Annotated in this window: 26 protein-coding genes and 2 pseudogenes; 15 read left to right on the forward strand and 13 right to left on the reverse strand. The window is 48.5% G+C overall.

All coding sequences use genetic code 11. The features are described from left to right. The 3 genes from J4G02_02405 to J4G02_02415 all read left to right on the forward strand — a co-directional run. A partial coding sequence (locus tag J4G02_02405) for an aldo/keto reductase (protein ID MCE2393448.1) occupies positions 1-361 on the forward strand: 361 nt, incomplete at its 5' end. Positions 362-419: 58 nt separating this feature from the next. Next, complete coding sequence (locus tag J4G02_02410) at positions 420-1,076, forward strand: hypothetical protein (protein ID MCE2393449.1); 657 nt, start codon at positions 420-422, stop codon at positions 1,074-1,076. Between the two features lie 49 nt (positions 1,077-1,125). Beyond that, positions 1,126-2,580, forward strand: a complete 1,455-nt coding sequence (locus J4G02_02415; GenBank protein MCE2393450.1) for a HEAT repeat domain-containing protein — start codon at positions 1,126-1,128, stop codon at positions 2,578-2,580. 3 nt (positions 2,581-2,583) lie between these two features. On the opposite strand, the gene J4G02_02420 is transcribed toward J4G02_02415, so the two are convergent. After that, positions 2,584-4,344, reverse strand: a complete 1,761-nt coding sequence (locus tag J4G02_02420; protein ID MCE2393451.1) for an ABC transporter ATP-binding protein — start codon at positions 4,342-4,344, stop codon at positions 2,584-2,586. 381 nt (positions 4,345-4,725) lie between these two features. Between J4G02_02420 and J4G02_02425 the strand changes: the two genes are divergently transcribed. Further along, positions 4,726-5,679, forward strand: a complete 954-nt coding sequence (locus tag J4G02_02425; GenBank protein MCE2393452.1) for a GDP-mannose 4,6-dehydratase — start codon at positions 4,726-4,728, stop codon at positions 5,677-5,679. A 65-nt stretch (positions 5,680-5,744) separates the two neighbouring features. Here J4G02_02425 and J4G02_02430 read toward each other — a convergent pair whose 3' ends face one another. Continuing rightward, complete coding sequence (locus J4G02_02430; protein ID MCE2393453.1) at positions 5,745-6,803, reverse strand: Ldh family oxidoreductase; 1,059 nt, start codon at positions 6,801-6,803, stop codon at positions 5,745-5,747. A gap of 194 nt (positions 6,804-6,997) precedes the next feature. Between J4G02_02430 and J4G02_02435 the strand changes: the two genes are divergently transcribed. The 3 genes from J4G02_02435 to J4G02_02445 all read left to right on the forward strand — a co-directional run bounded on the left by J4G02_02435 (position 6,998) and on the right by J4G02_02445 (position 10,092). Next, entirely contained in the window at positions 6,998-8,056 is a 1,059-nt protein-coding gene (locus J4G02_02435; GenBank protein MCE2393454.1) for a Gfo/Idh/MocA family oxidoreductase, read from the forward strand. Between the two features lie 151 nt (positions 8,057-8,207). After that, positions 8,208-9,230, forward strand: a complete 1,023-nt coding sequence (locus J4G02_02440; protein MCE2393455.1) for a hydroxyacid dehydrogenase — start codon at positions 8,208-8,210, stop codon at positions 9,228-9,230. A 22-nt stretch (positions 9,231-9,252) separates the two neighbouring features. Continuing rightward, positions 9,253-10,092 (forward strand): haloacid dehalogenase-like hydrolase, encoded by an 840-nt coding sequence (locus J4G02_02445; protein ID MCE2393456.1) that lies wholly within the window; start codon positions 9,253-9,255, stop codon positions 10,090-10,092. A gap of 93 nt (positions 10,093-10,185) precedes the next feature. Here J4G02_02445 and rpoC read toward each other — a convergent pair whose 3' ends face one another. The 3 genes and pseudogenes from rpoC to J4G02_02460 form a co-directional block, all read right to left on the reverse strand. Beyond that, the gene (gene rpoC, locus J4G02_02450) at positions 10,186-14,511 is read right to left on the reverse strand and encodes a DNA-directed RNA polymerase subunit beta' (GenBank protein MCE2393457.1); all 4,326 of its coding nucleotides are present in this window, start codon (positions 14,509-14,511) and stop codon (positions 10,186-10,188) included. 278 nt (positions 14,512-14,789) lie between these two features. Then, positions 14,790-19,100 (reverse strand): DNA-directed RNA polymerase subunit beta, encoded by a 4,311-nt coding sequence (rpoB, locus tag J4G02_02455; GenBank protein MCE2393458.1) that lies wholly within the window; start codon positions 19,098-19,100, stop codon positions 14,790-14,792. A 443-nt stretch (positions 19,101-19,543) separates the two neighbouring features. Continuing rightward, positions 19,544-19,903 (reverse strand): annotated as a pseudogene (locus tag J4G02_02460) (helix-turn-helix domain-containing protein). Between the two features lie 210 nt (positions 19,904-20,113). Here J4G02_02460 and queG point away from each other — a divergent pair. Next, positions 20,114-21,250: a tRNA epoxyqueuosine(34) reductase QueG gene (queG, locus tag J4G02_02465; protein ID MCE2393459.1), complete on the forward strand. Its 1,137-nt coding sequence runs from the start codon at positions 20,114-20,116 to the stop codon at positions 21,248-21,250. 132 nt (positions 21,251-21,382) lie between these two features. Next, positions 21,383-24,946, forward strand: a complete 3,564-nt coding sequence (smc, locus tag J4G02_02470; GenBank protein MCE2393460.1) for a chromosome segregation protein SMC — start codon at positions 21,383-21,385, stop codon at positions 24,944-24,946. Between the two features lie 207 nt (positions 24,947-25,153). Here smc and fusA read toward each other — a convergent pair whose 3' ends face one another. Beyond that, positions 25,154-27,223, reverse strand: coding sequence for an elongation factor G (gene fusA, locus J4G02_02475; protein MCE2393461.1), 2,070 nt, complete (start codon positions 27,221-27,223; stop codon positions 25,154-25,156). A 746-nt stretch (positions 27,224-27,969) separates the two neighbouring features. Here fusA and J4G02_02480 point away from each other — a divergent pair. Beyond that, positions 27,970-28,872, forward strand: coding sequence for a sulfite exporter TauE/SafE family protein (locus J4G02_02480; GenBank protein ID MCE2393462.1), 903 nt, complete (start codon positions 27,970-27,972; stop codon positions 28,870-28,872). Between the two features lie 104 nt (positions 28,873-28,976). Here the strand turns inward: J4G02_02480 and J4G02_02485 are convergent, their stop codons facing one another. From J4G02_02485 to nrdR, 3 genes and pseudogenes are all read right to left on the reverse strand, one after another. Further along, positions 28,977-29,540, reverse strand: a complete 564-nt coding sequence (locus tag J4G02_02485; protein MCE2393463.1) for an HD domain-containing protein — start codon at positions 29,538-29,540, stop codon at positions 28,977-28,979. Between the two features lie 9 nt (positions 29,541-29,549). After that, positions 29,550-32,679: pseudogene (locus J4G02_02490) on the reverse strand (vitamin B12-dependent ribonucleotide reductase). Positions 32,680-32,810: 131 nt separating this feature from the next. Continuing rightward, a complete protein-coding gene (gene nrdR / locus J4G02_02495) occupies positions 32,811-33,266 on the reverse strand; it encodes a transcriptional regulator NrdR (protein ID MCE2393464.1) in 456 nt (151 codons plus the stop codon). 389 nt (positions 33,267-33,655) lie between these two features. On the opposite strand from nrdR, the gene J4G02_02500 reads away from it, so the two are divergent. Beyond that, positions 33,656-35,014, forward strand: a complete 1,359-nt coding sequence (locus tag J4G02_02500; GenBank protein MCE2393465.1) for an MATE family efflux transporter — start codon at positions 33,656-33,658, stop codon at positions 35,012-35,014. A gap of 56 nt (positions 35,015-35,070) precedes the next feature. Here the strand turns inward: J4G02_02500 and J4G02_02505 are convergent, their stop codons facing one another. Further along, entirely contained in the window at positions 35,071-35,550 is a 480-nt protein-coding gene (locus J4G02_02505) for a phosphoribosylformylglycinamidine synthase subunit PurS (protein MCE2393466.1), read from the reverse strand. Between the two features lie 47 nt (positions 35,551-35,597). On the opposite strand from J4G02_02505, the gene J4G02_02510 reads away from it, so the two are divergent. Next, positions 35,598-35,861 (forward strand): hypothetical protein, encoded by a 264-nt coding sequence (locus J4G02_02510; protein MCE2393467.1) that lies wholly within the window; start codon positions 35,598-35,600, stop codon positions 35,859-35,861. An 18-nt stretch (positions 35,862-35,879) separates the two neighbouring features. Here J4G02_02510 and J4G02_02515 read toward each other — a convergent pair whose 3' ends face one another. Next, positions 35,880-36,404 carry a molybdenum cofactor biosynthesis protein MoaB gene (locus J4G02_02515; protein MCE2393468.1) on the reverse strand — a complete coding sequence of 175 codons (525 nt, stop codon included), beginning with the start codon at positions 36,402-36,404 and terminating at the stop codon, positions 35,880-35,882. 216 nt (positions 36,405-36,620) lie between these two features. Between J4G02_02515 and J4G02_02520 the strand changes: the two genes are divergently transcribed. Then, a complete protein-coding gene (locus J4G02_02520; GenBank protein MCE2393469.1) occupies positions 36,621-37,523 on the forward strand; it encodes a hypothetical protein in 903 nt (300 codons plus the stop codon). Between the two features lie 51 nt (positions 37,524-37,574). Here J4G02_02520 and J4G02_02525 read toward each other — a convergent pair whose 3' ends face one another. Together J4G02_02525 and J4G02_02530 are read right to left on the reverse strand one after the other, a co-directional pair. Then, positions 37,575-38,375, reverse strand: coding sequence for a BtpA/SgcQ family protein (locus tag J4G02_02525; GenBank protein MCE2393470.1), 801 nt, complete (start codon positions 38,373-38,375; stop codon positions 37,575-37,577). Positions 38,376-38,409: 34 nt separating this feature from the next. Beyond that, positions 38,410-39,216, reverse strand: a complete 807-nt coding sequence (locus J4G02_02530) for an SDR family oxidoreductase (GenBank protein ID MCE2393471.1) — start codon at positions 39,214-39,216, stop codon at positions 38,410-38,412. A 327-nt stretch (positions 39,217-39,543) separates the two neighbouring features. Here J4G02_02530 and J4G02_02535 point away from each other — a divergent pair, with 327 nt between their 5' ends. Together J4G02_02535 and J4G02_02540 are read left to right on the forward strand one after the other, a co-directional pair. Further along, the gene (locus J4G02_02535) at positions 39,544-40,266 is read left to right on the forward strand and encodes an NAD(P)-dependent oxidoreductase (protein ID MCE2393472.1); all 723 of its coding nucleotides are present in this window, start codon (positions 39,544-39,546) and stop codon (positions 40,264-40,266) included. 140 nt (positions 40,267-40,406) lie between these two features. After that, positions 40,407-41,379 (forward strand): aldo/keto reductase (locus J4G02_02540; protein ID MCE2393473.1); only part of this gene is annotated, 973 nt, incomplete at its 3' end.

Below are 41,379 nucleotides of genomic sequence, written 5' to 3' on the forward strand. Positions count from 1 at the left end.
AGAGATGTTTCCCGTGTTGCGGAAATCAGGGCTGGGACTTCTCGCCTTTAGCCCTTTGGACACCGGACATCTTGTGCCAGGACGTAATATCGATCCGGACACACCCTTGGCGACGCTGATAGATGTGTTGGACCAAGTGGCTCAAGATCTGCGCGTGAGTCGTGGAACGGTTTGTGTCGCTTGGGTGTTGACCCACCCAGAGGTGACGAGCGTACTAGCTGGTGCTGAAACTCCTGAACATGTCGAGGACAATTTCGCTGGCACAGAGATGGTATTGTCCGACGAAGCGATTGAGACTTTGAACGCTGCCAGTGCAGCCTACAGGGAACAGCATCTCTGCGGTGAAGGAAACTTTCTTTGACAGAACAATTGTTTGTTAGAAACAACTCTCCATCTACCCAAAAGTAACGGAGGAAAAAATGAGACTTATTCTAATCGGCTGTGAATACAGCGGCACAACCACATTAGCCTACGCAATCAACGAATGGACCAAAGAGACGATGGGTAAGGAATTTACCCTCATCCATGATCACTTCAAGCTGCCAGATACTAAGCCCCACGGACCAGAGCTGACTGAGGAGGAAATCGCTCAGTTCGATGCACTTAGTCCGCGACTGACAGAAGTTATAATGCGGCATAACCTTTACTATCACACACCCGCCCAGTCTTCGTCGGGAGAGGACTTTCTCGGAATCGGCATCCATATCGAAGACACAATATACGGACAGTTGTACTACGGCTACGGTGGGCCGGGTGAGATGGGTGACCGGCAGACGATTTCACAAAACCTCGAGCAGCGTATCCTCAAGTTTGCGCCCGAAACCGTGCTTATCCTAGTGAAGGCATCTTCCGAAGTTATTGCCAAGCGGATGAAAGAAAATCCCCATAAATACCCCGTTGTGCCTGAACAGGACATCCCAGATGTGTTGCAAAAATTCGAGGATGCGCACCAAAATTCGTCGATTAAAAACAAGATAACGCTAGACACTTCCACGACAACGGTTGATGAGACAGTCGCTGAATTTGTGGAAAAAATTCAACCATACCTAAGCGAATCTGAACTCATGAAGCTTTAGTAGCTTCCACAAGGGAAGTAGGCGAACCCATATTGAAAGGAAAAAGGAAATGGTGGACAAAGCTTATCTTCTTAGCGACGAAGAGATTCGGGATTTTATTGTCAGCGGGCATATCCAAATTCAAGCTGATTTTCCGACCGATTTTCACGGACACATCTACCAGCAGATCGAAGAAGTACTTGCGAAGGAAGGCAATCCGGGAAATAACTTACTGCCTCGGATTCCTGATATTCAGCGAGTTTTCGAGCATCCGAAGGTGTGTGGGGCGTTGACGAGTCTGTTAGGTCCAGATTACCTGATCCATCCCCATCGCTACTGCCATCTTAACTCGCCGGGGAGCGACGGACAAACTTGGCATAAGGACGATTATATATTTGACCAGAAGGTTCGTCACCACCGCTTTCGATGGGTGATGGCTTTCTACTATCCGCAAGATGTCACCGAAGACATGGGACCGACAGGGGTCTTACCCGGAAAGCAGTATTACAACACGGTTTCGGACACGAACCCGACGCAAAGCACTGAGTGGGCAAAAGCCCTTTGTGGAAAGGCGGGCACGGTGACAATTGTGAATTTCGATTCGTGGCATCGAGCGACAGCGAATCGTAGCGACAAAAGACGTTACATGCTGAAGTTTCAGTTCACACGGATGCAGGAACCATCTCAATCTCTATCGGGTGACGGACATACGCCCTGGCAACCTGCAGATAACGACAAACATGAGGCATTATCAAGGAATGTTTGGAAATGGCTCGCTCAAAGCAATGGTGGGGATTCAACGCACGTCGCACCCGACGAAAATGGCTCTGTGTCACAACTGATAGCGGGACTACGAGATACCGATGAGAGTGTTCGTCTGACTTCGGCTTATGCGCTAGGGGGCATGGGTGAATCCGTCGTGCCAGCACTAATGGAAGCGCTACAAGAAGAAGCCGAGGCTTTGGCGGAAACAAACGTTGCAAAAACTGCGGCGAATCCACAAGGTGGTAATCCAGCCGATCTCTACTCTGCTCAAGCGTTGACGGAGGTGGGACAGTCCAGTATACCGGCATTGATTTCAGCGTTAGATGATGTGTCTTGGCCCACCCGTGCGGCAGCCGCGGATACGCTGGGCAATCTAGGTTCGCATGCGGAAGAGGCTGTGTCACCATTGATTCAGGGGCTGCGTGATGAGAGTTCGTGGGTCCGCCGTAATGCAGCGGAGGCGTTAGGAATAATTGCGACACCTGCCGAAGATATTGTTCCAGCGTTGATGCAGGTCTCAAGCGACTCGGAGATGCTGGTTCGACTCAACGCGATGATGGCACTCGCAAAAATTGGTCAATCGGCAGATGGTATCGTGCCAACATTGGCGGGAAGGTTAAGCGATGAGGACCGGTATGTTCGTTACTATGCGGCTGCGGTATTGCGGCAGATCGGAACGCCCGAGGCACAAGATGCTTTATGGGACGACCTGTTGACCGCCCGCTGGTGTCCTATAACAACAGCGGAGAACCCCTATTGAGAATTACGCGTCTACTTCCCCGCGCCACAACCGTTGCATCTCCTCACAGGATGCTAGGAGGGTGTCCAGTGTACCTACCCCTTCAACTCGCCCGTTCTTCAGGACAATAATCTTATCCGCACGACGGAGCGCTGGACGACGATGGGAAACAACAAGACAGGTAGCACGTTGTGTTTCAAAGACGCGATCCCAAAGTACCCGTTCTGTCTCTACGTCGAGCGCAGAAGATAGGTCATCGAAGACATAAAGCTCGGCAGGACGGATAAACATCCGTGTCGCAGCAGCGCGTTGTATCTGTCCTCCCGATAGCTTGACTCCCCGTGGACCCACGATTGTATCCAATCCGTTTTCGAGTGTCGGGAGATCGTCCTCCATTACACCCAATCGAATCGCTCTGTTAAGTGCCTCCGGGTCATCTGGCAATCCCATGAGTATATTGTCTTTGAGTGGTTCACTAAAAAGTTGTGGAACTTGTGGGGTATAGGCGCAACGGGGCGGCACAAAGCACGATTTGGGATCGTCCACCACTTTGTCATTCCAGTAAATCTCTCCGGACTCCCTTGGCAATACCCCTAAGAGAGTTCGCAACAGCGTCGATTTGCCAGCGCCAATTCGTCCTGTGATGACGATAAATGAACCGGCGGGGATCTGTAGATCAATCCCGTGAATCCCATTCTCAGATCCCTCGTAACGGTAGGTTAGTCCTTTGACCGTTAGTTCGTGAAGTTGATCGGCGTTCGTCTTGACAGGGACAGGAACAGTAGGCAGATTGCCCCGGAGGTAAACCGGACTATGTTGGGCGAGTATGCTTGGTGGTGTTCCATCACTAATTCGTTCCATTCGGCCGAACGAAATTTGTGCGCGTGCATGGTGTGTCATTGTTGTTCCTAAGAGCGAACCGCTCCTAGCAACTTCACCCACGTAGGCCATGAAGAGGACAATATCGCCGACTGTAAATTCGCCTGATTTCAGCTTCTCTGCAGCGAGTATGAGAATCACGCCTGTTGCAATGTTCCCGAGATTCTGATTAATCGAGCGCAGGAGTTGTTCAAGCAGGTTATCTATCAGAGTCGATTTTCGTCGCGCATCGTTAAGCCGGCGAAAGTGCGAGATGACATTTGACTCCATCGTTGCAACCTTAATTGCCAACACCGCTTGGAACATCTCGTTGATGAAGTTTGTTGACCGCGCTGTGGCAACCCGTTGTGCTGATCGATATTTATGGATATATTTCCTTGCTGCATCAATAATAATTACCACGAAGATAGACGGAATGACCGTAACGAGTGTAATTATCACGTTTATCCGCACCATCACGATGATGGCGAGTACTGCAAAGATGAGGTTGCCCCACAGATGAATGTATCGCTCTAAGTATCTAACGACCGTTCCAACATCATCGCGGAAACTGTTAGTTATTTCGCCGGACGCACTTGAAATACGACGCGGCGTTCGCACGTTAAGCAAGGCTGTCATTAAGTTTTTGCGAAGCAGCGATTCTACTGCGTACCACCAGCGGGGCCAAACGACTGCAGATCCAAACAGAGCGATAACGTCGCTAATCTCAACAGCGATAAACAGTGCTACAAGCGTCCATGCGGTGAATCCCGCTTGTGCATCGCCCGTAAGGGCATCGAAGAACTCTTTAAAGACCCACCCGGTCATAAGTGGGACAAGGTCATCTGCACCCCGAAACAGTATTGTGAGCAGAAAGAGTCCCGGACTATAACGCAGAAGTTTTATGGCAGCTTGCCCTGTTCCCATACGGTCTCCTTGTATACTGTGCTCCATAAGTCCGGGATATGTCTACCCAATCAAGATTTTCGTTCATTATGTTGCTGCCTCCCCGGATCCCCACACTGGCATGGATAAATCTTAAAGTAGCACATTCAGCGAAAAAAAGCAAAATCTTTCCTACTTAACATCCGATTGAAACAACCAGAAAATAGCTATAAAACATACAATCCTAAACCGGCTTTGTAATTTATCTCCCTTGTCCAAGCCAACAATTGTATGATAGGATAACGTCATCCAAGAACTAGACTTCTAAGAACTAGACTTCTAAATAAAAAAAGGAAAAAGGTTGTTTTGTCTGCATTTCAACCACCGCCTCAAAGAAAGGACTGAGAGAAAGGGAAGCTCATCTTGAAAATTCTCGTCACCGGTGCTGCGGGTTTCATCGGTTCACATCTTTGTGAAAAGCTGCTGAACCGTGGTGATACGGTGATAGCCTTAGACAACTTCAACGATTATTACGACACTGCGCGTAAACAGGAAAACGTCCATCAATTACGCAATCACTCCCGCTGTATTTTGTGCGAGGGTGACATCCGCGATGAGGAAAACATCAACCGTATCTTCACAGAACACAGACCCGAGGCGGTTGTTCATTTAGCTGCCTACGGCGCCGTGCGTTACTCTATCGGACGCGCCAAACTCTACACCGATGTCAACATCGGCGGGTCTATCAACCTGCTAGAAGCTGCCCGTGAGATTGGTGTCGAAAACTTTGTCTTTGCGTCTACCTCATCGGTGTACGGAAACACAAAGCAGCTGCCTTTTGTTGAGACTGATCCCTGTAATCATCCCCTCGCGCCCTACCCTGCGAGCAAAAAAGCCGTCGAGTTGATGGGATATACTTATCACCATTTGCACGGACTGAATTTCACGGCGTTGCGTCTTTTCAATGTCTACGGTCCCCGTGGACGCCCTGATATGATGCCGTTCATCGTTACAGAGGGTATTGTTAATCAACGGGAAATTGTCCTGTTCGATGGGGGGCAAATGAAGCGTGATTGGACTTATATTGATGACATCCTTGGAGGTGTAACCGCTGCGATCGATAGGCCACTAGGCTATGAACTCATCAACCTCGGACGCGGTGAACCAATCCTCATGACGGATTTCGTAGAGATTATCGAAGGGTTGGTCAGTCACAAAGCGATATTATCCACGCCGCCTGCCCCACTCAGCGAGCCGAAAATTACTTTCGCGGATATCGACAAAGCGCGTCGGTTGTTGGGCTATAATCCGCAAACTTCTCTCGCAGCTGGGTTGTGCAAGTTTTGGGAATGGTATCAGGAAGCGGTTATGGATTGATGCTTATAGGATTTCCCGGAGGCTAAAGCGTAAACGAAATCTAACAGATCTGCGCTTGAAACTGTCTATGCCAACGGATCAGGGATTGGAAGCTGATATTTCCGCATAACCTCTTGAATCTGTTCCCATGTGCTTTCTTCGATGAAAATCCCCTCCCGCCTCCGTTTTTCTTGTTCATCTCTGCCGCGCTCACCTGGAATGCGGATCGCCTCGACACCGGGTAAACGTCTGGAAGACTTGATGTAGTCAATGAAGCTATTGACCTCTGCATTGAAATCTGGCAGGTCCACAAAACTGGCAATGTTAATAACTGTGATGAACACACCGTTGCCCACCCTTGATCCTTCTCGGCTGGTACACCCCGCCCCACTCAACGCTCCAGAGAGGATATCAACAACCATACTGAGTCCGAATCCTTTTTGCGCGGCGATCCCTCCAAAAGGAAGCAGCGCACCGGGCGGAGAGGCATAAAAATCCTCGACATTGGTTGTCGGCTGTCCTGCAGCATCAATAAGCCAACCCTCCGGGGCAGGCTCTTTCCGATGCCGTCTCACTCGCACCTTGCCCGCTGCGACAACGCTGGTAGACATGTCTAACACAATGGGCTCACGTCCTTCAACAGGAATGGCACAAGCTAGCGGATTGGTTGAAAGCCGTCCCTCTATTCCTCCATAAGGCGCGACATTTTGACCGCCGCCATGGTCGTTCACCGTCAAGATCCCGATCATATTCTTCGCTGCCGCAATCAGTACATATCCGCCCAACCTACCGGTCTCATTAGAACGGGAGATGGTAATCGTACTGACATCGGTCGCTTTTGCCTTTTCAATTGCTAATTTCATCCCATGTGTCGCAATTACAGGTCCAAATCCCCAATTTCCATCGAGTGCTGCCATCGAAGGGGATTCGCGTTTAACTTCGATTGTCGCCCCCGGCTGAATCAGGGATTCCTCGATTTCGTGAACGTATTTTGGCAAGTGGATGATGCCGTGTGAATCATGTCCGACTAGATTGGCGTCAACCATGGAGCGTGTCACGACTTCAGACTCTGCGTCAGAGATGCCCATCGCGCGGAAAACGCTCAGGCATGTTTGTGCCAAGACCTCCGCTGTGAAAACTGGCATTATCGATCTCCTATGATTATTATAAATTATAGACCAACGAATTTTAGATAATTCCATGTATCTATTTGGTCAGGTAGATGTTCATTATAAGGGTGCCGGGAAAGTTTGTCAACATCGTTGGCGGAAGGGTCCCACTTTGGGATTGACCGTGTCTGGCAAATCTGATAAGATATGCTCTGGAAAGGAATCATAATATGCCGGAGCAGAAGGTTAGGATTGGATTCGTCGGCGTCGGTAACATGGGGCAATGCGCCCACCTGAAGAACTATGCGAATCTGGATATTTGTCAGGTAGTTGCGGTTGCTGAGATACGCGAGCCCCTGCGTCGAAAAGTCGCTACCCGCTACGGTATCCCAAATACCTATCCTACACACGACGGGATGCTGCAAAACGAAGCGTTGGATGGTATTGTGGCTGCCCAACCTTTCGGTCGATATGGGATACTTGTGCCTGAACTTCTCAAGGCAGGGGTCCCTGTCTTTACCGAAAAACCGCTTGCAGCTTCTATCGAAGCTGGCGAAAAGATTGTGGCCGCTATGAGAACAAGCGGGACGTGGCACATGGTCGGCTATCACAAGCGCAGCGACTTAGCAACAATGTACGCAAAGACGGAAATTGAGCGTCTCAAAACATCGGGCGAACTTGGAAAAATGACGTATGTTCGTATCCTAATGCCCTCCGGGGATTGGGTGGCGGGTGGTTTTAACGATCTAATCCGTGATGATTCTCCTGCCCCTTCTCTGGAGTGGGATCCGCCCGCTGCTGGCATGAATGACGAAATCCGCAACCAGTATAACGGTTTCGTTAACTATTATATTCATCAGATCAATCTGATGCGCTACCTGCTTGGAGAATCCTATGCAGTCACGTATGCCGATCCTTCTGGTGTACTACTGGCAGGGCAGAGCGAAAACGGCATCGCCTGCACCATTGAAATGTCCCCCTACAACACGACAATTGATTGGCAGGAATCCGCGCTCGTGTGTTTTGAGCGGGGTTATGTGAAAATTAAACTGCCAGCACCATTAGCGAGTAATCGTCCCGGTCGCGTTGAGATACTGCGGGATCCCGGCGACGGCATTACTCCGGAGACCGTCGTACCACAACTCCCTTCGGTACACGCCATGCGGCAACAGGCGGTCAATTTCGTAACCGCTATCAAAGGAGAGACAGATCCGCCTTGCACTTCGGAAGAGGCGTTGGAAGATTTGAAAGTTGCTAGGACTTATATTAAATTACTTACAGGCGTTTAATTCCCAACGTGTGGTGCATACCGGATCTAGACCGAAAGATCTGTTTCTTCTTGTCACGACAAAATTACTAACCTTCCTCGCAAAATAGTATAGTTAATCAGAGCGACGAAGAAACTGATGAAAAATTGGTATCAGAAAGGAGCATTAATTAATGAGCAGCTTAATTGTTGTCCATCCCCGTTTTGACGGCGTTTGGCCCTTTGCAGCAGATCACTTCCACACATTGTGGCAGGCACAAGGAGATGTCGAATTCATACGCCTCGAACCCAGCGAGGAGCGAAACCTCGGCGAGATTGTCTCAAACCCCGCTGAAATCAAACGGCTTGCATCTCTCAGCGTACCCGTGACGTTGGAGTGTCTGCAGCGTCTTACGGGGCTAGAGGAGGCGACCTTCCAAGGTAGCTACGGTAGTAGCGTATCAGAGGGACCGATTCAGGAACATATCCAGCAGGCAGGAATCACGCTTTATAATCATCCGACCGAGGGATTTTGGGGCCAAACTGTGTCGGAATACGCTCTTGCGTTGACGCTGTGCGGATTGCGTCGTATCCCACAACTACATCGTGCGATTCTTAGCAGCTTAGTGCCTTGGGATTACGAAGCACCCAACGGCATGGGTACTCCCGGGGGGCGTGGACACCAATTTGGCGATGACCCGAACTTTACCAGCGGCACAATTGCAGGAAAACGGGTGCGTATCGTCGGTGCTGGAAACATTAGCAGTCGCTATGCCAGTTTTGTTCACATGCTGGGTGCGGATGTAGCGGTTTGGGATCCGTATGCCAGTGAACCCTGTTTTCATCGCGCAGGTTCTCGGAAGGAATGGCACCTTTCTGAACTAGTTAAAGACGCTGAAATCTTCGCGCCGATGGTGCCTCTGTTAGAATCAACGCGGGGCATCGTTACTGCAGAACATATCAACGCGCTACCGAAAGGCTGTTTAGTAGTTCTGGCAACGCGTGCAGGGATTTGCGATATGGAGGCAGTACGGAAGCGGGTTCTTGCTGACGAATTAAGCCTTGCTGCCGATGTTTGGGATGTCGAACCGCTTCCGTTAGACGATCCGCTTCTGGGGCGACATAACGTCGTCCACACACCCCATAACGCCGGACGGACCATTGACGCCAACCAAGCATGGGCGGAGAAATTAGTGGTGCAATTTAAGCCACAGTAGCCCAATTCACGAACAACACTGTATGCCAAAATACCCAATCGATAAACTTATCACCGATTTTGATGAAACGATATCGGAACGAGATACTATCAGCACCCTTGTGCATACAGCGGCTGACAACCGTGCGCATGAGAAAGAGGAGTTTCTCGCAGCTTGGCAGGAGATGGTACAATGGTTTTTGACACGGTATCACCGAGTATGCGATGCGTGGCAGGACCATCGGCATTCACTTGTTGATTATCTAAAATCCTTTGAGGAACTGGAAACAGTCTCTATACAACGAGTGATAGCGAAAGGGTTTCTGCAAGGACTTACAAGCCAGGGATTAAGAGCGGTTGGACGGAACGTCGTCAAGAAACCGGGGGCTAATCGGGTGTTGTCCGTTATGCGAGCGGATGGCGTTGCGGTTGAGATTTTATCAGCCAATTGGTCGGAGGCTTTGATCCAAGGAGCAACGGAGGGGCTATGCGATCGAATAATCACCAACAGTTTGCAGTATGATGCGGCAGGACGCTCGACCGGGCATATTCACCTGCATATCGTTTCGGCACAGGATAAATTGAGAAAGTTCAGGGCCCGAAAAAAAAATCCCCCGCGCCCCGATGAAACCGGGGACGGGGGAATCGCTCGGACACTGTATATTGGGGATTCAATCTCAGACTTTCTGGCTATCCTTGACGCGGATTTAGGCGTTCTGATTGGGCAGGACCCCACGGCGATGCAAACGATTGAACGGTTTCGCCTCCCAATCCAACGTCTCCAAGAGGGAACGCAGTTTGATTCCTCACAGCGTTATCGAGGAACCATCCTGCTCGTCGACTCATGGAAGGTATTGGAGGCCTTTCTCTCAACCACCGAGTAGGTATTTACGTGCGTTGCAAGAGGAAGACGAAACATTTAGCGTTTCATCTTCCATGCAAAAACGAACTACGCAAAGCCGTAACGCCGTTCAAGTTTAATCTGCTGCTGGTTCATCAACCTGAGGCGATAGAGGATCAGTAAACTCAGGTTGCTCTGAATCCCCATCGGATTCGAGTTGTGCTTCCCCTGTGGGGAAGGCGCGAATCTTCCGGAACTTAGACACTCCTGTTCCTGCAGGGATAAGATGTCCCATAATGACATTTTCCTTCAGACCAACAAGTCGATCTCGTTTGCCGATAACCGAAGCCCTCGTTAGCACATTGGTCGTCTGCTGGAACGAAGCGGCGGAGATGAAGCTTTCCGTGGACAGGGACGCCTTCGTGATTCCTTGTAAAATCGATTCAGCCGTTGCAGGCTGTCCGCCGCTTTCAATAACGCGGCGATTCGCTCGATTGAAGGTCGTACGTTCTACTTCCTCTTCTTCGAGAAATTCTGTATCGCCCGGATTCTCGATTTTTACCTTACTTAGCATCTGTCGCACGATGACTTCGATGTGCTTGTCGTTGATACGCTCGCCTTGTGTTCTGTACACATCTTGAACTTCATTGACCAAATAATTCTGGACCGCCTCTTCCCCTTTCACTTCAAGGATATCGTGCGGGTTGATTGGTCCATCTGTCAATCGTTCTCCGGCAGCAACTCTATCATTATCCTGCACAATTAGGTGTTTGCCCTGTGGAATGCGATGGCTTTCTTGAAAGTCTCCGTCTACCACACGCAGAATGCGTACACCGCGGCTAGCACTTTCCAACTCGACCTGTCCTTCAATCTTGGAGATGACAGCGGTGTCCTTTGGTCGTCGCGCCTCAAAGAGCTCTGTGACCCGTGGCAACCCTGTCACAATGTCTCGACTCTGCCCTTTTTCGCGCGGCAGCCGTGCCAAGACAGCTCCTTGTTCCACCTGCTCTTTAGCTGGTTCCAAGACAGTTTCATTTTCTTCCAGTTCTTTAACGGGAACCGAAAGGTATGCCCCTGTCGGCATCTGATAGCTAACTAGGACTTCTCCGGCATCATCATGAATCTCAATCTGTGGCTGATCCTCGCCTCTGTGTTCGATAATGACCCACTCCGCTGAACCAGAGGTTCTTTCCTCACGCGCTGTTTTGCCTTTATCAATGTTCTTGAACACAACGTGTCCGGCATATTCTGTCAGAATCGGCACTTGATACGGATCCCACTCAAGCAGCAACGTTGCTTGTTCACCATTCTGGGAATTACCTTTAGTCACTTTTTGCCCATCATTGACGTATAATCGCGCGCCAACATCAGCGGTATGCCGCTCCACCGTATATCCATTGTCATCAATAATCCGGATTTGAGCATTGCGTGAAAGGACAACCCTTTCCGTTTCTGTATCGGGCTGTTGATCTTCTGATGCCAAATTGGCTTCAACAGGGCGTTCAATAAATCTGACATTGTAATATTGAACTGTCCCATCATGCCGAGCTTCGACCCTCGATTGGGACCCACCACCACTGACGGTGCCACCTGTGTGGAACGTCCGCATTGTCAACTGCGTCCCCGGCTCCCCAATCGATTGCGCTGCGATGATGCCAATCGCCTCACCAACATCTACTATATGATTGCTTGTTAAATCAGTGCCGTAACACTTTGCACAAACACCGTACCGGGCTTCGCATGTCAACACAGACCGAACACGGACTTCAGGAATACCAACTGCCTCGATTTGCTTTGCTGCTTGTTGGGTAATCAACTCATCCTTTGGCACCAGCACTTCACCTGTGCTCAAGTCAATGATGTCATCTGCGGCTGTCCGTCCGAAGATCCGTTCTGCAAACGGACTTTCCTCTTCTTCGCCTGTCGTCTTGGTAATACCTCCGAGTGTTCCGCAGTCATCGGTTGTTATCATGACATCTTGTGCAACATCAACTAACTTCCGCGTCAGGTAACCACTACTCGCAGTCTTAATAGCAGTGTCAGCAAGTCCCTTCCGCGCACCGTGCGTCGAGATGAAGTATTCAAGCACTGATAATCCTTCGTGGAAGCAAGATTCAATCGGCTGCTCAATAATCTCTCCAGAGGGCTTTGCCATCAATCCACGCAAACCCGCCAGTTGGCGAATTGAATCGCGCTTGCTTCGAGAAATCGCACCTGAATCCACCATGATATGAACGGGATTGAATCCTTCAACCTCATCATCACGTCCCTGTTCCAGTCCATCAAACAAGGCAGTTTCGATTTCTTCAATCAACCGATGCCAGACATCAATCACCTTGTTGTATCGTTCACCCTCACTCATGCCCATGTCGCCTCTCTGGTAATCGGCTTCAATCTGCTCTACCTGCTTTCGCGCTTCTCTTATCAGCTCCTCCTTCTCGTGTGGGATGATCATGTCCTGCATGGCAATAGAAATCCCACCTAGCGTTGCATAATGAAAGCCAAGCCGCTTCAAGTCATCTATAAACGCGACAGTTTGGCGATTACCCAATTCCTCAAAGGCACGAGAGACTAAGTCTGAAAGATCGCGGGAACCCATTTCTTGGTTGACAAATGGCAGCGTTTGTTGTGTCTTGGGATCGGTGAAGAGTAGTGTATCAGGGATAGCCTGATTAAAGATCACCCGTCCTACTGTTGTTACAATTGGCTGCTCTGCTCCCTCAAAGTAAAGCTTTACGGGATCATGCAATCCGAGTGCACCGCAATCGTGTGCAAGAATAATCTCTTCCGTATCCTGATAGGTTCGGGGAGTTGGTACTTTGCACACTTTCTCCCATTCCTCTTCAGGAACACCCTTCGTAAGGAAGCTAACCCCCATTGCGACATCTCGGTTCGGCACTGCAATAGCGCCGCCGTGTGCAGGCTTGAGCAGGTTTCGCGTAGCCATCATCAGTAGCTTCGCTTCAACCTGTGCCTCAACGCTTAATGGCACATGCACTGCCATCTGGTCGCCATCAAAATCGGCATTGAATGCCTCACACACCAGTGGATTGATGCGAATGGCTTTTCCCTCGACAAGTACAGGTTGGAACGCTTGAATTCCGAGTCGGTGGAGTGTTGGCGCGCGGTTCAGGAGCACTGGATGCTCATCAATTACCTCTTCCAACACCTCCCATACCTCCTCCGAAACCTGCTCCGCCATATTTTTCGCCCGTTTGATGGTATGGGCATAGCCCTTCGCTTGCAACTTATGAATGATGAACGGTTTAAACAGCTCCAATGCCATCTTCTTCGGCAAACCACACTGGTGCAACTGGAGCTCCGGTCCCACCACGATGACGGTTCGTCCCGAATAGTCTACACGTTTGCCGAGCAGGTTTTGACGAAAACGCCCCGGCTTCCCCTTGAGCATATCGGAGAGAGATTTGAGAGGACGATTGCCCGGACCACGTACCATGCGACCATGGCGACCATTGTCCAGCAGTGCATCTACCGCTTCTTGGAGCATTCGTTTCTCATTGCGGATAATTACTTCCGGTGCCCGGAGTTCCATCAGACGTTTCAGACGGTTGTTCCGATTAATCACGCGCCGATACAGATCGTTCAAATCGCTAGTAGCAAACCGTCCGCCGTCGAGAGCAACCAACGGTCTCAGGTCTGGCGGAATTACCGGAATCACCGTAAGAATCATCCAATGCGGTAGATTCCCGGACTTTTTGAAGCCCATGACCAATTTGAGTCGCTTGGACAGCTTTCGAGATTTTTGCTTACTTGCGGTCGCTTCAAGTTCTGAACGCAGGGTTTCGATTTCCTGATCTAGATCAATCTGTTCCAGCAATTCTCGAATGGCATCCGCCCCCATACCTGCACGGAAACTATTGGGAAACTTATCTTGGTATTCCGTGTACTCTTCCTCTGTCAAGAGCTGTTTTACTTCTAAGCCACATTCTGGGTCATTAATCTCTAATACAATGAACGACTCAAAATAGATGACACGCTCAATCTCACGGAATGGGAGGTCTAAAAACAACCCTATCCGGGAAGGCAGCCCTTTAAAAAACCAGATGTGTGATACGGGTGCCGCTAATTCGATATATCCCATCCGTTCGCGGCGTACCTTCTGTTGGGTAACTTCAACACCACATCGGTCGCATATTACTCCTTTATGCTTAATCCGCTTGTACTTACCGCAGCCACATTCCCAATCTTTTTGGGGCCCAAAAATTGCCTCACAGAACAGACCATCTCGTTCGGGACGAAATGTACGATAGTTAATCGTTTCAGGTTTTCGTACTTCGCCACATGCACAGTTATTTGTTGCACAGCCACTGGTACGCTGGTGGCACGCTGTATGTTTTGACCATTCCTTAATGTGTTCTGGCGAAGCAATCCGGATTGAAATTGCATCAAAATTGTTTAGACTTCCCGACTGTGTTGTGTGTTCTTGGATGTGATTTGACATGGCTGTTCTCCCTTAGTATTAACCAATCAGCAATTGAAAATTAAGTATTGATTCGGTAGTGTGGTCTTTTCGTTTTGGTGTGAGCAGCTGTAAGCCCCATTTACCAAGATTCACCAAGCAAATTTCGAATCCATGACGTTGAAAAGCTCTCGATCTGATCAGGGCAACATCGGGCTATCGGCGCAACGAAATCAGATTAAGATTCACGTTATCTCTTAGGCATGGGGCAATTTTTTTGTAGGTTGGATATACCTTACGCAAGGCCCTGATTGGTTGAATCAGATCTCATGTTCCGACTCCCAATCCTCAGGGGCTAGGTCAAAAGTATCTAGGTCGTCAGATGTCTGTTCTAGGTCTACATCCAAACAAAGACTTTGTAATTCCTTCACAAGGACGTTGAACGATTCTGGAGTGCCCGGCGCAGGAGCATTCTCTCCTTTGACAATAGCTTCGTAAATTTTGCTCCTTCCAACGACATCATCGGACTTAATTGTGAGTAATTCTTGCAAGGTATATGCAGCACCGTATGCTTCGAGAGCCCATACTTCCATTTCACCGAGGCGTTGACCACCTTGCTGCGCTTTACCACCAAGTGGTTGTTGAGTCACCAATGAATAGGGACCCGTGCTGCGAGCGTGAATTTTATCATCCACCAAGTGATTGAGTTTGAGAATGTAAGTATATCCGACGGTAACTTCTTGGGCGAAGGGTTCCCCGGAGCGCCCATCGTACAACTTGGCTTTTCCGTGTTCTGGCAAGCCAGCTTCTTTTAAGAGTTTACGGATCTCCGGATCCTCTGCACCATCGAATACCGGTGTAGCAATGTATAAGCCAAGCTCCCTAGCTGCCCTACCCAAATGTGTCTCTAGAATCTGTCCCGCATTCATACGGCCGGGAACTCCCAATGGATTCATGATGATTTGGATTGGCGTCCCGTCTTCCAGATAGGGCATATCCTCTTGTGGGAGAATCTTTGAAACAACCCCTTTGTTGCCGTGTCTGCCGGACATTTTGTCGCCGACAGAGATCTTTCGACGGGTCGCCACGTAAACTTTCACCAGTTTGAGAACACCTGGCTTCAACTCATCTCCCTTGCGAATCTTCTCAATCTGCGCATCCCTTTCTTCCTCCAGATCTCTAAGACGTCCTTGCGCCAACTGTTGAATCCGTTCGATGAGCTCCATTGCAGTCTTATTCGCAACATGGAAGTCCTCCAACGGAATCCCCGCATCAAGCAGCTTTTCCGTGACAATCCTTCCTTTCTTAGCAATGAGGTTTGTGCCATCAGAAACACTGCTAGCAAGTTTTTTCCCGAGCAGCGCGTTACGAATTTCGGCGTCCTTGCGTTGGTTAATCAATCCACGTTTCGCTTCCCATTCCTTCTCCACTTCTTTTTCTTTGGCGAGCTCCCGCAGTCTCGTTTGACGGTCGGGTTCTCGTTCTTTCCGAGAGAAGACCTTAACATCAACCACGACCCCTTCTGTGCCGGGTTTGACATATTTAGAAGCGTCCCGTACCTCGCCAACCTTCTCACCAAAGATGGCGCGCAGCAGTTTTTCTTCGGGTCCGAGGTCGCTTTCGCCCTTCGGTGTTACCTTGCCGACCAGAATACTCCCGGGACGGACAACCGAGCCGATGCGAATAATTCCCTCTTCATCCAATTGTGCCAAAGCTTCCTCAGAGACGTTTGGAATGTCCCGCGTAATTTCCTCACGTCCCATCTTTGTATCACGCGCTTCTACTTCAAACTCTTCAATATGGATGGAGGTGTAGATATCGTCAGTGATGAGCGATTCGCTGAGGAGGATGGCATCCTCATAATTATATCCTTCCCAAGACATGAATGCGATTAGGACATTGCTTCCAAGGGCAAGTTCTCCATTTTCGGTGGAGGTTCCATCGGCGATCACTTGACTCGCTTTTATCTCTTCCCCGACATCTACACATGGACGTTGGTGGAGACTGGTGCCACTGTTCGATCGCTTGAAGGTCGTCAAGCGGTATACATCGTAGCCCATTTCGCTGAACGACTGTTCTCCGCCAGCAATCCTGAAGGCGTCATCAGTGCGAATAATGATTTCAGCGGCGGACACGCTTTCCACAACGCCATCCCGTTTTGCTAGCACAACCGCTCCAGAATCACGAGCGGCTTTATGTTCCATGCCCGTTCCAATCAGTGGAGCCTCCGGGCGGATGAGCGGCACAGCTTGTCGCTGCATGTTACTCCCCATCAAGGCACGGTTCGCATCGTTGTGCTCAAGGAAGGGGATGAGTGCAGCAGAAACACCAACGATCTGCTTGGGGGAAACATCGATATAGTCAATTTCTGGCGCTGACTTCCGCGGAAAATCGTCCTTGTGTCGTGTCACCATCATGTCGCCTTCCATTGTTCCTTTCTCATCAAGGACAGCATGCGCTTGCGCGATGGTGAACGTATCTTCCTTATCCGCAGCCAAGTAATCAATCTGATCGGTTGCTTTGCCTTTCGAGACCTTGCGATAGGGTGTCTCCATAAAACCGTAGGCGTTTACCCGTGCGTAAGTACTTAAGGAAACAATTAGCCCGACAGATGGACCTTCAGGTGTCTCAATTGGACAGACACGGCCGTAGTGAGTTCGATGAACATCTCGCACCTCAAAGGTCGCACGTTCGCGATGTAGTCCACCAGGTCCCAGCGCACTCAAACGGCGTTTATGGGTTAATTCGTCTAGGGGATTGGCTTGCTGCATAAATTGGGACAGTTGGCTTGAACCGAAGAAGTCTTTAATTGCAGCGGTCAACGGTTTAGGATTAATCAGGTCGGCGGGGGTTACATTCTCCAAGTCTTGAACCGTCAATCGCTCTCGCGTTGCGCGAGTCACTCGCAACATTCCCATCCGTACCTGATTCTGCAACAGCTCACCGACAGCTCGAACTCGACGATTACCGAGGTGATCGATATCATCCATCTCCCCTTCTCCGTTCTGTACCTGTATCAGGTATTGGAGAACAGCGGCGATGTCCTCTTTGCGCAGTACTCGAACCTCCTCATTTACTTCTTCATCTCCGTTCCGATACAGGGAGAGATTACCCAATTTTTCATTGAGTTTGTACCGTCCTACCTCTGCGAGATCGTAACGCACTGGATCGAAAAATAGCTTCTCAAATCGGTTGTGTGCACTCTCAATTGTAGGCGGATCGCCCGGTTGCATCTTACGAAATATCTCAACTACAGCAAGGTCTTGGATAGTACCGCGATGGACTTTGAGAGTATTCCCTGCTTTCTCAATGGTAAAGTTATCTCTGCTGTTTTTGTTGGATATACGATAGCGTCCCTCTGTCAACACTTGCACAGTCGCGGAGGAGGATAGAGAAGCACCATTATCCTTAAACTGTTGGTGCCATGCATCCGATACTAGCTCACCATCCGTCAAATCACTTTCGAGGTCCGACGAGACCTCGTCTGACGACACTTCAAAAATTAGCGGCAGATTGTAATCTGATTGGAGATCGCGCTTGAGCGTATTCCGCAGGAAACGGATATCTTCTGCATCATCTGCATCTAAAACCTCAACTTTTTTGACTTTTGCCTCACGCAATTCATCAATTTGTTCTTGCGTCAATTCCGTATTCGCTTCAAGCAAAAGTTCTTCAGTGGCAGGATATCTGATCGGAGCAGCTGTTACCCGATCAATTAGGGACTTGTCGAGCTTAACCTGTTCTGTCTTAGCATACAGTTTGAGTATGGTTTCATCCGTTTCCCAACCCAGTGCCCGTAGCAGAACGGTTACGAGCATTTTTTTGCGTCGATCGAGGCGGACGTAAATCATGTCCTTGATGTCGTACTCAAACTCAATCCACGCACCGCGGTACGGAATAATCCTTGCAGTGTTGAGTATCTGCCCGCTAGTATGGGTATCTTCCCCAAACGTTGCGCCGGGCGATCGTTGTAACTGGCTGACAATCACCCGTTCAGAGCCATTGATAATGAAAGTGCCGTTTTCCGTCATCAAGGGGATTTCACCCATATAGACTTCATTTTCTATTATTTCCTCAGTAGGCAGATTTTCACCGGTGTCCTCATCTTTTTCTCTGAGAACCAATCGGACACGAACCTTTACGGGCAAGGCATAACTGAATCCGCGGGATTGGCATTCGTTAATGTCGTATTTAGGGACCCCGAGTGAATAGCTAACAAACCGGAGTTCGTTAGTTTCGCTGAAGTCGGGAATCGGAAAGATTTCATTCAAAACAGCTTGCAGGCCTTTATCTTCACGCAGACTAACCCGCTCTGTCTTGTGCTCGTGGGAAACTTCAACGTCACTGATATCTGCTTTAAGCAATTCATCAATTTGCTCTTTTGTCAATTCCGTATTCGTCTCAAGCAAGACATCGCCGGTGGTTGGATGTTCAACAGGAGTAGCTATTACCCGACCAATTAGAGGACTATTCGGGAGAATTTGTCGTTGAAGAAATTCTTCGTAGGAAGATTTTTGAACCTCAATGAGATCCGGGAGATCCAGAATCTCTGGAATTTTTCCGTAAGATAATCGTTCGCGTTTACCATAATATTTGACGGGTTTGTCATATTTTTTAACGGACTGGGGCATGCTTTCACCTGACCTTGAAATTAGGGGATAAGGGCATTTCTGAATTTTGTTGTCTGAAGCGGGCGTAACGCAGTATTATATAACAACTATTATTCCGTGTCAAGTGAATTTTTGGGGCGTATACTATTTTTTATTAAAAATTTTCTTTGACTTCAGAAAAAATGGCTGCTACGATAATAATGAGCTTTTCATGAGTCCGTCCCTCATTTTACGGTAGGTAGTGCTGTTTCGCCGATAGCCGCTTGCTAGGCTCTGTTGACATTTATGTGAGGTCGCGCGAATGTGAGGCACAACGCACAATTGGGTTGGAACACCCAACCCCTACGGCGTAAACTGTGTCTACATGGCATAAAGTAAGCTTCAAAGCCAACCAGAGATATCGTAGGCGTGAGATTCCCTCGTCCGTTCCCCACTTCGTACTCTTATAGGTTGAGATTCATATTCTTAGACAGGTGGCTAAAGGTCATTGAGCGATACCGACCTTCACCTTTGAAGCGTGGGAAGCCGGGTGCTTCACCTGCTCGGACACGCCGAAAGAACGATTGGTAGGCTTTATCCAGACGGCGTAGGGTATCTTGCAACACGTCAATGTGCAGCATATCAAAAGTGCTGGATGTCTGACGCAATTCGGGTAAGGTATTCGCCTGCGTAACCCAACTGACAGATTCGCCTGTTTTGTTGTAAACCTCTTTGCGCCAAGACAATCCTTGATTGTATAGGTTTCGCAAGGCCTCAAGCCATGTAAGCAGCACTTTAGTTTGCTTAAAGGTCGGATATATCCGATATTGGTAGGTTTTAATCATGGGATTTGGCTTTCTCAACGCCTGTCAGATGTTATCTAACAAACTTTTGTGTCCTGTAGCAAAGGGGTTGGGAGCACCGCCGAGCGGTGGCGTGATACCTCCTACCAAAGCTAACCGACATTATACTATGTTTTCACTCATATTACCATAAAAAGAGAGACGCAGTTTCCTCTACGCACTAAAGTACGGGTGCTCCACTGCGAAGATTTGATGAATCTGACAGAACAGATTAAGGTTCAGGCACAAAAACTTGGATTTGAATTGGTTGGCATCCTCCCCGTTGAACCGAGCCAGACGGTTGACCATTACGAACAGTGGTTGAAAGATGGTCATGCAGGAGAGATGGATTATTTAGAAAAGCATCTGTCATTGAAGCGAGATCCGCGCCAGATCCTTCCCGAAGCCCAATCAATCGTCGCGCTCGCGATTAATTACTACACGCTTGACCCACCTAAATCACTTGCGGAAGACTCATCGCGCGGACAGATTTCTCGATACGCGTGGGGAACGGATTATCACCGTCTTATCCGCTTGAAATTAGATCGGCTGGCGACATTTATCCAAAAGGCTGCCGAAGAAAAGGTTAAAACTAGGGTTTATGTAGATACCGCTCCGGTCCTTGAGCGGGAGTACGCTGAACGTGCGGGAATCGGGTGGATTGCTAAAAACACAAATGTAATCCACTGGCGGGCAGGCTCTTGGTTTTTTCTCGGAGGCATTCTAGTCAGCATCAAGTTGGATACGGACGTACCATTGCTCCGTGGAAGTTGTGGCACCTGCACCCGCTGCATTGAGGCGTGCCCCACAGATGCGATCTTAGCGCCCAATATTTTGGATTCTCGGCTGTGCATTTCCTACCTTACTATTGAGTTGAAAGGGAGCATCCCACACAAGCTCCGCCCACAGATGGATAATCTAATCTTCGGTTGCGACATCTGTCAGGAAGTCTGCCCCTGGAACAGTAAAGCGGTACCGACAAAGGAACGCGATTTTTATCCTCGCAAGGGAAACCTCGCACCCACGCTGCTATCACTTATAAACATGACACAGGAACAATTTAGTAGACGTTTTAGGCACAGTCCAATCAAGCGAGCGAAGCGACGCGGCCTTCTCCGAAATGTTGCGGTTGCGCTTGGCAACTGGAAGGATCGCGCTGCGGTGCCTGCCCTTAAACAGGCGTTGAACGATGACGAATCCCTAGTTCGTGGTCATGCTGCATGGGCATTAGGGCAGATTGGCGGTAAAGCGGCAAGAAAAGCATTACAAACGCGTCTAGACACGGAAGTTGAGACAGAAGTTATTACAGAGATTAAAGATGCACTGAACCAAAATTTTTCCAAGGATTAAAGTAATTAGTTGACATGGGTATATTCCATCAACTTGCAACGGACTTTTCTAGCGTAACACCGAAACTTTATCGGTTAACTTACGTTAATAAAAATGTAACTTGCGAATTGTCTATCGGAGGAGGAATATCCGTTGCATATTAATCAAATTAAAATCAGCGGTTTTAAGAGTTTCGCCGAAGATGTGGAGTTAATATTGGAGCCGGGGATTACAACCATTGTCGGTCCCAACGGCTGTGGCAAGAGCAATGTGTCAGACGCAATTCGTTGGGTCTTGGGCCAACAGAGTCCTCGCGCGCTGCGTTGCGCCAATATGCAAGATCTCCTTTTCAACGGCGGATCGAACTTTAAACCAGCACAACGGGCACAAGCCTCCCTCCATTTCACTAACGTTGAGGGAAAACTTGCGCTCGAATCTCCGGAGATTGCAGTTCGCCGTCAACTGACACGTAGCGGTGAAAGTGGCTATTTCATTAATGACGCTCCATGTCTGCTACGAGATATTACCGAACTCTTTATGGATACAGGAATCGGCGTCGATGCCTATTCTGTCATGGAGCAGAGCAAGATTGACCTCATCCTCAATACTCGTCCCGAAGAGCGCCGCTTCCTGTTTGATGAGGTTGCAGGCATCACCAAATACAAGCATCGTAAAAAAGCCGCACTTAGGAAGCTAGAAGCAACTGAGCAGAATCTTGTCCGGATTAATGATGTGATCCACACGGTGCAGCAGGAAACTGAATCGCTCAAGCAGCAAGCTGCGCAAGCCAAGCGTTATCAACAACTCCACAGTCAACTGAAAAATCTCGAATTAGATCTCAGCCGTCGGGAGCACGGGCGATTTGTCAAAGAATTGACTCAAACACAACTCAATTTAGATGAACTGATGCTTGCTGTGACAGAAGCCAATGAGCAGATCGATTCCACTGAACAGCAAATCGAGGATGCAACAGCACGTCGAGCCGAGTTAGATAACTTAATTCGCGAGGGACAAGGGGTTGTGAGCCGATTCTCAAGTGAGGTCGAACAAACAGAGGGGCAAATTGCAGTTTATAAGGAACGACAGCTCAATATTCAGCAGCAACGTCAACGGGCACTTCAGGCAATCGAATCATTGGAAAAACAGTCGGCAGAACTAGAGACACAGAAGGCAGAACGCGAAAAGGAACACAGGCAGGTTGATGTTTCACTTCAGTTGGAGGAAAGCAAGTTGACCGCGCGGCGGAAGGTTTTGATCGAATTCGACACTCGGGTGACGGAAGCTGAAAACGCCGTGAAGACAGCGCAAGAAAATTTGCTTGAAACCACGAATCAAGTTTTACAACTAGAAACACAACTTGCGTCGATCAATCACAAGCTAGAGTATTCAGCTGCCAATCTGGATCGAATTACAGAACGCTCAAACGTCTTAGGTGCTGAACTGGAAACGGAAAAAGAGAGTTATACAAAAGCACAACGACGCGAACAGCAGCTTAATGCTGACCTAATTCGGCTTGAGACTGACCGGCAAAAAGCTGAGGAAGAGATCCAACGTTATCAGACGGAACTCCGCAAGCTAGATTCAGAGATGCGAGGGATGCAGGATTCACTCGGTACTAGCGCTTCGCGGTTCAAGTCCTTAAAGGATCTGCAAGCCACCCATGAAGGTTACTACACAGGTGTTCGTGCGATCCTGAAAGTCCGCGAAACAGAACCAGAACGCTTTGGCAGCATTTGTGGCGTCATCGCGGAACTCATCCGAACCGAACCGGACTACGAGTTAGCAATCGAAGTGGCATTGGGGAGCGCGATCCAAAACATCGTTACAGAAACGGCTGAAGATGCTCAGTCCGGGATTGAGTACCTCAAGCAGACGAAAGCAGGCCGGGTGACATTCTTGCCCTTGGATATTCTGCGGACTCGGCCATTTAACGGTGATAGCTTGCTAGGTAAGCCTGGTGTAATTGGTCTCGCAGCTGAACTTCTAGACTATGATTCAAAATATGAGGTTGCGGTTCAGCAACTGCTGGGAAATACGGTCGTAGTCGAAAACCTCGATATAGCTATACAACTGACACGGAGCTCCCGTCATAATGCACGCCTCGTCACGTTGGAGGGAGAATTAATCAATACTTCTGGTGCGGTTACGGGTGGGCATAATACCAGTTCAACCAGTGGACTCTTGAGTCGCTCAAGGGAGCTAGAAAGCCTACAGGAACGTATTAGTCAGCTGACAAGCCGGCTTAACGAAAAAGATACCAGAAGCAAAAAGCTCGCCGGCAAGTTAGCGGAACTGCAACAGACCCGACAAACCTTCATCACGCAGGGGCAAGCACATCAGATTGAGCATGCGAGTTTGTCAAAAGTTCTGGAACAGGGACAGCGGCAAATCAGTCAGCTTGAGGAACAGTTGAACGATGTAGAGCAGGAGGAGACAAGCCTCCATCAGGAAACAGAAAAAGCGAAAGCAGATCAGGCGACACTTCAATCTGAATTAGAGGAAGCAGCCAAGGCGCGTCGCACGCTACAACGACGCATCGAGCGACTGTCAGAACAGATTCAGAGCGAAAAGAACAAACGTGAGGAAGTCATCGAGTCCTGTCAAGAACTTGAAATCGCCTTGGCAGGGAAACGGGAAAAATTGCAGAGCCTGAATTCCGAGCTCCTGAATCTTGAAAGAAGTCAGGCACAGGTTCGCGACAGTATCGGTGAGCATCAAGCGGTTATCGATTCTGACGACCAGATCCGCCAGGAACTCTCTTCACAAATTGACAAAGCGCAACGCAAATTCCTCCAGATAGAGCAGGAAAAATTCGAGGCTGAGGAAAATGTTAGGCGGCTAGAGGAGGAACATGTAGGCTTAATCGAACAGATAGCAGAAGCACAGAAGCTAGTGCGCAAAGCGAGGAGAGAATTCGATAAGCGTAATCGCCTGCGGCATCACCTAGAGGTCACGACAACCCAGCTAGAGATGCAATTGAAAGCAATCTCCGCTCGAATTCTAGATAAGTACCAAATCACAATCGACCAAGTCGAGATTGAGGATAATCCGGTTGACGATCTTGAATTGATGGGACAGATTGACACGTTGAAAACCGAGATCGACGGAATGGGAGCTGTTAATCTTGTAGCAATTGAAGAGTATGAAGAGCACAAGCAGCGCGAAGATTTCCTTGTTACTCAACGTGAAGACCTAGAGAAGTCGCTCGAATCAGTCAATCAAGCAATCCAGAAGATTAACCGGACTTCGCGTGAGACGTTCCTCAAAGCATTTGAGCAGATACGGACTAACTTTCAAGAGGTGTTCGAGGAACTTTTTGGCGGTGGGGAGACGGAGTTGCGTTTGACAGACGAATCTGATGTATTAGAAGCGGGGATTGATATCATCGCTTGTCCACCGGGTAAGCGACCGCAGAGTATCACACAACTCTCCGGCGGCGAGCGGTCGCTTGTTGCCATTGCTCTGCTCTTTGCCGTGTTCAAGATTAAACCGAGCCCGTTCTGCGTTTTGGATGAAGTTGACGCCGCACTCGACGAAGCGAACGTGCTCCGCTTCACAAACCTTATTCAGAAATACGCCCAACAGACACAGTTTATTATCATTACCCACAATAAGCGGACGATGGAAATCTCTGATGTCATGTACGGTGTGACGATGGAACAAGCAGGCTTGTCAAAGGTTGTTTCAGCAAAGTTTGGTAATGAGATCGCAGCGTGAAACGTGAAAATCTTGCACAATCACGTTTTACCCACACCGCAAACATCTGCTCCGCCTCCACCATTCCCCTAAACTTCTCCTAAAAAAAGCAAAAAAATAGGCTCACATTAAAAGAAAGTGCGATGGACGAATAAAAACCGAGTCTTTGGCAAAAACTCGGTTTCTATTGCACGGTCCCTTAATATAAGCCAAAAAGTATAGTACCGTTTACTCTTCTGTTTCCGATTTTGCTTCGGCAATCACCTTTTGGGCGAGTTCATCGGGCATCTCCTCGTAACGTGAGAACTCCATCGTGAAGCTGCCCCGCGCACTCGTAATCGATTTAAGATCGATCGAATATCGGAACATTTCCGCTAACGGTACAGTTGCTTGGATTACCTGACGTTTGCCTGCCTGCTCAACCCCCATGATTCGACCGCGTTTGCTATTGAGGTCGCCGATAATGTCCCCCATGAACTGTTCCGGAACGGAGATTGTAACGTCCATGATTGGTTCAAGCAGCACGGGCCTGGATTCATTTGCCGCCTCTCGAAACGCAAAAGAGCCAGCAATCTGAAAAGCCATATCCGAGGAATCAACAGGGTGGTGCTTACCGTCGTAAAGCTCTACCTGAGCATCAACGAAGGGATACCCGGCGATTAGACCTTGAGCCATTGTCTCACGGATACCTTTCTCGACTGCGGGGATGTAATTACGCGGGATCGAGCCACCCACAACCTTGTTGACAAACTCAAAGCCGGAACCGCGTTCAAGTGGGGAAAGGTTTATCCAAACCTCACCAAACTGCCCGCGTCCACCAGACTGACGTTTATACCGACCTTGGACACCACTTGCCCTGCCACGAATTGTCTCCTGATAGGAGACCTTTGGCATTTCGGTCTCGGTTTCAATACCAAACTTATCTCGCATACGGTTGCGTATGACCGCGAGGTGTATCTCGCCAAGCCCGGAAGCTAGCAGCTGTTTCGTTGTACTATTCCGCTCAATCTGGAATGATGGGTCCTCTTCCATCATCCGGGAAAGGGTTGTACTCAGCTTCTCGTCGTCCCCTTCTCGTGCAGGCATGATGGCAAATGAGATAACAGGTTTAGGGAATTCGGCCCCGGGAAGTTGGAACGCACTGCCTACGTCGCAAAATGTGTCGTTCGTTTGCGCAAGCGTCAGTTTAGACACGACTCCGATATCGCCAGCGGAGACTTGGGGGGTGTCAATAGAGGTTTTCCCATTCATGAACGCGAGTTTGCCGATTCGTTCATTCTCACCTTTCGTCGCGTTGTAGACCTGAGAATCACCATTGAAGATACCAGAATAAACACGGAAGAAACTGAGTCTACCTGCGAAGGGATCTGCTAATGTCTTAAAAACCAACGCCGACAGCGGCGAATCTGGGGATGCTTCATAGGTTGTTTCACCGTCAATTCCTGTAACCGGTCTGGCATCTACCGGAGATGGGCAGCAGTTCGTGATCGTGTCCATCAACGGTTGGACGCCGATATTTCGCAGGGCATCACCACAGAGTACAGGTACAAATTGATTGGCACATAATCCTGTACGAAGGCCAGCCCCAATATCTTCATCGGTGAGCTCACCTTCAAAGAACTTTTCAATCAACTCATCATCGCTTTCCGCTGCGACCTCAACAAGCTGTTCTCGCATCTCTTCTGCCTGCGCTTCAAGTTCGGCAGGAGCCTCTGACTTTAGCAAAGGCTTATTATCTGGTGGTTCGGTGAACGCCCCTATCTGTATGAGATCGACGATGCCTTTAAAGTCAGCTTCCTTACCAATTGGGATCTGCGTCACAGCCGTTCGGGTTTCAAGAATCTCATCAACGCTCGCAAGGGCGTTTTCAAAACTGGCGTTCTCTTTATCCATCTTGTTGATAAAGATCATCCGTGGAAGCTCATATCTATCAGCCGCTTCCCATACCTTCTCCGTACCGCCTTCGACGCCGGTTGTTGCGTCAATCACCACAATAACGGCATCTACCACGCGGAGTACACTCTCGAGATCTCCATGTAAATCTTCGACACCGGGCGTATCAATAATATTTAACTTGTACCCTTTCCACTCGGCGACACATACAGAACAGTTAATTGTCATCTTGCGTTCAATTTCATCTGGGGCATAATCTGAAACTGAATTCCCACTATCAACTTGTCCGATTCGCTCAATTGCGCCCCCATTATAGAGTATCGCTTCGATGAGTGAAGTCTTCCCTGTGCTCGAATGCCCAATAATACCGATATTCCGAATCTGTTTCGTCTGATATTCCTTCATCAAAAAAACTCCTTACGATGTCAGGTTAACCAAAAACATCTCAGAAATATGTAATTAAGCAGGTCTGTAAAGTTTTTGTTTGTATGAACTGGCTCTGATGTGGTTTTTACCTAGTTCCTCTGTAGGTCCCCTTCGTGTCGTTTACCCTTGAAGCCTTCCTAGGGGGTAAGCATCGGCATCCAAACCGACGAACATTTTACACACCTGAATCAAACAGAAAAATTAGCAGTCACTTTCAAACCTTTCAGAATCTCTTCGATGACGAAAAAGAGGACTCCATTGAGGTGCTTTTTACTAAATCGGGACCTGCTTTGGAAATTGCTAAAACGTTGGTGATTGTAGCACACCCCTATGGGAAATGCAAGCAAAAAGAATTCGATCAATTTTTCCCTTTACAATAGCGCAGCTTTCCTCTATACTTGGATGTGCGAGTATTCGACGGCATAAATCCCCAATACACCTACCGATAGAGGTCTGGAGCTCTCAAGACATGGAAGAGATAGGACGGATACGGAGGGAACTTGGGAGAGTCAAAAACTTCTGCCGTGTGGTACGAGCAGATTTTGATGTTCCATCGAATTGGAGTCGTGCATGAAAGGTATTTTCAACGTTCTAATCTGTTTACTCTTTCCTATAGCTTGGGGGGCACTCATTAACTGGATTTTTACCTTTCTCGAACGTCGTACTGGCCGTTCAACTCCCCACAACCCTAAAATTGATTATCACATTTGAAATTATAACGCTAGATGAACGTCGATATCAGTGGCATACCTGTTAATATCTTGGGGTTGATTGCTTTAGGGTGCATCAGCGGTTTCCTATCAGGTTTCTTCGGGATCGGCGGGGGTCCGCTAATCACCCCGATTCTCAATATCCTATTCGGCATTCCCTTCCCAATTTGCATCGGAAGTACGCTTTCTCGGACAGCTGGCACCACTTTCTCTGCTGTATTGCGGTATTGGAAGTTCGGCAATATAGATGCAAAACTGGCATTGATGATTGTGGGAGGTAATTTTGTCGGTATCGAGATTGGGGTATATCTGCTCGACTGGCTGGATAAACTGGGAGAGATCAGTGTCGGGAAGCAATCAATGCCAGCGCTTCAGTATTACTTGCAATGGCTCTTCTTTGGGGTGCTTATCACCGTTTCAGGATTGATTCTCATCGAATCACTGATTCACAGAAGAAAAAGCGGTCACAAACAGTCGTTCAGCTTGCTTCGAGACCTACCCATCCCACCTTACGTTTCCTTTCCCATCAGCGATGTTCGGCAAATCTCGCTCCCGGCAATTGTTTATTCAGCACTCGTCATCGGTATTTTCACAGGATTGCTCGGGATTGGCGGCGGTATCCTCTTCGTGCCGCTACTAATCTACGGATATGGCGTCGAGACGCATGCGGCAGTTGGCACGACTTCGCTTATCGTATTTTTTTCTGCTGCTTATGGGACTGTTACCCATGCAATGCGGGGTAATGTTGACTTATGGCTGGTTGCGTTTTTGCTGATTGGATCTACAATCTGTGCACAGGTAGGGGTAATCGCGAATCAGAGAATACAGGGCGATTCGATCCGCTTCTGTTTTGCGTTTATCGTTTTGATTGTGGCGGGAATGATTGGCTTTAATCTTCTAGGCCTGATCTATGGGTAGTTGAACAACAGCAGGGTTGAACGTTATTTCTCCAACTTGAGACTCGGAGGCAAAATAGGTGAAGATGTTGATTTACGTTGTTGTTCTCCGACCGGTAAATGCACTTATTGTACAATCTTCTGGATGGCTTCGTATTTTTCCTTAATCATTTCCTTGCCTTCAGGGCATAATTTATTCCAACTTCGTTCTAATTTTGCCCTTACCCAAGCTGTTCCCTCATCAATTTCCATCTGATGTTGAACAAAAACTAGGTAAAACAAAGATGGAATTTGATCAATGTGAGCTATGGCATCGGCACTGGCAAGGCAAACTGCTTCTGCTGTTTGTTTCTCTATATTGATACTTCCCCGATGAGAAACAATGCACTGCTTGACAGCGATTATCGCATCTTCAGGATAGCCGAGAGATCTTAAGATGTTATCCGCCTCTTGAGCACTGTGAAGATGATGTTCTGAGGTAAGGGATTCTTCCTTGATACCGGCATAGTCGTGTAACAAGGCAGCAATTTGGACAATCTCTGGATCGGCTTCCAACTTTTTTGCCAGTAGCTTGCCGTACTTCACAACAAGTGTAATGTGATGACTCCAAATACCATACCCATACTTGTTAGTTTCTTTTTTACACGCTTCTTCAACGATGCTTCTGATTGTCGGATTTATCTGCCTCATACTTCAACCCTACGAACATCCACTCGTCGCACCGCAATTCAAACAGCGATAACAGGTGCCGTTCCGCACCATGATTGTCCCGCAATCATGACAGGGAGGGGCATCTGACTGCATCGCTGCGACGCGTTTTTCGCGCGCTTCTAGTCTTTGGGCGCTTTCCTCCTGATTGATGTCATCTCCATAAGGGTGCAGCTGCTGTGGCTGGGTAAGCTGATCGCCAAGGCTTCCGTCTCCCTCGGCAAGCACTTCGCTTTGGGGCACGAATTTCAGTCCTAGCCAGCGGAATACATAGTCGATGATTGACTTTGCTATTGGGATATCCTTATTGTTGGTAAATCCCGCAGGCTCAAATCCGACGTGACTGAACTTGCTGACCAGTGATTCCATCGGAACACCGTATTGTAACGAGATTGAGGTCATTGTCGCGATCGTATCCATCAATCCAGAAATAACAGAGCCTTCCTTCGACATCTTGAGGAACACCTCGCCGGGGCTGCCATCTTCATAAAATCCAACGGTAATGTAACCTTCGTGACCCGCAACACTGAATTTGTGGGTGATTGAATCGCGTTCATTGGGCAGACGACGGCGGATGGGGCGCGTTTCCTGTTCCTCTTCCTCCACTTCCGCTCTGGTGGTGCTGAGAGGTTGCGACAGTTTCGATCCATCCCGATAGAGCGCTACCGCCTTCAATCCCAGTTTCCATGCCTCAACGTAAAGGTTCTCGACCTCTTCAACCGTTGTTTCGTGGGGCATGTTGATGGTTTTGGATATCGACCCACTCAGAAATGGCTGCGTTGCAGCCACCATGCGAACATGCGCCATCGGCTCAATGTAACGCTGACCGTAATTCCCACATTTGTTGGCGCAATCAAAGACAGGTAGGTGTTCATCTTTCAGATGCGGTGCACCTTCGATGGTCATCATACCACAAATTACCTTGCTTGCTTCTTCAATTTGCTGCTGTGTAAATCCCAATTCACTCAATAGATCAAAGCCCGGCGCGTTATATTTTTCTGGGCCAAATCCGAGACGCGCCATCCCTTCCTCTCCGACAGTGTAGGCGTTAAACGCATGCGCCAGCTCAAAAACGGAGGATAGCGTCGCTTCGATCTGACCGATCTCTTCGTCAGTCAAACCCTTCTCTTTAAGTGAGACATTATTGATATGCGCCGAACCGATTAGCGAGGAAGTACCTTGCACATAGGTTACAATGTCGTCAATCTCTTTGTCTGTATAACCGAGCTTTTTCAGTGCGCGTGGTACCGATTGGTTGATAATTTTGAAGTAACCGCCGCCCGCCAACTTCTTGAATTTCACAAGCGCAAATTCGGGTTCAACGCCGGTCGTATCGCATTCCATCAGTAGCCCTATGGTACCGGTAGGCGCTAGCACCGTTGCTTGTGCATTCCGATAGCCGTAGCGCTCACCCATTTCAACCGCATCATCCCATGTCTGTTGTGCTGCCTTCAAAAGGTTAGGTGGGCAGACATCTGGGTTAATGCGATAGGCTGCGGAACGATTCGCGGTTCTTATCGAAACTGGGGAAGGGACCTTTGACCGCAGCCATCTCAGCGGATGCCCGATACGCTTCACCACAGAGGATTGCTGTAAGCGCACCGGCGATGGCATATCCTTCTTCGCTGTCGTAGGGGATACCGTTGACCATCAGCAAAGTTCCCAGATTGGCATATCCCAGTCCGAGTGGTCGATAGTCGTGGCTGTTTTGAGCGATTGGCCCGGTTGGATAGGAGGAGAAATCCACAAGGATTTCCTGACCGATGAAGAAGATTCGGCAGGCATGCTTGAACCCTTCGACATCAAAGTTTCCATCTTCATCGACGAATTTGAGTAGATTGATAGAAGCGAGATTACATGCGGAGTCGTCAAGGAACATATATTCTGAACATGGATTACTGCTATAAATTCGATCGGTATTCGCGCAAGTATGCCAGTCGTTAATCGTCGTGTCAAACTGCATACCTGGATCCGCACAAGCCCAAGCGGCTTCGGAGATTTGACGCATGAGATCTTTGGCTTCAAATGTTTCACAGATTTCGCCCGTTGTACGGAACGTTGTATGCCATTTATCACCGCGTAGATAGGCATTCATGAATTCGTCCGTGATTCGGACAGAGTTATTTGAGTTTTGCCCTGAGACGGTCTTATACGCTTCCCCATTGAAGTCAGAGGGATAACCAGCAGCGACAAGCGCTGCTACTTTCTTTTCCTCATTCACCTTCCAGTTGATGAAATCAACGATTTCCGGGTGATCCATATCGAGGCATACCATCTTGGCCGCGCGTCTGGTAGTCCCTCCAGATTTGGTCGCCCCTGCCCCACGGTCAAAAACCTCAAGAAAAGACATCAGTCCGCTACTTGTCCCACCGCCGGAGAGTTTTTCTTGCCGCCCTCGAATCTTGAAAAAATTCGTTCCGGTCCCTGAGCCGTACTTAAAGACACGCGCCTCATTTTTGACCAACTGGAAAATCGACATCAGGTCATCGTCAACAGCCTGTATGAAGCACGCACTGCATTGTGGGTGGTCGTAGTTATTCTCCGTCTGGACCACACTGCTCTTTTCAACGTCCCAATACCAGTTGCCGGTTCCGCCTGTAACTCCATATAGATGATATAGTCCACAATTAAACCAGACCGGCGAATTAAACGCACCGCGCTGCATCACGAGCAGGTCTGTCAGTTCCATCTCAAAAGCATCAGCATCCTCCGGTGTGGCAAAGTAGCCACCAAAAGCTTCGCCGGCATGGCGGATGGTATGCGCAACACGTTGGACGAGTTGACGAACGCTTGTTTCGCTATCCGTTTCAGGCACACCCGCTTTACGGAAATATTTGGACACCGCAATATCCGCTGCCAACTGTGACCAGTTCGATGGGACCTCAACCTCATTTTTCTCAAAGATTGCCTCGCCTTTTTCATTATAGATCACCGAACTTCGAGGTTCCCACTCGATTGTATCGAATGGATGCACACCGGGCAAGGTATACCGTCGATCAATTTTCAAGCCCTGTTGTTGTGCAGTTTCTTCAAGAGAAGAGGGTTTGATGTCAGCAGTTTCATCCGATGGCACGGCGGCTATTGAATCCTGATTAACACCAAAATCGTTGGTTTGGGACATGTTGATTCCTTTCTTGCAGTTCCTTTCTTATGATTGCTAAAAAATTGCCGGATTCAGCAACTCGCTTACCTGTAATTCGTTGATAATTCCCCTAAATTCAACGCTCTTCCTGAACGATCAGTTTCATTAATTTAATCATCAGGTGCTAATTGACGGAGCTCGTTTTCAAAATCTGCTGCATCTTTGAAATCACGGTAGACAGAAGCAAACCGAATATATGCGACACTATCCAAATTTTTGAGAGCATCCATAACAATCTCACCGATGATATGACTTTCGACTTCGGATTTGCGCATACTGATAATTTGTTGTTCGACATCCCCAATCAAGCGATCAATGGTTTCCTGACTAATCGAGCGTTTTTCACACGCCTTCATGATATTGCGCTTTAGCTTTTGCCGGTCAAAAGCTTCGCGGCGCTGGTCTTTCTTAATAATGAAAAGATCCAACACTTCAGCCCGCTCATACGTTGTAAACCGTTTTGAGCAATGGAGACACGCTCGGCGTCTACGGATGGCAGTCCCTCCGTCAGTATCCCGCTTGTCGATGACTCTTATGCTGGAACCATTGCAGTATGGACATTTCATAGAACACCAATATATTGTGTATAATTTCTTTTACCATACAATATGTTCGATAGGGGCTAATATAATAAACGATTATTAGTGATCTGTCAATAGTTTTTTCACAGAATCTCGATAGTTTTTTCTAAAAATTAACAACCGAAATCCAAACAGATAATTCTTGCCGGATTTCGTGAAGATGTGGCACAATAAAATAACTGATAAATTTCCCGATGAATTAGTAAATCTATCGGTTTTGGTTTGCAAGTGCTAATCCAAGTTATGTGTGTTCGATTACTATAACAATTAAGAAAATGAGAGAAGGATATTTTCGTGTATTCAATGAAAACCGCTAAACAAAGGCAGATTGGAGTCGTCGAAAGCGCATCAACATACCGGAAAGAAAGCTATCTATGAAGAAATCGAAGTACGACCTGACCCAAGGGAGCATTTTCAAGAATCTTATACATCTCGCTTGGCCCATTGCCCTCAGCAATATTTTGCAGGATTCTTTCAGTGTGGTTGATATGATTTTCGTCGGAAAATTGGGAGCCGAAGCGATTTCTGCCGTTGATATGAGCTCAAATCTTCAGCGGTTGATTAGTGTGCTTTCACTCGGCATCTCGATGGGAACAGTCGTTCTGGTTTCTCAATCAATCGGTGCACAGCAGAGAGAGCAAGGGGAAAACATCGCAATGCAGGCGCTCATCTTAAGCATTGCATGTCCTCTTGTAATTGCGTGTATAGGCGTTCCGCTCGCTGAATTTGGATTGAGGCTACTCGGAGCAGAGGAAGAAGTGGTGCGACTCGGTGTACCTTACTTGCGTATCACACTGCTCGGTGGTATCATGATGTTCGTATCGATGACGTTAGGTTCCATTTTCAGAGCGGGTGGAGATTCAATAACACCGATGGTGGTCATGATTGTTTCAACGGTCTTAAATATTGTTCTAGATCCCTTGCTCATATTTGGGATTTGGAAATTTCCGCGTCTGGGTGTTGCAGGATCCGCTTATGCAAGCGTGATTGGTAGAAGCAGTGGGGTTGTGATTTTCCTTTATCTCTGCTTCATTGGACGTAGTGTCATCTCGCTGAAGCACGTTAAGCGCCGGGTAGATCTATCAGCAATGGGCAAAATCCTGCGCCTCGGAATTTTTAGTTCAATGCAAGGATTTTTGAGGCACGCCTCCCGGTTGGGGTTTATTCGAGTTGTGGCGATTTATGGAACGAACGCTGTGGCTGCCTACGCTATCTGTATGCGCCTCCGCATCCTCGTGATGCACTTGGGTTTCGGATTCGCAAACGCTGTCGCGCCCATGGTGGGGCAGAATATCGGAGCAGGTCAGATTGACAGGGCAGAAAAATCTGCCAATCTTGCCGGTGGATTGGCAACGGTACTTATGGCTGTGCTTGGAAGCCTACTGTTTCTTTTTCCCCATTTTTGTATTAGGGTATTTACTGGACAAACGGAAGTTATCACTGTCGGGAGTGTTTACCTCCGCTACCTATCAGCCACTTTCGCATTTATCGCAATTTCTATTGTATTTGGTCGTGCGCTCAACGGTGCTGGGGATACTGTTTCCCCGATGGTGATGACATTCATCTGTCAACTCGGTATTGGGCTGGCGCTAGTGATTTCGCTTTCCTTTTTAGTGGGACTTAAGGGAGTCTGGATTGGTATCGCCCTATCAAATGTTGTGCAAGGCTTATTGATGTGGTGGTGGTTTAGACGAGGAACATGGAAGACCAAAGCACTGGTAAGCAAGAAATGATGTTACGATTATCACTAGCTGTTCTGTACACTTCGATGGTCATGATCAAACGGAACTTATTCACCTCGCCAGATCTCAAATATTTGTATAACATCGTTCGCAAGGAGTTGTTGTGCAATCATTTCAAGTTTGGGTTGATCTAAGTCTCCGTGTATCCGGTACTTCTGTCCTGTCTGTGCGGTTTGGACATCTGGAACTCCCATATCGTGTAGTCCCTTGAGAACACTATCACCCACAGCATCCGTTACCCCCGGTTTTAACCATACCTCAATGGTCCATACGGAACTATCACTTTGTCTTGGGGTATGATTGTCGGAATGGCTATAGACGTAATTCTGCGTCACCGGATCAGCGAGCAGTTCCGCACCGATGCGCTCAATTGTATGAGAATTAATGTCTCCTTCGATCCAGTAGATTTGAACGGTGTGCACGGATTTTACGCCATCGAGCCCGAGATCAATGATATCCTGAAGAATACCTTGTCCGATAGCATCCGGCGTTTCGGGTTTGTAACTAACTTCGATTTTCCATTTCAATTTTCGATTTTCCTATCTTAATTTCGATAAACTAAAAGGACTAAAACGTGCCAACGGAAGAAGCCAGTGCCCGAACGCTGTTAATTATTGTCAGCGTCATCGGCGCTATTTTTACAATTGTAATGATTATCCTGTTCTTCAACGCAGCGCCTGCCCGCTCCGACATTCCAGACCATCAGACTTACACAGATCCAGCCGCTTGTCTGAAATGTCATCTGCGTGGGACCGAGCAATCGCCAACCATGCCACATCTCAATGTCGGCAGCTGCCATATCTGCCATCGGTTGGCAAAGGAAAAGAAGCCGAAGTAACAAAACGCACCTATTTTCTTATCGTCCGACCTCCCATGCCAGATGCTGTAACTCCGGTCCGATCAGTTTTTCCCACGCTAACTGTACTGCAGCTGTTGAGCCGGGTGTCGAAATAACCACTTTTCCCCGGTACACGCCGGCGGTAGCACGCGATAGCATCGCTGCTGCTCCGACTTGGTCATAGCTGAACAGCCGAAAGAGTTCACCAAAGCCGGGCAGGGTTTTCTCTAAGGCTTGATTCAGCACGTCGAAGGTTGTATCACGTGGGGCGATGCCTGTGCCGCCATTGAAAAGAATCATGCGCGCGTCCCCTGCTGCGAATTCGTCCAGTACCTCCTTGACCTGATCCGGTTCATCTTTGATGATGCGATAGCCCACGACCTCATTTCCGCCTGACGCCAGTTGTTCTCGGAGGTACGCTGCGTTCTTATCTGTTTCCGGGGTGCGTGTATCGCTGACGGTAACGATTGCCACGAGCACGGAACCGTGTTCCGCAGCCATCTCCCGATGCTGCTCGGTGCTCGTTGAAGTTTTTTCTGCCATCTCTGTTCTCCCTAAAATTAGATACTATGGAATTTATTGCAAAAATCCTACGGATATAGAATATGCCAAACGCCCCACATTGTCAAGGCTAAATAGAAACTCAATCTGGGGTTGATGCAGTCGGTACAATCATGATAAAATGAACAAAACAATTCCTAAAATTGAAAAGGGTTGGGAACAAATTTACTAACTTCAAATTAAGACAAGGAGCATAATATGGTTCCCCTGATTAGCAACATTGGCTATGGTCTATTAGGCGTCTGTCAACTTCCACGGTTCTGGTGGAAAGTCACTCTCAGAAGAGTGGGACTGCTTGACGAAGAATATCCCGATTGCAGCGGCGGGCTTGACACGTCGGTCCTCGAACTTTTAGATTTGGACAAAGAGACAACGCTCTCCTACCTGCGAGATAATATGCCGAACTATCTTGAATTTGAGACTTGGATTCTCCAGCAAAAGGGTGGGACGATTGATCAACAGGCGGTGGCAGATTGGAACGAACAACTCCGATCTCGCAATCACCGTCCGGCGAAAATCGAAGAGACGTATCATGACATCGGGCTTCCTGATGATGCCGGCATTACGTCCGCTGTGGTGTTGAACAATCTACAGGATTGGCAGCTCTTTTATGAGCGGGACTTGGATAACGATTTCGCAGCGCTGACCGGGCGCGTTGTACCACTGATTGCAAACATCGATTACGGCGCTTTGGAGGTCTGTCAGTTGCCTCGAACTTGGATTAAAATCCTACTGAAAGCAAAAGGCAAGCTCCACCCGGACTATCCGGACATGACCGAAAACGGACTGGACCCGCGAGTCTTACGCGTGCTAGGAATCGAGCCCCTCGATGCTGTCGCTTACATCCGTAAAAATCTGCCCAGTTATACTCAGTTTGAGGCGTGGGTGTTAGAACAGAATGGCAGTGAAATTGACAGGGAAAAAGCCGATGAGTGGAACACCTTTATCCGCAACCGTACCCATAGGGGCGAGAAACGGATCGAGATTCACGCAACCGTTGGTCGCGAAGATGACGGCACACTTAACTCTGCGGTGCTCCTCAACCATATCGAGGATTGGCATCTTGCCCACACTGATCTCATGAATGCATCCGCAGCGTGATTGAAAAGTTCGCTTCTAATTGTGATCCCGGTTTTGGGTTTCTGGAAGCATCTATCCTTCACGCGCCTTAATCAGGGCGCGCACACGGTCTGCGTCAACTGCGTTTGTTGTCACACCGTCGTGTTTAATCGAGGTGCCGGCAATAACGCCATCTGCATACTGCAAAACTTCGACGAGGTTATCGACGGTCACACCGCTGCCAGCGAAAATACTGGCTTGAGGAACTGTCGATTTCACAGATTTTAACTGATCGAGATCGGTGCTTTTGCCCGTTGCTGCCCCCGTAACGATCAGTGCGTCCGCAAGTCCGCGATGATACGTATCCTCCGCACTTGCGAGGATATCGATTGGCGCAAGTGGTACGGCATGCTTTACGGCAATATCGGCGAAAATTTTAACCTCGCTTTTGAGGAGCGAGCGGTAGCGCAAGGTCTCGTGCGCTTTCCCTTGGATAATACCTTGGTCGGTAAGCATTGCGCCGGTATGCACATTTACACGGATAAAGTTTGCGTCCGTAACCGTCGCGATTGCTATCGCCGATTTTGCGTCGTTTCGCAGGACGTTGATCCCAATCGGTGTCTGGGGATGGTGCTCGCGAATCTTGTCTGCAATGAGTGCTAGCACCGCAACGGTATGAGGCTCGACGCTATCCGGTAAGAAGGGCGCATCCCCATAATTTTCGATGATAACCCCGTCAATTCCATTATCAATTAGCGTCGCTGCGTCCGAAAGTGCGCGGGTGCGAATTTCATGGAAGGGTTGAGTAGATTGGGGACTGCCGATCAACGGGGGAAGATGGACCACACCGATGATCGGTTTGGGATGATCGAAAAGCTGATTGGTTCCCTGCATATTGCTAAAATCCTTCGCTCGTAGGAGACGACCATCACTGCAAACGTGACAACATCGCCAGCGGTGTTGTTGCAAGCAGACCCGCATCAACGGGCAGCAACACACCAGAAATCCAACGAGACTCATCGCTAGCGAGGAATAGTCCTGCCCACGCGATGTCCCAAGCGGTGCCTTCTGTTCCCAAAGGACCTGACCGACGGCGGAGATCGCGCAATTCATCGGAAATGGTGGTCGTCATTGGAGCATAAATGTGTCCCGGTGCGATGCAGTTAACCCGAATGTTGTCCCGTCCGTGATGTACCGCCATATTGTGCGTCAAGGAGACCGCACCTCCTTTCGATACAGCGTAGGGGATGTTCTGCCAGATATTCGCTCGCAGTCCATCAATTGAAGCGATATTGATAATCGAGCCACCACCTGCCTCAATCATCTTGGGAATGGCGTGCTTAGATGCCAGCATCATACCCTTGAGATTAACCGCCATTACATCATCCCAGACATCTGGATCTACATCAACGACCGTCCCCGCCCCGCCGATGGCGGCACTGTTAAATAGAATATGCAACTCACCGTATCGTTCAACGGCTGCTTCAGCCATCGCTTGACAGTCATCGTTTTCGGAGACATCGCCGACGAAAATTGACGCCTCCCCGCCTTCCTCCTCAATAACAGCAAGGGTTTTCTCCGCATTTTCGAGATTTCGGTCTACCAGCAAGACCTTGGCACCCTGCCTACTAAAGAGAATTGATGTCGCTCGTCCAACGCCATCTATCGGGGTGCGACTTCCCGCCCCGGTGACAATGGCGACTTTGCCTGCTAACCGTGTCCCGCTGTTTTCCATTATTGCTCGGCTTCCTTTGATTTTATTTTTGATAGAATCAACTCATGGGATTTCGTTTCGTACATATAGAGTAAGCGCACTACCTTCCTCTACCCCGCCAAATAGCAAAATTTTCCCCTCAAGGTGTCTAAGGTGTCTATAGTACGGATGATTTGATGTCTCGTCAACGGAAAATTATGCCTTTCCACAATCTTGTTAGTGAACCTCTTGACAAGTTAAAGAGTTCTGAACAATAATGTGTCAGACAAACTTGAAACATGCAGCATATGAACAGACACTGTATCTTCTCATCAATAATTCAGCGTATAAACCGAGGAAATTACAACTATGAAAATACTGTTGACAGGCGCAGCCGGCTTTGTCGGACGTGCTGCAGTCGATATCTTGAGCCAAGATCATGAAGTGACTGCCTTTGACATTCGTCCGGTTGTTGACTACGATAACACCGTTCAAGGTGATGTGCTTGACTATCCAACGCTTGAAGCCGTAATGGCGGGACATGATGCGGTTGTGAATACGATTATGGCACCCAATGGCAGTTACAGCATGGACGGTCCGGGTTTTGATATTAATGTGCGGGGTATGTTTAATCTCCTTGAAGCTGCCCGTGTATGCCAGATCCAACGATTTGTCCATACTTCTAGCGGGGCGGTTCATGGCGGCTATCCAGAAGATACCTTTCTCACACATGATTTATATCCACTCAAAGCTGCTAGCTCTTATGATCTTTCTAAGCTAGTGCAGGAAGAACTCGCCCGAAATTATCAGGAACAACACGATCTCTCCATCGCATGTATCCGACCATGGGGCATTATTGATTCAGACGAAATGGTTACGACCGATGGTCATCCTGTAGATGGCTACTATTATGGCTCAATTGATAGACGGGATGTTGCGTCCGCGCTAAAATGTGCCCTAGAGACGCCGGATATTAGCTACGATTGTTTTTATATATTTTCCACACCGGGGGGCTATAAAAAAGGAGATGTAGCACGGACAGAGAGGATGCTGGGTTGGGAGCCGGTTTATCGATTTGATGCAGATCTGTAATCTCATTCCCGCAAGGAATCACTTGAATTAAAAAATCCTTGAAATCTGGTGGGGATTGTGAGAAAATCATTGGTATCTAAGACATGAATTTACCATCATTTCATTGACAACAGATACCAATTCAGTTTGGAGGCACGTTAATGGGTAATATAGCAACAAGCAACTTGGGAAATACAGGGGTTGCCTTAACCAACTTGGGTTTCGGTGGGGCACCACTCGGAGATCTCTTTGAGATTCTCAGTGAGACACAAGCGCAGGGGACACTTCAAGCGGCATGGGATGCCGGCTTGCGCTATTTTGACACAGCACCGTTCTACGGCTACGGGAAAAGTGAGCATCGTTTCGGACATTTTCTGCGCCAACAACCGCGCAATGAGTTTGTGCTTTCTACAAAAATTGGGCGTGTGCTGCGGGCGACACGTGATCCCGATAATTTCGATAAAGGGATGTGGGCTGGAGGACTGCCTTTCGATCTTTATTTTGACTATAGCTACGATGGGGTTATGCGTTCTTTTGAAGACAGTCTCCAGCGACTCAGCTTGAACTCTATCGATCTCCTGCTCATCCACGATCTCGATCACATGTTTCACGTGAACGATACACGGATCAACGCTCACATGGTGCAGCTCGGCACCAGCGGTTGGCGGGCACTTGAGGAGCTCCGTTCCAGTGGACAGATAAAAGGGATAGGGGCTGGTGTGAATCAGATGGGAACTATCCCGCGCTTTTTAGAGATGGTGGACCTCGATTTCTTTATCGTTGCGATGCCGTATACGCTGTTAGATCAGGATGTCTTGGACGCTGAATTTCCACAGTGCGAGGAACGCGGTGGTGCGGTATTTGCCTCTGGTATTCTGGCGACAGGTGCGACGGAGAACGCCTATTACGCCTATGCCCCGGCACCCCCTGAGGTACTAGAAAAAACGCGGTACATCCAAGCGGTCTGTGATCGACACAATGTGCCATTACGGGCAGCCGCATTACAGTTCCCGTTAGCGCATCCAATCGTCGCCGCAGCGATTCCGGGTGGTCTTATGCCAGAGCATGTTCAATCAAACGTAGAAATATTTGAACACCCTATCCCTGCGGATCTCTGGAGTGAGTTAAAGGCAG

This window comes from Candidatus Poribacteria bacterium, from assembly GCA_021295755.1.
In the GTDB taxonomy this organism is placed as follows: Bacteria; Poribacteria; WGA-4E; order WGA-4E; family PCPOR2b; genus PCPOR2b.

Coding starts and splice junctions, on each gene's coding strand:
- J4G02_02410 (MCE2393449.1), top strand. CDS start 420: ATGAGACTTATTCTAATCGGCTGTGAATACAGCGGCACAACCACATTA.
- J4G02_02415 (MCE2393450.1), top strand. CDS start 1,126: ATGGTGGACAAAGCTTATCTTCTTAGCGACGAAGAGATTCGGGATTTT.
- J4G02_02420 (MCE2393451.1), bottom strand. CDS start 4,344: ATGGGAACAGGGCAAGCTGCCATAAAACTTCTGCGTTATAGTCCGGGA.
- J4G02_02430 (MCE2393453.1), bottom strand. CDS start 6,803: ATGCCAGTTTTCACAGCGGAGGTCTTGGCACAAACATGCCTGAGCGTT.
- J4G02_02435 (MCE2393454.1), top strand. CDS start 6,998: ATGCCGGAGCAGAAGGTTAGGATTGGATTCGTCGGCGTCGGTAACATG.
- J4G02_02440 (MCE2393455.1), top strand. CDS start 8,208: ATGAGCAGCTTAATTGTTGTCCATCCCCGTTTTGACGGCGTTTGGCCC.
- J4G02_02445 (MCE2393456.1), top strand. CDS start 9,253: ATGCCAAAATACCCAATCGATAAACTTATCACCGATTTTGATGAAACG.
- rpoC (MCE2393457.1), bottom strand. CDS start 14,511: ATGTCAAATCACATCCAAGAACACACAACACAGTCGGGAAGTCTAAAC.
- rpoB (MCE2393458.1), bottom strand. CDS start 19,100: ATGCCCCAGTCCGTTAAAAAATATGACAAACCCGTCAAATATTATGGT.
- queG (MCE2393459.1), top strand. CDS start 20,114: ATGAATCTGACAGAACAGATTAAGGTTCAGGCACAAAAACTTGGATTT.
- fusA (MCE2393461.1), bottom strand. CDS start 27,223: ATGAAGGAATATCAGACGAAACAGATTCGGAATATCGGTATTATTGGG.
- J4G02_02480 (MCE2393462.1), top strand. CDS start 27,970: ATGAACGTCGATATCAGTGGCATACCTGTTAATATCTTGGGGTTGATT.
- J4G02_02485 (MCE2393463.1), bottom strand. CDS start 29,540: ATGAGGCAGATAAATCCGACAATCAGAAGCATCGTTGAAGAAGCGTGT.
- nrdR (MCE2393464.1), bottom strand. CDS start 33,266: ATGAAATGTCCATACTGCAATGGTTCCAGCATAAGAGTCATCGACAAG.
- J4G02_02500 (MCE2393465.1), top strand. CDS start 33,656: ATGAAGAAATCGAAGTACGACCTGACCCAAGGGAGCATTTTCAAGAAT.
- J4G02_02515 (MCE2393468.1), bottom strand. CDS start 36,404: ATGGCAGAAAAAACTTCAACGAGCACCGAGCAGCATCGGGAGATGGCT.
- J4G02_02520 (MCE2393469.1), top strand. CDS start 36,621: ATGGTTCCCCTGATTAGCAACATTGGCTATGGTCTATTAGGCGTCTGT.
- J4G02_02525 (MCE2393470.1), bottom strand. CDS start 38,375: ATGCAGGGAACCAATCAGCTTTTCGATCATCCCAAACCGATCATCGGT.
- J4G02_02530 (MCE2393471.1), bottom strand. CDS start 39,216: ATGGAAAACAGCGGGACACGGTTAGCAGGCAAAGTCGCCATTGTCACC.
- J4G02_02535 (MCE2393472.1), top strand. CDS start 39,544: ATGAAAATACTGTTGACAGGCGCAGCCGGCTTTGTCGGACGTGCTGCA.